Here is a 54,105-nt window from a genome sequence, read left to right on the forward strand (position 1 = left end):
TGCCGAAACAGCGGCATTGCGGGCCAGGGCCTGGTCGTCCTCCGGTGTGGCGGCCATGGCACCCATGGACGACAGCACCAGCGCGACAGAGGCGCTTAACATGCTTTTCTTGAACATTCGTTCCCCCAACAGGTTTTTGTAACCGCAGGTCTTTGCCTGCACACTTTTTGTTTGCTGCTAATGATAAAAAGTATTGTATGAAGATTAAATTTTCAACATTTATTTGTAATATTTTCAATTATTTATGAAGTTAAAATCACAAAAAAAGGCACTACCCACCATGAGATGGGTAAAGCCTTCTTCACTGACAAATACAGCCTTACCAAAGCCCTCTTAAGGCGGCGTAAAGTGCATTTTGCTGTTCCTCATCAGGGGCGGCGCACAAAAAAGTGCTGACAGCGCCCGTCGGTTGCCGGCGCCTGGTTAATGGCGGCGCCATCGGCCAGGGCGCAGCTGGCCAGATCCAGGCTCTGCTGGCTGTGGCGGTTGATAAACTGCACCGCGCCATCTCCTTTCAAATCCATCGACCATTGGCTTTGTGGCCCGCCGCAGGCCGCCATGACCACGGCTGCCCCAGCCGCCAGGGATTGGTCTTTTACTGCCAGGCACTGCTGGCTACCTTCGGGTGAAAGCTGCACATAGCCGCTGTCGGCTGCTTTCACTTGCCAGCGTTGGTCTTGGCCTTGGTCATAAGCGCGCTGCACCAACTGCCCCTTGGCAAGGCTCATTACCTTGCCGCTCTGGGCCGACACCAGGGCAACCGCTCCCAGTGGCAGAGCCTGCCACTGGCCAAGGGATTGGCCTTGCTGACTAAGGCTAATCAGGCCGTCTTTACCGGCGCCAAGCTGCCATTGTTGGCAAGCGAGGTTTTGCCAGGGTTGAAGCGCCGCGCCGCAACTCTGGCCGGTCAAAAACCGGCCTTGGCTGTCTGCAAGGCGATACTGGCCGGCAAGCGTGGGGTCCAGCACCCAGGCTTTTTGCCCTTCAAGGAGTTTGCCGTTTTGGCTGAGCTGCCAGGTTGCCCCTTGCGGCACTACCGTCAACGGGCCGTTCTCGCCACTGGGCGCGGCTATCAAAGTTTGCTCGGAGGCGGGTTGGCCAAAATCGGGGCTGCCGTCTTGATGCCAGCCAAAGGGCTGGGCACGCAGGGAGCGGGTCAGGCCGCAGCCTTCGCTTTCCTTGCTGTTGCCGTGGTAGACCAGCCAGTTTTCTTTGCCATCCGGGGATTTGAAAAAGCCGTTATGACCGGGACCAAACACGCCATTACCGCGCTCAAACACCGGCTGGGCGGCATGGGTCCAGGCTTTAGGGTCCAGCGGGTTGTCGCCGGTCAGCTCAATCTGGGCCAGCTTGTAATCGGGGGTGTCGCAAAAGCTGGCCGAGTAAATCACAAAGGTGCGGCCATCGTGCTTAAGCACTTCCGGGCCTTCATTGACCTTGCGCCCGGACTGGGCCCAGGGCTGGGTAGGCCGGGTCAGCACCACTTTGGGGCCGGTGATGGTCCAGGGGTTTTTCATCTCGGCGATGAAGTTGCGCTGCTCGTCACCCACCCATTCGGACCACAGCAGATAGAGCTTGCCGCCGTGTTCGAGGTAGGTGCCGTCGATATTCCAGGTACCCGGCATGGGCGAGCCTTTGTAGCTGTAGGGGCCCATGGGGTCGTCACCGGCGCTTTCCAGCACCGACAGATGCTGGCCGTCGTAGTTTTCCTGCTTGCCGGAGGTGAACATCAAAAACCAGCGGTAGCCCTCGGGGCGCTTGAGGCGATGAAATTCAAAAGCCCAGAAATTACAGCAACTTTTAGGGTCGGTTTCTGACCACAGATAAACCGGCGGCGCATCTTTGAGGCCAGCCAGGGTTGGGGATTTGCGCATCACCAACTGGGAGCTCCAGGTGGTGGTGGTCAGGTAGTAGTTACCGTCGAAGTACTCAAGCCAAGGATCGGCCCCGTTAGGGAAAATGGGGTTGGTAAAGCTGCCATCGACCTTGGCCACGTCGGACGAAGCAGTACTTTGCTGCTGGCTGGCACTGCAACCTCCCAGGGCTAGCGCCATGGCCAGGCTCAAAACGGCTACCTTCGGTGCTGACATGCTTTTGGTTACTCCCCACATTCCACTGCCGGGGCGAGGCGCTGCGCCTCAAGCCCGGTAAGCCAGGTTGCCTGCCGCGGCAACCAAATTCACATTTGTATTACTATATGAGTGGAGTGTAAGAAGAACTGTTATCAGGTTCAACCCCAAAGTTAACCTTTTGGGAATGCCGTGAACGTAAAGATGAGGATTGTGAAGCAGGATGCAGCTTGCCAGACTGGTCTGACCAAAAAAAGCCCCTTCCACGGACGAAGGGGCGCGGGGACTCAGGGCTCCAGTTGGCTCTTAAAGCTATCCAGCACTTTTGGGTCGACGGTGGGCCAGCCGTCCTGCCATTCAATGGGGGCGATTTTTAGCTTTTGCAGGCCGTTGTCGGCCGCTTCATAGGCGTGGAACACCAGATAGTCTTTGCCATCCCAGTGATAGGCGCTGTTATGGCCAAGGCCCGGCCAAGCCTTATTCCCCTTAAGGAATACGGTGCCGCCACCATCCGCCATGTCTTTGCCGCTTTTATCCAGATAAGGCCCGGTAATGACCTTGGAGCGGCCCACCGCCAGGTGGTAGGTGCTGTTGACGCCACGGCAGCAAAGCCCAAAGGAAACAAAGAGATAGTAGTAATCGTCATGCTTGAAGATAAAGGGCCCTTCAATCTCGCCGGGGCCGGCTTCGCTGTCAGGGGTAAAAGCGGGGCGCTTTTGCCGGGCCAGGGAATACCACTGCTGGGGCTCGGCGATTTTGGTGAGGCTTTTATCCAGTTTCACCAGCTTGATGCCGTCCCAGAACGAGCCGAAACTCATCCAGGGGGTGCCGTTATCGTCGAAGGCCACTTGCGGGTCGATGGCGTTCCATAGATCCCGGTGCGGCACCGATTGCAGCACGATGCCTTGGTCCTGCCAGCCATAGTCGGGGCTATGAATATCCAGGGTTTTAGTCACCGTCACACCGATGGCGGAGGTGTTTTTGCCAAAGGCCGACGCCGAGTAGTACAGGTAAAACTTGCCGTCATGGTGCACCACATCGGGCGCCCACAGGTGGCCGGCAAAGTTGGGAATGGCAGTGCGAGCCCAAGTGGGCTCGGGCTTGAATACCGGGCCGTCGAGGGTCCAGTGCACCATGTCTTTGGATTCATAGACGGTAATGCCGGGGCCGGTGGAGAACAGGTAATAGGTGTCACCGTCTTTGGCCATGGCCGGGTCGTGAATACTGACCTGCTGGGCACAGGCGCTGGCACCCAAGCCCAGCAGCAAAGCGGCGGCCAGGGAGCGGATAAGAGGGAGGCGGGGCTGCATAACATCTCCTGTTAATATTGTATTACTTTTAAATCACAGTGAGTCTACCTGTGTTACCGGCAATGGCAAGGCTGCCCGTTGCCTTAAGCGTCAACCCTCAAGGGGTTAAAAATGCCGCCATCGCCCCGAGAGCGCCAACAAAAAACACAGTAACTATCAGACTTAAAAGAAAAAGTAGAAATCCAGCAAGACTACTCAGCGGGACAATCAGGCAGGCTTGCGCCCCAAACCATTAAGTAATACGATACGACCTTACGTACACGTTAACAAAATCAACCCTACGCCATTACGACCCCGTAAAGCAGCATTTATACAAGGGATCGAATGGTTAAAACAACTTGGGGGAAGCGGTGTGAAAACCCAGAAACTGTCGGTACTGGAAAAGGTCGGCTTCGGGGCCGGTGACATGGCCGTGAACGTGGTGATGTCGTCGATGATGTTGATCATCACCTACTTTTATACCGACGTGTTCGGCATGAAGGCCTCGGATGTGGGCCTGTTGCTGCTGTTGGTGCGCTTTGTCGATGCCTTTACTGACCCGATGATGGGCATGATCACCGACCGCTACACCACCCGCTGGGGCCGCTACCGCCCTTACTTCCTGTTTGTGTCGGTGCCTTTTGGCATCGCGGTGTTTTTAACCTTCTCCACCCCCGATTGGGATTACAACGCCAAGCTGGTGTGGGCCTACGCCACCTATATTTTTGTGACCCTGATGTTTACCGCGGTCACCATTCCTTATATCTCCATCATCGGCGTACTGACCGACGACCCCAAAGAACGCCTCTCCGCCAACGGCTACCGGCTGTTTTTTGCCAAGATAGCGGCCTTTTTGGTGACCATCATCGTACCTATCCTGGCCGAGAGCTGGGGCGGTAAAGACCAGGTGGCCGCCGGTTACCAGGCCGCCATGGGCATCATGGCGCTGATGGCAACCTTGTTGTTTTTGTTCTGCTTTTTCACCACCACCGAGCGAGTTGAGCATAAGGTCGAGCACAAGCCATTCGGCCAGCAACTGCGGCTGCTGGTGAAGAACGACCAGTGGCTTATTCTCTGCGCGGTGTGCGTGGTGGGCACCATCGGTTATGTGGTGCGCGGCTCGGTGGCGGCCTATTACGCCAAGTATTACCTGGGCGGCGACGCCAAGATGATGTCGATGTTCCTGTCCACCGGGGTGGTGGCTGCCATCCTCGCCATGGTGGTGTCTACCTGGATCACCAAGCGCTTTTGCAAGGTAAAACTGTTTCGCATCAGCCAGATAGCGGTAGCCGCCATCTCCATCGTGATGTACTTCGCGGTGGGCCAAAACGACGTGGTGCTGGCCTTCGTGGTTTACTTTTTGCTGTCTTTGGTGGTGGATCTGCACGCCCCGGTGTTCTGGTCGGCCATTGCCGAAGCCGTGGACTACGGCCAGGCCAAAACCGGCAAGCGGGTGTCGGGCCTGGCATTTGGCGGCATCAGTTTTTGCCAGAAGGCCGGCATGGGCCTGGCGGGCTTTTTGGTGGGCTCGCTTTTGACCTACTTCAACTACCAGCCGGACCAAGCACAAAGCGGCTTTACCCTTAACGGTATCGCCCTGATGCTCTCCATTATCCCCGGCTTCTTCCACTTCCTGATGGGCGCCCTAATGTACCGCTACAAGATAACGGACAGCTTCTACCAGGAAATCAAAAAGGGCGTTTTGGAAGAGAGCGAGCCACAAGCGGTGGCCGCCCCTGTCGAGAACCGCCAGTTTATTAACGCCAAGTAAGTTTCGGAGCCGATGTGACCTTACTGACCCCTCTTATCGAGCAGCGTGCCGACCCTTTTATCTACAAGCACAGCGACGGCTACTACTACTTCACCGCCTCGGTGCCGGCCTATGACGGCATCGAGCTGCGCCGGGCCAAGACCATTGCTGGCCTCAAAGACGCCGAAACGGTGATGGTGTGGCATAAGCCGGATACCGGCCCCTATTCGGATTTGATTTGGGCGCCGGAAATCCACTTTAACCAAGGCGCCTGGTACGTCTATTTTGCCGCCGCCCCCAGCCGGGAAATCAAAGACGCTCTCTTCCAGCACCGCATGTATGTTATTCGCTGCGAAGATGCCAACCCGCTGACCGGCACCTGGGAATTTCTGGGCCAAATCGATACCGGCATCGACACCTTCTGCCTGGACGCCACCACTTTTAGCCACCAGGGCCAGCTCTATTACCTGTGGGCCCAGAAGGCCAACGACATCCCCGGCAACTCCAACCTGTATATCGCCAAGATGGACAAACCCTGGGCCATTGCCAGCGAGCCGGTACTGCTGACGGTGCCTGAATTCGAATGGGAATGCCGCGGCTTTATGGTTAACGAAGGGCCGGCGGTGCTGCACCGCAATGGCAAGTTCTTCATTACCTATTCGGCCAGCGCCACCGACGAGAACTACGCCATGGGCCTGCTGTGGGCCGATGAAAACAGTAACCTGTTAGACCCTAAGAGCTGGACCAAGTCCCAAACCCCGGTGCTGGGCAGCGCCATTGAGCACAACATTTTCGGCCCCGGCCACAACAGCTTTACCGTTAGTGAAGACGGCCAGACCGATCTGTTGGTCTACCACGCCCGCACCTACACCGAGATTGAAGGCGACCCCCTGTGGGACCCGAACCGCCACACCTTCGTCAAGCCGCTGCGCTGGGATGAAAACGGCATGCCCGTTTTCGGCAGCGCCGCCATCGCTGACTGACCCGAGCACGACTCATTTCCCCGCCCTTGTGGCGGGGCTTTTTTTGAGGTTCGCCATGAGAAAACTGCTACTGGCGCTGGCCCTTGCCCCTGTTTTTGCCAATGCCGCCCCCGTTACCACCCTGCCCTTGCAAGATGTGCGGCTGCTGCCGAGCCCCTTTAAAACCGCCGAAGACACCAACCGCCATTACCTGATGGAGCTGGACGCCGACCGCCTCTTGGCGCCTTACCGGCGTGAAGCTGGCCTGCCGGTGTCCAAACCCAGTTATGGCAACTGGGAGGCAGAAGGCCTGGGCGGCCACATGGGCGGCCATTATCTCAGTGCACTGTCGCTGATGTACGCCTCTACCGGCGACAAGGCTATTCTTGCGCGCCTCAATTACATGGTGGCCGAGCTGAAAAAATGCCAGGGGCAAATCGGCAGCGGTTATCTGGGCGGCGTGCCTGGCGGCATCGCCATGTGGCAGCAAATTCATGACGGCGACATTCGCGCCGACCTTTTTACCCTCAATGACAAATGGGTGCCCTGGTATAACCTGCACAAGCTCTTTGCCGGGCTGCGCGACGCTTACCAATACACCGGCAATAAAGACGCCCTGGCGATGCTGATAAAGCTCAGCGACTGGGCCGGCTGGCTGACCGAAAACCTCAGCGACGCCCAAGTCCAGCAGATGCTGGTGACCGAGCACGGCGGCATGAACGAGATTTTTGCCGACCTTTTTGCCATTACCGGCCAGCAAAAGTACCTGACATTAGCGCGCCGCTTCTCGCAAAAGACCATCCTCGAGCCTTTGGAGCGCCGCCAAGACAAACTCGACGGCCTGCACGCCAACACCCAGATCCCCAAGGTGATTGGTTATGAGCGGATAGGTGAGGTGTCAGGAGACAGCCGCTACAGCGACGCGGCCTATTACTTTTGGCATGAAGTGGTGGACAAGCGCAGCGTGTCCATCGGCGGCAACAGCGTGCGCGAGCACTTCAATCCCAAAGACGACTTTTCCAGCATGATTGAGGATGTGGAAGGCCCCGAGAGCTGCAACACCTATAACATGCTCAAACTCGCCAGATTTTTGTATCAGCGCAAAGGCTGCACCGAGTACGTGCGCTACTACGAGCGGGCCATCTACAACCAGATGCTCTCCACCCAGCACCCCCACGACGGCGGCTTGGTGTACTTCACCCCCATGCGCCCCGAGCATTACCGGGTGTATTCCAAGGTGGACGAAGCAATGTGGTGCTGCGTTGGCTCCGGCATCGAAACCCACAGTAAATACGGCGCCATGATCTACGCCGGCGACGCCGACAGTCTGTACGTGAACCTCTTTATTCCCTCCAAGCTCAACTGGCGCGAGGGCGGCGTGCAATTGCGCCTTAACACCCACTTCCCTGACGACGACAAAGTGGATATCCGCATTGAGGCCGACACCACCAAGGCGCTCAAGCTCCGTTACCCCACCTGGGTCAAAGCCGGCGCGCTGCGGCTAACCGTCAACGGTAAAGTGCAAACCGTGGCAGCGAAGCCTGGCTCCTACCTCACCTTAAAAGGCCCCTTTAAAAAGGGTGACAGCATCCAGCTGGTGCTGCCGATGCACCTTAAGCTAGAGCAGCTGCCGGACAAATCCAACTATTACTCGGTGCTTTACGGGCCCATCGTGCTGGCCGCCAAGGTCAACCCTTATCCCAAGGAAAAACGCCGTATCTTTGCCGACGACTCGCGCATGGGCCACATCGCCGACGGCCAGAAATTCCCGCTGGAAGAGGCGCCGATGTTTGTCGCCCCCAGCACCGACTTTTTAGGCCACTTCAAGAAGGTGCCGGGTAAATTGGCCTTCACCACCCAGGACCTTATTTACCCGAAAAAAGATGGCCCCGAGACCTTGGAGCCTTTCTTTCGCATCCACGACTCGCGCTATATCGTCTATTGGCCCTACAGCACCCCGGCGGGCCTTGCCGATATCAAGGCCAAGCAAAAAGCCAAGGAAGCGGCCAAGGAAGCACTGGCTAACATCACCGTCGATGCCATCGCCCCCGGCGAGCAGCAACCGGAAGCCGATCATTACTTTCAAGGGGAAGGCAGCCGCGCCGGGGTCAATATGGAGCGGCACTGGCGCGACGCCACTGGCTGGTTCAGCTACCGCCTCAATAACCCCGAGCACCAAGCCAAGACCTTGCGCCTGACCTTCTTTGGCCTGGACGCCAACCGCCAGTTCAAGGTGCTGCTGGACGGCAAGCCCCTTGCCGACATCAGCCTTGATGGCAGCCATGGCCCTGGCTTTTTTACAACAGATTTTGCCCTGCCGGACTGGGCCCAGCAGCAAGCGCATATGCGCCTGCGCTTTGAAGCCGCTCCTGGCTCCATTGCCGGTGGCCTTTACGGCATCCGGCTGCTGAGCCAATAACCGAAAAAGGCGCTATACGGCGCCTTTTTCTTTACTACCCAAGCACTTGGCGTAACAGCAATACCTTAAATTAAAAAGCCCTTTTATAGAGCGCCACCACGCCAGCTAACATAGGCCCTTACCTCAAGGATTGAGAAGGTTGAAAGCATGCCGAAATGGGAAGTGACAGCCACTACAACTTATGGAACTACATACGCCTTAGTTGATAGTACAAGCCCAGACGTGTCTGATCCTATTAATGTCGAAAAAGATCATTCTTTTCTCGAACACTTTTCTTCTCAAGATCAAGAAAAACTAGGGCAAGCTTGGTTGAAGAACAATAGTGGCAATATTCAACCCGGCAATGCTAACGAAGCATTTAATAAATTCAAAGATTCAGTAAAAAATGGAACCATCCTAGCCACCATTACAAATAGCGAACTAGATTCAGCAGCGATTAGTAGTAGTGGGAGTTCGGGTTTCTCTGAAAATATAGGGACTGATACAACTGTAGTTAAAGAGAAGCCTCGAGAGAATACTCAAAAGGAGTCAAAAAATACTCCGCAAAGTACGCCAAAAATCTTAAGACCCTCAGACTTCAGTGATCAATTTGATTCATCCAATCACCGAAATGCCGCAGCTGGCGAGTATAACGCACATCAGTTAATGCTAGATAACGGCTTTATTCCTATCGGGAATACTAATGGTGAATATCGAGCAGGCATCTCAGGAATTGATGGCGTTTATGAAAATTTACACCCAAAGCCAGACTATGCTATCGTTGAAGCAAAATATAATACAGCCAAGTTAGGTGAAACTAACGACGGAAAACAGATGTCTGACCGCTGGATTACTGCCGATTCCAGCAAGAGACTTAAAGACGCTGGGCTAGATGAATCTGAAGTAAGAAAGATTGAAAAAGGATTAAGACGAAATAAAGGAGACGTCGAAAAGTATCTTATTAGAAACAAAAAAGACGGCTCTTTACGATTATCAAAGCTAGATTCAAATGGTAATATTATAAAGTCAAGCAAAGTCAATGGAGATAAAAAATGACTCGCGATAAGTTTAAAGATAAGAGTTATTTCGATGATAGGGTCAAGTTTAGAGAAGAATGCATAGCAGAAGACATTGAAGAAATTGAAGTGGAAGATGATGCTGGCTTAAAAATGAGACTGGCGGATGGTATAGTTAACGATATTCGTTCTCTCCTCGAATCTAAATACTCACGAGGTGATGATGTTGCAAATCTAATTGATGACTGTAAGCTTCTTGTAGAATACAGAGAGAAACAAAAAGAATTTGCAGATCAATTACCACCTGAGCGCCAAGATGAAAGAATTCAGTGGGAGGAGTTTTCACTCTCATCACTGAATGAAACTTATAAATCCCTTTGTTTTATTCTTGCAAATGATGCAACACGTACTGATGCAATTAGATATTTAGAGCTCGTTAACTACTATGGAAAAGATAAACTTTTAGATAATATCATTCACTCCATAACTGGAAATGATACTCTGAAATCAAACGAGTTACTCTCAAAAACCTTTTTAGGTGCAATGCAAGTTTTAGAGGCTGATAAGTCTAACGCTGCAGAGCTAATGCTCTCCTACTTAAACTCTTGGTACGATGAGCTCAAAGTAAGAGGTGGCTATGAACTACATATCAAAGGAAAAAATACATATACCGGTTACTGGTGTTATGAAGCAGCATTAATTACTCGCTTATATCATATAGATGATTCTATTTATAGAAATCACGATTTTTATCCAAAAGATTTGGCTTGAACGGACTCTCCCAATGACTATATGTTGGGAGAGTCAAAAATGACTCATGCATTCCATGCATACCTAAATCCAGAAGACACCGAATTAAACGAAAGTTCGACATTTTCTGAAATGAAGAACATTTTCAAAAACAATACCCGTGTATTGTTTTCCGAAAAAACGAACCTTATTACGAAGAAGGACGAGCAAGGACGCCCAATATCTGTCGAGGCAACATTAAAAAGTACTCATTCAGGAAAACGCTCCAGTACAGAATCGAAACTCCAAGGTTCAGTTGGTGGTGATGATAGACTCGAAGATGATGACGGCGGTCACTTGATCGGACACCGCTTTATGTCCGACCAGGGAATAAAGAACTTGTTTCCTCAAAATTCTAACCTCAACCGTGGCGTTTATAAAACCATGGAGAATGAGTGGGCTGACTGGACTAAAGAAGGTTATGAAGTTAGATTAAAGGTAAAACTTGACCCAAAAGGTTCATCTAGACCGGAAACATTATTGCAAGCTATTCAATAATCGATCCAAAAACCGGCAAGAAAATATATAAAAGACGTCATAACTTCTCAAACAAAGCTGGTGAGTCTTTTGATCGAGTGAAGAAGAATGATATGAACAACTACGGGGCCTAGTAATGAAATTTGACAACAGATATATCATTGAAATTGGAAGCTTAATCATTCAGTCCGATGATTTAACAACCGAAGACTGGGACAGCGTAAGTATTATTTTCGATGTTGGTGAAGGCCATGTCGCGAACTCTGGATTCATTTACCTTGGTAATGACGTGGAACCATGCATTGCAGAAATCGATGACGAACCTGTGGCAATTGACAACAAAGTCATAGAGTTCAGGGAACACATTGAAAGCGTATCCGGCCATAAATTTAAGCAATTGCTTGTTCAGATTGAAAGAGGGTCAGGTAAGATAAAGATAGACTTTGAATTTGATAATCATGAGAGATGGAAGATCACTCCATCCAACATAAACGAAATAAAAGGTTATCTCAAACCAAATTTTGATTAAAGCCCCTTTGGGGGCTCTTTAAGGTAACCATGAGTCATTCTTTTGAGGCATTCTTCAACGCAGATAAAAATGAGCCCCCTTTTTACTTCGCCAGTATTAAAGAGTTGTTTAAAAATAATCACCGCATTAGGTATGAGGTGGAGTCAGACCCTTTTTCTGACGAGCCTTATTTGAATATTGTGGTAGATGGCAAGTATATAGTGGGGGCTTTTATCATCAATGACGAAAGTGTTGAGAGTGATTTCAAAGAGTTGATAGGAAAGCCACCTATTCCACATATGCTTAGAATGAGTTTTCTTTTTCCGAACGACCATAATAACGACTTCGACGATATTGTCGTCATTCTTCTTGACTATATGACCAAGTTGAAAGACGTCGTTGTTTACAGCCCGACCCAAGAAAAAATCGTTTTTGATGCCAGTAAAGAAACCCCTTAACTACGGCTACCAGAACAACGCTTACACCACCTCAATACAATTGCGCACGGCGTTTTTTCCTAAATCCGACAAGGAAACGCAGGCGAGAATTCAGATAATAAGTGCAACACTTACGGATGAACGGTGGGAGCAGAGATTCGATACATAACGGCGACACCCTCGTCTTTTTACAAAGCAGCGAATTGGATGCTGCAGCGGTAAACTCTCAAGTGGGTAGCTCTCAAAGTAACTCATCAATAGATAGCAGTCCGATAGAATCACAGGATCAAGTTAGGAAAAACCAACAAAAAGAAAGTAAACAAAGTAGTTTCAGTTCCTACTCTATGAAACTATCTGATAACGAAGACTCAATGTCACCTGGCTCAGATAACCATAAGGCAGAACGTTGGCAGCAATACCAGGAAAGAGGTGGGGAATGGAATTATGAGCGGTGGTCCAACGTCTACGAAAGCAACATGTCAAAGGCTAGAGAGGCCCATAAGGCAGTCGATGACTATCATAAAACTCTCGGATGGGGAAAGCGTGAGCAAACTGTTGACACTGTAGTTGATGGGGAAGTTCATGCACGACGTCTCGACATCGCAGATATAGGAGATCTAAGGGGCATAGAATTTAAGACTGGTTACCAGACAGCAAATCAGGCTAATCTATGGGAAATAAGGCGTGATGCATCGCTAGTAGATAGTGGCTGGGATATCGAATGGTTTTTTGCAGAGCAACCGTCAAAGCCATTAATTGAATCACTTGAGTCTGCCGGAATAAATTATAGAATTGGAGTGTAAATGACCATTAGCGAAAAGAAAGAAAATTTTGAGTTTTGGCTGATGGATATGGATGCAGCCATAGACTCATTTATAAGTAGAATCTCATTGGAAGATAAGAGTAAACTCGACTTCTCCATTGACTCCTTATGCACAATTGAAAACTGGATACTTCAGAACTATTCATCTTCAGATGAAGTTAAAAATATGTCAAACAGTCAGATGGTTGATGGTGCCGCTAGATACATTGGAGAAACTTTCAGAAAAATTCTTGGTGGAAAATGGTTTATTGACTACTCAGACAAAGATAATGTTTTCTTCGGACTACCTCAACTAAAAGACATGAAAAACCAAAAAGCCCAGATATGTCCACTAACACTTGTTTCTGCATCCGCTTCTAGAAGGAAAGGAAACTTCTTAATAAATATACTTAGAAGCCATTTGAAATAATCTGCTTTGAGAGCATAAAAATGCGTCTCCTTCCATTCAAAAATTAAAATCAATGGGGACGCTAAAAATTATTTAGCCATCACAAGTTAAAAATAAATTAAAAAGTGAAAACTACCAACACATTCCATGCATACCTAAACTCAGAAGACACCGAATTAAACGAAAGTTCGACATTTTCTGAAATGAAGAACATTTTCAAAAACAATACCCGTGTATTGTTTTCCGAAAAAACGAACCCTATGACGAAGAAGAGTGGTTTAAAGATCACCGTTGATGATGTTTATAATATAAGCGCTTACTTTGATTCTGGTAGTAATGTTGAACAAGATTTCAGTGATATTCAAGATGAGCCAAATAGATCGTCAAATAAAAGATTGAGAGTGATTTTCTCAGACGACCCCAATAACGACTTCGACGATATTGTCGTCATTCTTCTTGACTATATGACCAAGTTGAAAGACGTCGTTGTTTACAACCCGACCCAAGAAAAAATCGTCTTTGATGCCAGAGAAGAGTGAACATCAGGCACTATGAGAATTGATAACCAAAAATTGGTAGATATAGCCTTGACCCTTAATGACCCAGATCACAATGTCTTGGGCCCTAACCTATATATTGAAAGCTGCCAGTTATACTCTCATGCCAGTACGAGCTCTCTTGTGATAGCTGGCGTTACAATGACAGACTGCACGTTTGAACAGATAGAGCCATTACTTAATTTCCATTTTGAAAATGCCCACCTGATCAACACAAGTTTTATCGGCACATATGACGGATGTGATTTTGGCGACTGGGACTCTAATAAAAGGTCGTCAATAAAAGACTGTGACTTTACCGAAGCTAAAGTAAACAATTCAAGATTTATTAATTGTGACATGGCGTCAATAAAACTTCCGTCATGGCCAATTTTTTCTATAATTAATCCTTGTAACGCTCATGAGTATGTAATAGGCCAGGATTGGCCAGGAGATCTAGGTATTGACTTAGATGTTATAACAGATATGCCTGCAGAGTGCAGTGCTATCATTATGAATGCCGAAAAACTGGCAAGTGATAATGAACTATCGATAACAGATATCTACTACATACTTAGCAATATTCCTGGATTTAAAACAAGTCTGTAAATCAGGATGTTATTTATTTTCAGAGGACAACTTTTATGTCTCGAGAGTATCTAAAAGCTATAGTTAGAAACGACATAGATATGATAGATAGTCTTATCAATCAAGGATTTGATATTTTTGATAAAACGAAAAAGGAGAATTGGAACATTCTACACCGTTCACTAATGTCCATCCGACTCACTCCTAAAATAAGCACCTTTGAGCACTTAATCAGAAAAGGTATAAACACAAACGACATTGATGTTTATGGAAACACTCCACTTCATTATGCCGTTAGAGCCAAGAGAGCTGATATAATTAAATCTCTGATCGACAATGGCGCCAAAGTTAATATCATAAACAAGGAAGGTGTTTCACCATTGAGAGAAGCATTTTCCAGTTTGCCTTTTGATTATGATTCAATAAAAACACTTATTGAGAATGGTGCTGATATTGACCAAAAGAATGAAAATGGCTCATCCATTAAAGATCTTGCTCAAAAGGTCGCATATCAAAGTGACGAAATTTTAAAACTCTTTCCCTGAGCAAAATTGAGCCTTTCGGAGCATTTAAAATACTCCATATTTTCAATAGAAGAGCTCGGCGAACAGAGGTACTGGCTGGTTAGCAGCTCGTGTTACACCACCTCAATACAATTGCGCCCTTTGGCTTTGGCTTGGTAGAGGGCGTAGTCGGCGCGGGTTAGCAGTTGCGACAGCGACTCGCCGCTTTGGTACTGGGTGACGCCGAAACTGGCGGTTTTGTTGCCCACCTTTTCAAAATGGAACTGGTTGATACGCTGGCGCAGATCCTGGGCCACGGCGCTGGCTTGGGCTGCGTCGGTTTCGGGGAGCAGGATAAAGAATTCTTCACCGCCGTGGCGGCCAACGTGGTCTTGCTGGCGCACATGGCGACGCAGCAGTGTGGCAAAACTGCCCAGCACCTTGTCACCCACGCTGTGGCCGAAGGTGTCGTTGACGGTTTTAAAAAAATCGATGTCCAGCATGATAACCGCCAGCGGCTTTGCCTGGGCCTGCCCCTTTTGCTTCTCCAGCTCGAAAAGCCCGGCCATTTTTTCGCGGTTCCAAAGCCCGGTGAGATCGTCAGTGCTGGCCGAATGTGTAGCTGCATAAAGCGCCATCAAGACGCGTTGTAACGCCCGGCTTTGTGGTTGGTGGCAAGGATGAAGTTAAGGGCAATGGCCCCCACCACGGAGCACAGCAGCAACCAGGGGCTGAGGGTAAAGAACGAGGCGACCACGATGGTGCAATCCAGCGCCATCTGCACTTTGCCGGCGCGAATGTTAAAGCGCTCCTGCAAATAGAGCGCAAAGATATTAAAGCCGCCCAGGCTCGCCTTGTGGCGAAAGAAGATAAGCAGCCCCACTCCCATCATCAGGCCGCCCACCAGGCCGGCAAAAAAGGGATGCACATAACCAATCTGAATGACCTGCCCCAGGTTATCGCTCAGCAGCGACACCACCACGATGGAGAGGATGGTGCGCAGGGTAAAAGCCAGGCCCATTTTCTTCCAGGCAAGATAAAAGAACGGCAGATTCAGCGCCATAAACAACTGGCCAAAGCTGAATGGGGAAAAGTGCGTGAGCAGCAGGGCAAGGCCGGCGGTGCCGCCGGTGATAAGGCCACAATCACGCAGCATAAAAACCCCGAACGCCACAAAGCAAGAGGCGGTCAGTAGCGCCGTGGCATCTTCGATAACAGAGTGGCTGGAGGCAGGGGCTTTGGTAATGGCGGTCATCTGCGCGGCTCAAAGGTGGACGATGCCCTGACCATAGCCGAGAGCCGCCGCCCCCTTGAAGGGTTGTGCATTTAATTTATTTGCATGGTTATTCATTTAAAACTGTCAGGGGTTTTGCACGCTTCCCTATGCGAAAACAATGATTTACGCGAACGTAAAGCAATCAAGCGTTTGAATAGAAATAAAAAATTGATTCAACCGACCGAGCGCCGGCAACGGCGGGGCGTAAAACGGGCCTATTTGGCCGTAAAGGCGAGTTTACATTGAATAGCCTGGAGGGCGGCCCGGGGCAAAACCGGCCCCGGGCCTTTGGGTTATTTGATTTTTACTTCGGCGTCCGGGTCGCTTACTTCCACTCCCAGCAGAATGCCGAAGAAACGGTCGTCGTGCTGAACCACAGTTTTAAGGCCGCCTTTGACGGTTTTTTGCAGCTCTTCGGAGCTGGCGATGCCGTCCAGCGCCTTGCTGACGGTATCGCGGCTATCGCCGGAGAGCACCAGCCCACACACCTTGTCGGAGCAACCGATGTTGTCGGTGAAGATCCCCTGCTCGGTGGTATTGCTGGCCAGCAGGGAGTTGAGCAGCGCCTCGTTGCTGCGAGCCGCCTCAGTGGTTTGTGCAAAAGTCAGGGTGGCTACGGCGTTTTGCAGCTCGTTAAGGGGCATGTTTTTAAGGGGGGCGGCATCAAACACCACATCACCTTCGTCATCCTTACTGACCAGCTTGTCGAGCTGTGGCAGTTCGGCCTGGGCCTGGGTATCGTCTTGCTCTGTACTGGGCGCCGGGGTGGGCTTGGCTGGTTGCTGGTTACGAATGTCATCCAGGGGCCGGGCTTTGCGGTCGTCGGTGCGGCCGTGCCAGGTATCTTCTGGGCTTTGCAGGGCGGTATTGTCGGTTAATAGCGGCTGGTCGAGGTCGCTGCGCTCGGAAAAATGGCTGTGAAAAAACAAGGCAGCCAAGGCCACAACGGCAACGATAGCGCCAAAAAACAAGCTCTTCATTAACGACTCCAACGGGTATCCAGGCTCCAATTTCTCGAAAATGGGTCGCCAATGCAATGCCAACAGTCCGTCAAAGCTCAGTGCTTGAGGATGATGTCGCCGCGGAAGAACACCTCAAGACGCAGGTTCACCTCCCAGCTGGGGTCAAACCCCACTTCGCGGGGAAAATGCAGCGACGGCGCCACGTCCACAAAGATAAAGCCCTTGTGAATGTTGCGCCGGTAGAGGGTTTCGAGGAAGTAGTCGTTGATGCGAGGGTCGCTGGCGCCCTCCCCCACCACCACCGCCGAGTAGCGAATGGCGCTGCGGCGGTTGATGATGCGGTTGTATTCGGCGCGCTGGTAGAACTCCAGGTGGTCGTAATCTTCCTGCCACTGCACCTGGCTGACAAAGCGCAGGTAATGGCGCTCATCAAGGTGGCGGCCAATATCCACCAGGCCCCGAGCTGAAAAGCCGTCGCTGTTAAACCAAGACAGCCGCCCGTCAAACTCCAAAGTCCAGGGGGATTGGCCCAGCTGCCAAAGGCGCTCGCTGGTAAAGCGCAGGTAAGGGTCGGGGGGTAGGCGCAGCTTCACGCCGCCGGAAAAGCTGTTGTCCCAGGCCACGGTTTTGTCTTCACCCTCTTGTTTTTCAAGGCCGATAACGGCGCCCTGGCCACCGTCAAAGCGGCCGGTGCGGGTGTCACGGGCGGCTTGTTGTTGCAAGGTACCGAGGGTTTCTTCTGGGTCACTTTCTACGATGAGCTTGAGCCGCTCCTGGGTGGTGGGCAGTTGCAACCGGTAACGAATGCCGGTGTCGGTGTCATTGGCGCGGTTTTGGCGCAGCAAAAATTCCTGGCTGATACGCAGGTAGGAGTGGTTTTCTACCTTCAAGGATTCATCGGTACCGAAGAAACCGTCGATGTTGCGAGAGGTGCTGTTTACCCAGCCGGAGACCATGTTGTAAACCGGGTCGATACGCTCTACTGCCCAGCCCGGCAGGTCGGTGCTTTGGCGGTCTTCACTGATATCTTCTTCGTCCGCCCACACCACCTGGCTGGTGGCCAGTACCAGTAAGAATAAGGCGCAGGATACGCCTGAAAATCGACAAGCTGGGGAGTTAACAGCCAGCATAGCAAGCTCGGTAATATCATTATCGTTAACCAGATTATTACACCAGCAACAACCTTTGCTCAGCCCAAAATGAAAAAAGTCGCAGATCCTGGCTCTCTAATGGCCGAGATCCGAGGTAGTCTAAGGCCTTTAGAACATTGACTATTTTTGCGAAGCCGCCAGCACGCACTGGCCAGCGGTTTCGTCTGGAGCCCAGATGAGCAGTACCGACGGCCTCCCCATGCCAAGGCGCCTTGGCGCCATTCTTGCGATAGCCTTAGGGATAACCATGGCGGTGCTGGACGGCATGATTGCCAACGTTGCCCTGCCCACCATCGCCGACGATCTCGGCACCAGCCCGGCCAACTCCATCTGGGTGGTTAACGCCTACCAGCTCACCATTACCATGACCTTGCTGTCACTGTCCTCCCTTGGGGATCTGTGGAGTTACCGCAAGGTTTACCTTATCGGCCTTGGCCTTTTTTCGCTGACTTCCGGCCTTTGCGCCTTGAGCGACTCTCTGGCCACCCTGACCGGTGCCCGGGTGCTGCAAGGCCTGGGGGCGGCCGCGCTGATGAGCGTTAACGGCGCGCTGCTTAGGCTTATCTACCCCAAACGGATGTTGGGCCGAGGCATCGGCATCAACACCCTGGTGGTGGCGGTGTCTACCGCCGCCGGGCCCACGGTGGCGGCCGGGATCTTATCGGTGGCCAACTGGCCCTGGCTCTTTGCCGTTAACCTGCCCATCGGCCTTGCTGCCTTGGTGATGGGTTTTCGGTTTTTACCCCACAACGATGGCGCCAAAGAGCAGCGCTTCGATAAAGCCAGCGCCCTGTTAAACGCCCTGACCTTCGGCTTGTTCTTTGCCGCCTTTAGCGGCTTTGCCCAGGGCCAGCCGCTCTGGCTGACCGCGCTGGAGCTTGCCGCCACCCTGGTGGCCGGGCACTTTTTCGTGCGCCGCCAGCTGCACCAGGCTTACCCGTTGCTGCCGGTAGACTTGCTGCGCATTCCTATCTTTTCGCTGTCTATCTGCACCTCTATCTGCTCGTTTTGGGCGCAAATGCTGGCCATGGTGTCCATTCCCTTTTACTTCCAAAAGACCTTGGGCCTGAGCGAGATAGAAACGGGCCTGTTGATGACCCCATGGCCGCTGGCCACCATGGTGATGGCGCCCATTGCCGGGCGGCTGGTAGAGCGCTTTCATGGCGGCATGTTGGGGGCCATTGGCTTGGGCGTCTTTGCCCTTGGCTTGTTGCTGCTGGCGTTGTTGCCAGCGGCCCCTTCACACCTTGAGATAGTGCTGCGCATGCTGGTGTGCGGCGCCGGTTTTGGCCTCTTTCAATCGCCCAATAACCACACCATTTTGAGCTCGGCGCCAAGGCAGCGAAGCGGCGGCGCCAGCGGCATGTTAAGTACGGCAAGATTGATTGGCCAAACCTCGGGAGCGGCCATGGTAGCCTTGCTGTTTAACCTCTTTGGCGGCAACGGCACCCATGCCGCCTTGATTGGCGCCGCGCTTTTTGCCGCCGTGGCGGCCTTGGTGAGCGCCTTGCGCCTCACTCAACCTCGGGTGCAATAGCCCTAGTGGGCCACCTCGTTGCCGGCCAGCACCGTGTGCAGCAGTTGCTGGCTGGTGGTGGGCGCCACACCTTGGGTTTTAAGGGCGTGGAGTAGCTGCGTGCCCATCTGGCGCTCGGCACAGTTGAGCATCATCTGGGTGCGGTTGCACTGGCGGTGGTGGCTTCGGCAGCTATCGAGCTGGGCTTTTAATTCGAGGTAGCGGCCAAGGCCGCTTTCCATCCGCCCTTGCTGGAAATACAGCTCCGCCAGATTGGCAAAGCTCACCACCAGCGCCGCAATCACCTCTTCGGCTTGACTGTCATTGGCGGCAAGCCGCGCCTGCACGCAGTGGCAGGCATCAAGGTAACGGTGCTCGGCAAGGCCCCATTCGCCCTGGCTAAAGGCATGGTTGGCCGCGCAGATAGCCACTTTCCATTCGTCCATCACAGTTCCCCCTTCGCTGTTGTTGCTGTTATAGCAGCAACAATCAAGTGAGAACAATTATCATTAATTAGAAATGCGCTGTTCGTTAAGCTTGCCTGCCGGCTCTGGCAGGCAGAAGCAAAAAGCCCGGCCAATGCCGGGCTTTTTAACGCGCCACAAAGTCGGGGCCAAAGAAGCGGCGCCTGGGGTTGCCGCGCTCAAGGGCCTGGTGCTGCTGCCAGCAAGCCTGCTCCTCGGCGCTTTGCTGGGCCGCCGCCAAGGCCGCCAGCTTATGGGCGATAAGCGCCCGCGCCAGCCGCTTATTGGCATGCTGGCTGCGTTCACCGGCCACCCAAACACGGATACCGCTTTGGCGATGGGTGGCCTGGATGGCCGACTCGGTTTTATTGACATGCTGGCCGCCAGGGCCTCCCGCCTTGGTGGCCTTGAAGGTAATGGCATCGTCAAACACCGCCTCTTGCGCCACAAAAAGCTGCCCCGAAAAGTACCAGTTTTTGCGTCTATGGCCAGGGCGAAGCCCGCTTTGGCAATGCCACAGCATCGGCCCTTGCCACGTTTCACAAAAGGCTTGGGCACCTTCCCCCTGCACAGCCAGCAGCAATGATTTCAGGCTCTGCGGCACATTACCGGGCACCGATCTCAGCGCCGCCAGCGTCAAGCCACGCTCACGCGCTTCTGCCTCCAGGCGCCTGGCCGCCAGCCACACGGCGCGGTTGCATTCGTCAGGGCCCTGGCCTGCGGAAAGTTGCAATAAATGCATCAGCAGCCCCCCCCCTTGCGTTTTGAAGGTCAGCACCGGCTTGAGCCTTGCCACCAGCTCCACCAGCCCGGCATCGAGCAATGCCTCAATCACCGTATGGCAAGGCTTGTAGGCTTGGGGCGCTTCGTCAAACAGCAGGGTTTTGTCGTTGCAAATCACCTGGCTGCCAAAGGCGGTGCGCAGCAGATCTTCGCGCCGATACTTGTGGCTAAGCCGGCTTTTGCAGTCGCCCCGCTGCCATTTGCGCCCGGCGCCATGAGCCAGGGAATAGAGCCCAAGCTCGCTTTGGGTGGGGCGCACCAGATAGCTGTGATCGCCTCTTGAGCCTGGGATAACCACCAGCCCCTGGGTGCTTGGGGTGGCGCCTTTGCGGTGCAGCCAACCATCACCAGTCTCGCTGACCAGGTTGTGGTTTACATCCAGCAGGCAATGCCCGCTGCTGCCAATGGCGTCTATAAAGCGCCGGGCAATCAACTCCCGGTTAAGCTCGGCCCAGCGCAGCGCCTGGTTGTGGCGGGCAAGGTACAGGCCCGTCTCTTCGGTGTTTGCAATGAGGCCCTGGTGGCCAAAAGCCGCCAGATGCTGCTGCAACACCGCCTGGCCAAGGCCCCGTGAACCCGAGTGCACCAACAGCAACAGCTGCTTTGGGTCCAGCAGGTCTTTTTGATAAAGGCGCTCCACCGCCTGGAACTCGGCAAAGTGATTGCCGCCGCCAATGGTGCCAAGGGCGCTGTCGTAGCCGTGCTCGCTTATGCCAAGGGCCGCTTTGCGCTCGGCCACCAGGCTGTGCCAGCTTTCATCCAGCGGCCCTTCAACGGCGCCAAGGCGCCGGGCCAGTTTGTCGGGCTTGGCCTTGGCAAGGGGCAAATCGCATTGCCACAGCGCCATGCCGCAGCCGATGTCGTTGCCCACCAGCGCCGGGTAGAAGCGCTCGAGGCTTAAAAAAGCGGCGCCCACGGGGTAACCCCGCCCCGGGTGCAGATCAGGCATGCCTACCACCCGCACCATGCCGGGTAGTTCTGCGGTTTTTTGTAACTGTTCGATAGCCAATCCTTCCACCCAGGTACGGGGTGAGGCGATCAGCGAAACCTTGTCAGACAGTGTCTGGACTGAATTGCCCATATACCAATTCCATCTGTTAATTAAATTCAGAAGTTAATTGGCAGGCCGGGAAAACGCGGGGCTTTAGAAAAGAAGCGAAAGGTCAGCCACGGCCTGCAAAGAGTGCGTGTTGTTGGTTCATCGTCATATCTCCTTTGCAGTAAGTGGTTGATAAAGATGGCGCGCACTCTAAAAGGCCTTGCCTAAAAAAGCAACTGCCAGCGGCGCGTTTTTGCGCCATGATGGCGCTTCCTTACCCACGGAATGACACCAATGAAAAAAACCTTGCTGCTCTTTCCCCTGGCTTTGGCACTTTTTGGCTGCGGCGGCGTGGACACCCTGAAACAGGGCTTGGCCCAATCACAGGCCATTTCAACCGACCTGAAAAAAGCCCTGGCCACCGACAACCTGGTAAGCATGAATTGGCACAATGGCGCCTTGAGTAATGTCACCGTTACCTTTAACGCCATTCCCAAAGAGAAAAACCTCGACGATATCTACCACAGAGCCAGCGCCGTGGTGGCGGCGCACCTTAGCGAGCGCCCACAACAGCTGGTGATTGCCTTTGCCCTGCCGCCAGCACCGGGAGAAGCCAAGACCTTGGTCGCATTGCCAAAAGAGGCCAATGCCGATAAAGGTTAACCCTTCGAACGGCTGAAAAAACAACGGGAAACCCTGCCATGTCCCTGGTTCTTATTCTGCTGGCGATCATCGCCTTTATCGTGGTGGCTACCACCAAACTGAAGATGCACCCCTTCCTGGCGTTGCTGCTGGCTGCCTTTATCGCGGCCTTTGCCTACGGGCTGCCGGCGGCCAGCATTGCCAAGACGGTGTCCAGCGGTTTTGGCGGCATCCTTGGCTACATTGGCCTGGTGATCGTGCTGGGCACCATCATCGGCGTGATCCTGGAAAAAAGCGGCGCCGCCATCACCATGGCCGACACCATCATCAAGCTTTTAGGAGAGCGCTTTCCGGGGCTGACTATGAGCCTTATCGGCTATCTGGTGTCTATCCCGGTGTTTTGCGACTCGGGCTTTGTCATTCTCAATTCCTTGAAAGAATCCCTGGCCAAGCGCCTTGAGGTGTCGAGCGTGGCCATGAGTGTGGCGCTGGCCACCGGCCTTTATGCCACCCACACATTTGTGCCGCCCACCCCTGGCCCCATCGCCGCCGCCGGTAACCTGGGGCTGGAGAGTAACCTGGGCTTGGTGATTGGTATCGGCCTGGTGGTGGCCGCCGTAGCGGCACTGGCCGGGCTCTTTTGGGCCAGCCGCTTTAAAAACGTAGAGCCAGACGGCAGCGAGCACGAGCTTAGCCACCAGGATTGGCAGGCCCTTCGCGCCTCTTACGGCAAGCTGCCCAGCGCCTGGCAGGCGTTCTCGCCCATTTTTGTGCCTATTTTGCTTATCTGCCTTGGCTCGGTGGCCAAGTTCCCCAGCCATCCTTTTGGTGAGGGCGGCCTGTTAACCCTCTTTAGTTTCCTCGGCGATCCGCTGCCAGCGCTGCTGATTGGCCTGCTGCTGGCCGTGCCGCTACTAAAAGGCGACAGCAAAGCCGAGGCCTTTGGCCACGCCATTACCGAGGGCATCAAGGCCGCCGCGCCCATTTTGCTGATAACCGGTGCCGGCGGCGCCTTTGGCGCGGTATTAAAAGCCTCGCCCCTTGGCGATTACCTTGGCGCCACTCTCTCGGCTTGGGGCGTGGGTATATTGATGCCGTTCTTGGTGTCGGCAGCGCTCAAAACCGCTCAGGGCTCCTCTACCGTGGCGCTGGTCACCACCTCGGCTTTGGTGGCGCCCATGCTGGCGCAGCTGGGGCTGGACAGTGAAATGGGCCGGGCGCTCACGGTGATGGCCATTGGCGCCGGCGCCATGACGGTGTCTCACGCCAACGACAGCTTCTTCTGGGTGGTGTCGCAATTTAGCGGCATGAAGGTGGGCCTAGCCTATCGCGCCCAAACCATGGCCACCTTGGTGCAAGGGGTTACCGCCATGGTGCTGGTGTACTTACTGAGCCTGGTGCTGCTTTAACTGGCTTGGGGCCAAGGCGCCGTCCTTGGCCCCTGCGACAATTTGTCGCAGTGACCCTACCCGCCCTGCCCTCTACAATCCGGCGCTGATTGCTTTAACAGCCCGGCCACAATGACCAAACCCTACACTCAGCCTGCTCTTCTTGTTCTGTTATTAAGCTCTGTATTGCCTATTAAGAACGCCGTAGCTGCCGACAACGGCGACACCAGCTTTGCCATAGGTGAGCACCTGACCGTGACCGGCAAACCCTTGGCTGACGCCGCTACCCTATTAGGTTCGGTAGACCGGCTAGGCCGCGACGTAGCCCAAAGCAGCGACAGCGACTACCCCTGGCAACTGGTAGGTCAGATGCCAGGGGTGATGCTTACCGACTTCAACCAGGGCACCACCAGCGGCAAGCTGTCTTTTCGCGGCTTTAACGGCGAAGGCGACATCAACGCCGTTAAGCTGCTGATAGACGGTATCCCCTCCAATTCCAACGATGGCAACATGCCCTACCTGGACATGATATTTCCCCTGGATCTGGAGGGCATAGAAGTGGTGCGCAGCACCAGCGACCCACGCTATGGCCTTTATAACATCGCCGGTAACGTCACCCTGCTGACCCGCTCCGGTGGCAACTATCTGGACGGTAGGCTTTCAGCAGGCAGCTTCGGGCGCCGCCAAGGCCAAGTGGCGCTGGGTCATGAAGCGGGACGCCTTAGCCAAAACTACAGTGCAGGCTACCTAAGCTCGGACGGCTATCGCGACCATTCGAGCCTCAGCCGAAAAGGCGTATCGGGCAAGTGGGCCCTGGCGGCCACCCACACCCTGACTCTGGGTGCCAGCGCCCGCCATTATGAGGCCAGGGCCGACGAAGCTGGCTATCTCACCGGCCCGGTAGCCGCCCGCACCCCGCGCGCCAGTAACAGCTACAACCAATACGACGGCGACAGCCGCACCATGAACCAGTTCAGCCTGAACCTGGACTGGGCATTGCCCAAAGGCCAGCTAAACGCCTTGAGCTGGCTGAATCAGCTCAGTGACGACCGCTATGTCACTTTTTCAGAAGGCAGTTCCCAGCAGCGGCGCTACACCCATGAAACGCACTACGGCGTGCGCGCCACCTACAATGTGGACCCACAGCTGGCGGCCTTTCATCGGCTGCACCTGGCGCTGGGAATAAGCACCGAGCAGCAAGACAATACCTCCGAGCGTTACCTGACGGTGGCCAGGGTGCCGACCAGCCAAACCCGCGATTGGCGCTATCACCTCAATGTCTCCGGGCTCTACGGCCAACTGATGATGGAGCCGGTGCGCTGGCTGCGCATTACCCCGGCTTGGCGATTAGACAGAGTGAGCGGCAGCTTGAGTAACCGCCTCACAGACAGCCGCGCCGATGCCAATGATTACGGCACCATCAGCCAGCCCAAGCTGTCGCTGGCGCTGCTGCCGCTGGATAACCTCACCTTCTTTGGCAACTGGGGCCGCACCTTTCAGATAGGGGTGGGCGCCGGCAGCTATCGCACCTCTCCCAGCCAGCCGGACTTGGCGCCCTCTATTAACCAAGGGTGGGAACTGGGCATCAAATACCAGCCGACGCCAGATAGCTCGGTGCGCCTTAGTCGCTGGAACCAAACCGCCAGCGGCGAGTTGGAAGTCAAACTCAACGACCCCAATGGCGACTACGCCAACCTCGGTAAAACCAAGCGCGACGGCATTGATTTACAAGGCACCTGGACCCCCAGTGAAGCACTGACACTGTGGGCCTCAGTGGCTTGGCAAGAGGCGGTGATCGTCACCCCAGACCCGGCCACGCCAGAACTGGCCGGTAACGACATCGACCACGTGCCGCATCGGCTGATAAGCGGCGGTGGCGATTACCAGCTAACGCCCAAGCTAAGCCTTTCAGCGAGTCTTCGTGCCCAGACCCGTTACTATCTCACCACCCGCAACAGCGAAGGCCATTACGGCGCCTTTACCCTGCTTGACCTAAAGGCCCGCTATACCCTCAACAGCCACTGGGAGCTAGGCGCAGCCATCACTAACCTAACCAATGCCCACCATGAGTACCTGTGGTGGGACAACAGCCAAAGCTTGCATAGCCCCGGCGACGAAAGGGCATTCACCCTGTCTGTGCGGGCCAGCTACTGATGTCCTGGCGGGGGCTTTGTAAAAAACTGCATCTGTGGCTGGGGTTAACGGTGGGCACGGCACTCTTGGTGCTGGGGCTTTCCGGAGCGGCGCTGGTGTACTACGTGCCCTTAGACCGCTGGCTGCACCCGGCTATTGATACGCAACATGCCCAGCCGCCCAACTGGGATCGCGCCCTGGCTACCCTGCGCGCCCGCTTCCCAGACAAAACCGGCCCCTGGCGCCTAGAGGCCACCGGTGACGGCGGCGCCATTCCGGCCCGTTATTACCATCCCCCCGAAACCACCGGCCAAGGCTTTGCGCCGATGATGGTGTGGCTATCGCCCGACGGCAGCCAACTGCTGCGCCGCGATTACTGGGGCGATTACCTGGTGACCTGGCTTTATAACCTCCATTACCAGTTGCTATTGGGGGCCACCGGCAGTTGGGTGGTGGGCTGGTTGGGGCTGGCCAGTGCTCTACTGCTATTCAGCGGGCTTTACAGCTGGTGGCCCAAAGTTGGCCGCTGGCGCCGCCAGTTTCAGGTTAGCGCTGGCGCCCCGGCGCTACGCGCCCTGCTGGAGTGGCACCGGCTGATTGGCGTGTTAAGTGCGCTGCCGCTGTTATTGCTGTGCCTAACCGGCGCCGCCCTGGCCCTGCCCGGCCCCACCGCCACCTTGCTGGGCTGGACCTTGGGTACTCCGGCGGCCGCGCCAGTGCTGGCCAGCCAAAGCGGGCCGCCAGTTTTACCCAGCACGGCGCTGGCCGCCGCTCGCCAAGCCCTGCCCGGTGCGCGCCTGGCCTGGATAGAAACGCCGCCGCTCAGCGGCGGCAACTACCGGTTTCGGCTGCAACTGCCAGGTGACCCTTCCATGCGCTTTCCCCACAGCTATGTGACGGTACAAGGGCAAAGCGCTAAGGTGCTGGCGATCTTTGATGCCAGAGCCCAAGGCCCGGCCACCACCTTTAACAACTGGCTGCACCCGCTACATGACGGCAGCGCCGGGGGTTTTTGGCTGCGAAGCTTGTGGCTGCTGGCAGGCGCCGCGCCGCTGATGCTGTTTACCCTCGGCATAAGGCGCTGGCGGCTGCGTCGGCGCCGCTATGGCGAGGCTGTTTAGCCTCCGGCGCACATCGGCAAACGCCGGAAGCGGCCAGTCTCCTCATCTTGATTAAGCCTGGTACGGCTATATGCTCAAACGCACAGTGGCATTGGTTACTAATAGGCCCCCGTCACCTGCGAGGCTAATAGGTTGAGCCAATAAAACAGCCAATGCTAAATAAAGACACTTAGCCATGGGCAGCAACGCCAATGGCCGCTAGTATGTTCATAAACCAATACACAATTCAGACAAAATGCCGTTTGGTTGCAGGTTAAAGTCCAATGCCGATCCCCGTTAAAACTGATTTAGCCAAGCTGGTTAACCAGCTGCTGGATACGGTTTTTGTCGTTGATGAAGCCGGTCATATCGTTTTTGCCAGCCAGTCTTGCAAGGCTCTGCTTGGCTACGGCCAGGAGGAGCTGGTTGGCACCGCTATCCAGGCATTGATGCACCCCGAGGATATCGAGCGCACTTTAGCCGCGGCGCAACGGGTGATGGATGGCAAATCCCACACCGATTTTGAAAACCGCTACCTGCACAAAAATGGCCAGGCTGTCGATTTGCAATGGTCCGCCCGGTGGGCCAGCGAAGAAAAATTGCGGATTGCCGTCGCACGCGACATTACCGGCCTAAAAAATGCCCAGCGGTTTCGCGCCGCTCTTTACATGGTCACCCAGGCCGCGCACAGCGCCGACAACTTAAGCGCGCTATGCCAGGTCATAACAGAGGTGGTTACGCCATTACCCTGGATTGAACAGCTGCACATTCTGTTTTTTGATAAAAAATCGCAACGACTTTACCACCCTCTGGGCCCGGCCAGCACCGATGGTCCATTGCGACCGGGCACGGCCTTAGAGAAAGTGTTGGGCCAAGGCATTGCCATCAAGGCCAGGCGCCACCCCAACCTTCCGGCTCAGGGCCAGCTGCGCGCTGGCCCCAGCAACTGGTTGGCAGTGCCGCTGCTGCGCTCCCAAGAGGTGCTGGGGGCAGTGGTGTTGGAGTTTTCAGAAAAGGTTTCGGCAAACGCCCGTGAGCAACTGCAATTTCTGGCTAGCCAACTGGCAGCGACTCTGGAGCGCAAGCAAGCAGACGACCACCTGCGTTACCTTGCCCACCATGACGCGCTGACCGGCCTGGCCAACCGCGCTCGCTTCTACGAGCAACTGCAAAAGCACCTGACACAGCAACAGCCTCTGGCCTTGCTGTATCTGGATCTCGATGATTTCAAAGCTATTAACGACAACTTTGGTCACCACTGGGGTGACCAACTGCTGTGCGAAGTTGCCTGCCGGCTGCGCCAAAACGCCCCGGCCGATGCCGTGGTAGCTAGGATGGGCGGCGACGAATTCACCCTGTTAGTTCCGGGCCAATACAGCAACGAGAGCCTTGCAGTACAGCTTCGCTGCCTTAAAGCCGCTATGGCCCTGCCTTTTGATATAGGCGGTCAGCCGCTACGGGTAAGTTTCAGCTTGGGCTTTGCACTTTCCCCTCAACAAGGGGTGGAGCCGGAGCAACTGATGCGCCAAGCCGACGGCGCCATGTACCGACAAAAACGCCAACGCCAGGCCTGATTGAAAAAAATGCGGGCACAAGCCCGCAGTTCATTTACGGGCGATCACCCAAACGGCGTGAATAATGCCAGGAATATAGCCAAGGCAAGTCAGCAGAATATTGAGCCAAAATGCCAGCCCGATACCCACCTGAAGAAACACCCCCAAGGGCGGCAGGATGATGGCAAAGATAATTCGTATCAAATCCATGAATAGCCTCCTTTTTCGAGTTGCTTTCGTTTTACCAGCTTACCGCCCCCCTGACCCCCAAAGCCTTGGTTTTGTTCAGCAATAGCCCAGTTAGCATCGACCGTTAATGCGATTTATCCGCTAGAGATTGGCTTTAATGCCCTGATGAACACATTCAGAAATCCCTAGCAAGCTGCATTATTGTACAGCCCTGAATCATTTTACGAGTCGGCCCACCTTTGATAGAACAACCTATGCCCCGATGATTACATAGGGCTACGTAAAAGCATTTTTATTTCTCAAGAAAATAAGGATATTGGAATGAAAAAAGCATTGCTCAAATTAACTGTCTTCATGGTAGCCATTATGGCCTCCAGCGCTTCTTTTGCCGCTGATACCCAAGCCGCCAAGGATAAACCGGCAAGCACTTACAGCGACAACTATGTTGAGTGCCTTCTGGAATTCAGCCCACCGCTGTGCCTCCGACTGACCAGCAAGTAAGCTTAGGGCTGACGAAAACACCGGCAGAGCTGGTGTTTTTTTATACCTAATAGCAAGACTCTGGCGTCTTCATCACTTGGCGATTAAAAGGCAGATTGCCACCTGTAGTTGCACCGCGCTGGCCAGCACAAAGACAGCGGTGGCCACCAGCCCAAGCCTCGGCAGCTGGCCTCGCACCCACAGGCATCCTGTAAAAACAAACAGCTATAGATGCTTTATCGGACCGCAGCTATTGGTTAAGGTGAAATTCAGCTGCGTAACGTCGATGGAATAGGCAGGCACAGCGGCGAGCCTTGGAAGGGTTTGTGTTTACTGGGCTAGCTGAACAAAGGGACTTTATCAGCACAGTGGGAGCTGTAACCCAAGGGCGGTAGCGTGGGTGTTGGATGTGCCTGGCGGCACGGCTGATTGTTCGCGGGGGGCGCCCCGCCGACGCGGTACTTTTACTCGGCCCATCCCTGGGCCTCGCCCTAACGGGCCATCGTCGCAGTACGCCGATGTTCAAAATCGCTCCAGGCGATTTTGTGAGGGCAAAAGTCAGCAGGGCTGCCCACCCAAAACCCGGCCCCACGGTGACGAGGACCATCCTGGTTCCCGCCCTTCGGGCCATCGTCGCCAAGGCTTCGATGTTCAAAATCGCTCCAGGCGATTTTGTCGCTGCTCCTTCGCCTCTGGTCGTTCTCAGGACATCGGTTCATACGCGCTCCCAGCACGTATTCGCCTGCATCTGGGCGGCCCCCTGCCATCCTGTCTCAGCTGCCCTTTCACTTCCGGCAACTCAGCGCTGCGCTTAACGGGGCGAAAGAGCCTCACCCCAGTAGGCATGGCAGACTATCAGATAGGAGTTGCGTCGTTCAGGTTTTTGGATGGGCATACAGTATATCCAGTCGAGGTTTGGCAATCTGGCACCTTTATCACGGACCCTTGGCTCATATATTCCGATAGGGTGTCTACAAGGTATTGATTAATATAAGTTAGTAATGAGGTCCGACTTCAAGATAAGAAGCCGGTCCAATCAGCAAAAGAAGCTGGCTCGTTTTTGCGCAGCCGCTTGAGTGGGATTGACGCATTAGTCTTATAAAAGAACGAGTTGTAGTTGTTCGGAACAGTGGTCTAATGAGTGAAAACGAGCCGGCTTCATAACTATTGTTATGTTTCACTATCGGAGTCTGCATGGAACGGCTGACGGATCTTGATGAGCTTGTGCTGCGCTGTAAGACGGAGACGGCACGGGGATATGTTTCTGATGCAGTAAATTGCTATAGGGGCGGTGCGTATCGCGCATGTATTGTGAGCACTTGGATTGCGGTTGTCTTTGACTTAATTGACAAGCTTCGTGAGCTTTCCATTTCTGGAAATGCGGTGGCAACAACAATTCTCAATCAGTTTGAGCAGTATCAAGCGCAAATATCCGCTGGAAACATGCAGGGAATTAAAAGCGCGTTAGAGTTTGAGAGGGAAATAATAACGACCGTCAAAGACCAGTTGCAGTTCTTTGATCAGCAGGAGCTAACTGATCTAATACGACTAAGAGAAGACAGGCATAGGTGCGCGCATCCCTCATTTCAGAAGGCGGGCCAGCCGTATAGACCCTCTGCAGAGCAAGCACGGATGCACCTGAGAAATGCGGTAACGCATGTACTTTCACAGTCGCCCGTGCAGGGTAGATCGGCAATTGATGAAGTCATGGTTTTGGTCTCATCCAACTATTTTCCCAGCGATAGAACGCAAGCAAGAACTCACATCGAGCACAGCGCCGTGGCGCGTGCAACTGAGGGGCTTGTCAAAGGGGTGACAGATGCACTTTTCTTTAAGTATTTTGAGCCGAACCAGCCGCTGCTGTTTTCCCAAAATATTGTTGCAGCCCTGGGTGCTCTGCTAGATATCCATCGTCCTGTTGTTGAGGCTCGGCTCGTTCAACATATGGCCAGGATATCAACAACCATAGATGATCATGGCTTCTTGGGTGTTGTTCTAATGGCGTTTGATCTCCCAGAGTTGTGGGAACTGTCCGGGCCGCCAGTAAGAAACAAAATACTGAACTTCATTACAGCCGGAGAAATCTCGCAAGTAATAGCCTTCCTAAAAGACGCAAGTGAGAAACCGGAATTACATAATGCGGCAGTGGCTAGAATCAATGAGCTCGGCGTAGATCAGCTAAGTTCGGGAATCATAAATCACCATCTTGGTAGGTTGGCTATTCCGAAGGCCCTTGGTTATTACAGGTCTGTTGGCTCATGGAACAGCGCGAACGAAATATCAGAAAAACTTATTATCCCGCTATTTGAGCAGTTCACGCCGGAAGAAATTGACGAGGTACTAAGAATCCCTAGAGATCATCGGGCTGATCTCGTTGGCAGCACTGGATATATGAAGTTTATTCAGCGCCTACATGGTGATCCGCGAATTTCCGAGGCGCAGCTGCGACAAAAGCTGAATGACTATGGTCTTGAGTTCTATGTCCGGCAGTTGGAGCGAGCGGGTGAAACATAACCATTCGCTGCAGGCGCGACGGCCCTGACGGGCCGCGGCCTGAGCTCAAACGTTATGTTGCTTGCCGAATATTGTCCGTAAGTAAATCTAGCCGATTCAACAGGGAGTATCGTTAAATGGATGTTGCGTTCTACTCAGCGATATTATTGGCTGTAGTATTAATTTTGGTGAGCATTACCGATCCAAGATTTAAGAAAAGGGAGACTATGTTTGTCTCGATAGTCTGCATAAGTGCGCCAATCATAGGATTAATTGAACGTTTTACTAACTTATGGGTTGCTATAGCTGCAATGACTTTGATGCTTTTCTGGATGGTTTTATCTAGATCAAGACAAGGTGACGCAACATAACAATGCACTGCAGGCGGATTTCAACAAGAAGAATAAAGGACATCCATAGAAGAATAAAGTGAAAAAAAAAGGAGAAAAAAAAAGGAGAAAAAAAAAGGACATCCATCTTTTGAGTAACTAAAGTCCAGTTTTCGAATTGCATCGACAGTGCAGGATTAATCAGCCTTGAGGATGTTTTCTTCGCGCTGATACCGCGTTTTGTCGTTAAAAACGCAAATTAGAGGCGAGCGGGATTATCAGCGGGTGCTGAGGGTGTGTGAGCGTGGTGCTGTATGGGGATTAAGCGGCTTTTATCGGTGGGCCGACCACGTGTCGTCGATGATGGGCTTTGGCATAGGCACTTTGAGCCTGTTTTTGGCCAATCACAGAGCCACGGGAAAGCTGGTGCTGGCCCAGGGCGATAAGGAAGCTGTCTGCATCAAGGCCTAAGCGTTCCAAAATGGCAGGTGTTTCTGGGGTGATGAAGCCGCGCTTATCTTCACGTTGTGCGCGGCCTGTCCAATCCACCAAGGCCAGGTAATCGGCCAACGCAAAGGGAATGCCCTTGGGGCTGTCTTTAAACTGGGTGACAAAAGGCAGTAGTGCAGGTTTGCTGTGGTCTTCAGTATCCAGCCTTGCCGATAAGGACACATCGGCTGAGGCTTCCGGGGTATCCACTATCTTGGCTCGAAGGGGATTAAGGTCCACATACGCCATGCAAGCCAGTAAACCGGCTTCATCCAAAATGGCTTGCGACTTAAACCGCGCCTCCCAAAACCGGCCCTTACACTTGTCTTCTTCATTGGCCCGACGGGCAATATGCTCGTTCAAGCAGCGCATAAACCAGGACAGGTCACACAGGCGCTGACGCAACTTGTCGATATGTAACTGCGCCACAATCCGCTCAGCCTCACAGGCTAACTTACCGGCCCGATAGCGGCTAACCAGCAAAGGCAAAGCAAACAGCAGCTCCCAACGGGCCATTACCGCGTCATCGTCTAACACCGCTGCCGCTTTGGCATCCACATGCACCACTAAGTGGTAATGGTTGGACATCACCGCATAGGCACAAAGCTCGATGGTAAAGACTGATTGCAATACCTTTAGCCGCTCCATCACCCACGCCTTGCGGTGACTGAAATCCTGGCCGGTGACAGTGTCTTTGCCACAGAGAAAGGCGCGGCGAACACAACGACCAATGCAGTGGTAGTAGGGCGTGTCGTTCACCGACACCAGTTCAGCACGAGGACGGGTCATGGCCGTAGCCTTTATCAAGAGAGGGGTCTTTCAAGGCTAGTTTTCGATAGGCAATTTCGCCATGATGGGGTGGGTGTCCTTTTTTCTTTTTTGTAACGGCTAAATACCGGGTTGCACTGGATGGCCGACATCATCGCCATAAATATCACGGTACGTACTTGGTGGCGGCCACCTCGGATACGATGCTTGTTCTGGTATGAGCCGCTTACACCCAAGGAAACATTAAATGCTTTTGCTGCTTATACTCTTTGGTGCATTAGTTGCCTTAATGCTCATCCGAGCTTATTTCCATCGAGACATTCGATGTCTACACTGCGGAGAGCGAGCAAGGCTTGATCGCTCTAAAAGATTATGGCAATGCGAATCTTGCGGCTCAAAAAAATTAAAAAAGCTCTAATAACTTAATGGATAACAGACATCATGAATAAAGTCTTTTCTCTCTCTTTGGTCATTTTGGCGTTAAGCGGATGTACGGCACCGGTGCACCCGGCGAAGTTGGACGTACCAGACGTAAATACCCAGTTGCAGGTGAAGGATCTGCGACCAAAAGAGCAGAGTCAAACAGAAATGCTCTCCTATATCAGCAGTAGTTGCCTTTATGGCATAAAACGTTTTGGTGATGAATGGTCTACGCCAGACAAGGTGACATATTTAAAAGCGACCATATCGAAGGCATTCCCCGAAGCAAAGTCTCTTGAACTTAAGAATCTCGTATTCTACGACAACATGCAGTACGCACTACGTAACGGCAATATTTTCAGGGGACCAATATGGGAACTCATCGAATGCGATCAAGCCACTGACAAGTTCACTCAGTACACCCCAGCAGAAAACCCCTCGCGACTCCCCATTATGATTGGCACACTGGATGGCTCATTAGATGGAAAGCCCTTCTCAGAGCGGATGACTAAAGTATTGACTTGTGATGATGGTAAAAACGAATGCAATATTCTTGATACTCAAGGGAATGCCATTAAGACCTTGCTTGAAGGCATGACTAAAAGAGCTATCGATGATATTCGAACTCCTCGAAACTAGTTCCTTTTAGGTCTCCTCTCCACCAAAAACGGCGCCCTTAGGCGCCGTTTTTTTATTCCTTCGATAACACCAAGCTCAGAACGAATAATCCCCTACATCCTGCCCAAAGTCCGGCATGCCGTTTTTATCCCAAGTAATCAGTTTCAAACGCGCGTCGCGGTTGGGGTCGTCCAGCGGCGAGCCTTTAAGGTCGCGGTAGTAGCGGGCGTGGTAGACCAGGATGTCTCGGCCCTGGCTGTCTTGGGTGAAGCTGTTATGGCCGGGGCCAAAGCGTTTGAGCGTGGCGTTGGTGGTGAGCACCGGCTTGGGGAGCTTGTGCCAGCTGCTGGCGTCTAACAGATCGGCGCCGTCTTTGGCCCAGAGCATGCCCATGGCGTAGTTGGCGTCGGTGGCGGACGCGGAGAAGGTGACAAACACCTTGCCGTGGCTTTGCAGCACCGCCGGGCCTTCGTTGACGGCGTAGCCGATGGTCTCCCAAGGCAGGGTTGGCTCGCTGATGCGGGTTTGTGGCCCAAGGCTGGTGGGGCCGGTCAGCTCGGCGATATAAAGCGCCGAGTTGTACTTTTTGTCCGGCGGGTGCTGGGCCCAAATCAGGTAGTTTTTGCCTTGGTAGTGAAACTGGGTGGCGTCGAGGTTGAAGGTGTCCCACTGGGTTTGCATCCGCCCCAGCACTTGCCAGTGGCCGGTGGTGGGGTCTGGGCTTTTATTCTCCAGCACCTGGGTGCGCACCTGAAAGGGCTGCTTTTGCGAACCCACCGCCACATAGAGATACCAGGCGCCGTCGATAAGGTGCAGCTCCGGCGCCCACACAAAGCCCGCCAGCGGCCCCTGAGCGGGGCGCTGCCAGGCGGTAACCTCCGGGGCGCGGATTAAGCCTTCAAGGCTTGCGGCCTTTCGCAGCACCACTTTGTCAAAGCTCGGTACCGAGGCGGTGAAGTAGTACTGGCCGCCGGCTTTGAGCACCCAGGGGTCGGCCCGTTGGGGGATAAAATCGGCCAGCGCCTGGGCTGAGACCAGGGCAGCCAATAGCACCAGCGCCCTAACCATGGCCAACGGCCTCGGCATCGACCAGGCCTAGGTAGGGAGACTCATACACCAGCAGGCTGCCAGCCAGGGGCTCGGTAGCAAGTTGCTCCTCGCTTAGGCCATCGGTGGCGGAGGTCACGAACAGCAGGTTCATGTCCGGGCCGCCCAGGGCCACGCAAGTGGGCTGGGAAACCGGCAGCGGGTGGATGCTTTCGAGCTCGCCATCGGGGGCAAAACGGGCCAGGGCCTTGCCGCCCCACAGCGCGCAGATGAGGTGGTCGTCGGCGTCGATAATGGCGCCGTCAGGCTCGCCCTGGGGCACGGTGGCAAAGTGCCTGCCCTGCCCTACCTCGCCGCTTTGCGGGTCAAAGTCATAACGCCAGATGGTTTTTGAGGGGGAGTCGGTGTGGTACATGCGCTTGGAATCGCTGCTCCAGCAAAGGGCATTGGGAATACGCAGGTTGTCGATTTGCGCCACGCAGTCTTTACCGTCGAGGCGGTAGAGCACACCGCGCGGCTGGCCTTGGTCGTCCTCCACCATGGTGGCGGCCCAAAACCGGCCCTGGCGGTCGAGGCGGCCGTCGTTAAAGCGGTTCCCCTCAATATGAGCCTCGGGGCGGGCCAACCATTCGATATGGCCCGATTGCGGCCAGTAATAGGCAAAGCCGGATTTAAAGCTGCCGAGGATCTTCACCGGTTTGGTGCTCAGCACCGTAAAGGCGGTCAGGCCTTCGGGCAGGGTCCAGTGGGAGACGATTTGCTTTTGCCAGTCCAGGCGGTACAGGAGCTGGCCGTGGATATCGGTCCACCACAGGCTTTGGCTGGCAGCGTGCCACAGCACCCCTTCGCCCAATACGTTTTTTACATCAAGGGTTTGAATAAGCTTAAGCATGAGCAGCGCGCCTTAGGGTCATGGCCTTTTGCAAGGCAATAAACACGAATAGCAGGATGCCAATAACGATTTTGGTCCACCAGCTGTTGAGGGTGCCGTCAAAGACGATGTAGGTCTGAATGGTGCCCATCAGCAGCACCCCCAGCACCGTGCCCAGCACATAGCCGGAGCCGCCGCTTAGCAAGGTGCCGCCAATCACCACGGCGGCAATGGCGTCCAGCTCGGTGCCGATGCCGGTCAAGGCGTAGCCCGAGAAGGTGTAGAAGGTAAACACAATGCCAGCCAACGCCGCCAGGAAACTGGAGATGGCATAGATGCCGATGGTGGTGCGGGCCATGGGCACCCCCATCAGCGCCGCCGACTGGCTGTTGCCGCCAAGGGCGTAAATGTAACCGCCAAAGCGGCTGTAGTGGGCCAGCAAAAATACCGCCGCCAACACCACAAACAGAATGAGCGCCGAGCAGCTTAGCCAGGCCCCGCCGGGCAGGTTGATACCAAACTCAGACACCGCATCGTAGAAGGGATCTTCAATGGCAATAGACTGCTCGCTGATGGTGGTAGCCAGGCCCCGAGCCAGGAACATGCCAGCCAGGGTGACAATAAAAGGCTGCAACTTGTAGTAGTGGATAAGGCAGCCCATCAGGGCGCCAAAGCCGGTGCCAGCCACCAACACCACCGCAAAGGCCGCCAGCGGGTGCCAGCCAAGCTTGGTAATGAGCACGCCGCACAGCACGCCACTGAGAGCGATGACCGCCCCCACCGACAAATCAATACCGCCAGAGAGGATAACCAGGGTCATGCCCAGGGCGGTTATCAGCAAAAAGGCGTTGTCGGTAAAGAGGTTGGCAACCACGCGCAGGCTGCCAAAGCCATCGAATTGGACTGCCCCTACCGCAAACATCACCACCAGCAGCAAAGCGGTAATGCCAAGGGGCAGATAACGACTGGATATCATTTGGACCTCCCGGCCAGGCGCTTGAGCTGGGCGCGAAACTGCGTTGATTGCAGCAGCAGCACCAGCAGCACCACCAGGGCTTTGATAAGCAGGTTAAAGCGGGGATCGATACCGCTAACGATGATGGTGGTAGCAAGGCTTTGAATGATGAGCACCCCCACCAAAGACAAAGGAATGGAAAAGCGCCCGCCGGTTAGCGCTGCGCCGCCAATCACCACCGCCAGGATGGCGTCCAGCTCCAGCCACAGGCCGGTGTTGTTGCCGTCGGCGCCCTGGATATCGGCGGTGGCTATCATCCCTGCCAGCGCCGCGCAGGCCCCGGCTACCAGATAGGCAAAGAGCTTAACGCCCCTGTCGTTCACCCCCAGGTAGCGGCTGGCGCTGGCGTTGCAGCCCACCGCCTCGATAAAGAGCCCAAGGGCGGTGCGGCGCAGCAGCGCCTGGCAAATTACCGCCACCAGCAGCACCAGCCACACCGGCATGGGAAAGCCTAAAAAGCTGCCGGAGCCTAAAAAGGCAAAGCCGGCATCTTGGAAGGTGACAATCTGCCCGGCGTTAATAAGCTGGGCAATGCCGCGCCCGGCTACCATCAGCAGCAAGGTGGCCACTATGGGCTGGATGCCCATGTAACTGACCAGGGCGCCGTTCACCAGGCCGCAAATCAGGCCCGTTGCCAGGCCCGCCGCAATCACCAGCGGCAGGCTGGCACCGGCTACCAGCAGGTTGGCGCACACCGCCCCTGCCACCGCCATTACCGCCCCTACCGACAAATCAATGCCGCCGGTGGCGATCACCAGGGTCATGCCGATGGCCAGCAGTGCCACCGGCGCGGCGCGGTTCAAGATATCAATGGGGGTGCCAAAGAGGCGGCCGTCTTGCAGGTGAATGCTAAAAAAGCCGGGGTCCAGCACCAGGTTTACCGCCAGCAACAGCGCCAGGGCCAACAGCGGCCAGCCATAGCGGGGGTTAAAGCGCAGCCCGGTTTTAGGCGCCTTGGCCGGCGCTTGTTGTTCTAGGGTCATGGGTTTGTTCATTTCAGGCCTCGGCAATGGCATGCATGATGCGTTGCTCGGAGATCTCCTCGCCCTTGAGCTCGGCCACTTTCTTGCGGTCGCGCATCACCACCACCCGGTTGGCAAAGGCCACCAGTTCTTCCAGCTCGGAAGAGGCCACCAGCAGTGACATGCCGTCTTTGCACAGGGTTTTGATGAGCTTGAGGATCTCGGCGTGAGCGCCGATATCGATGCCGCGGGTGGGCTCGTCGAGGATCAACAGTTGCGGGTCTGTGGCCAGCCAGCGGGCCAAAATCACCTTCTGCTGGTTTCCGCCAGACAGCTCGCCAATGGCCTTGGCGGCATTGGGGGTGGCCACTTTGAATTTCTTGATGAAATCCTCGGCCAGAGCCTGCTGTTTGGCGGGGCTGATATAGCGCCACCAGCCCAGGCGCGCTTGCAGCGCCAGGATGATGTTCTCGCGTATCGACAGCGGCCCGATAATGCCGTCGGCCTTGCGGTCCTCCGGGCACAGGGCAATGCCGGCGCGAATGGCGTCGCGGGCACCGGTGAGTTTGAGGCGCTCACCGGCCAGCACCATCTCGCCCCGGCTAAGGGCATCGATGCCAAAAGCGGCGCGGCACACCTCGGTGCGCCCCGAGCCCAGCAAACCTGCCAGGCCCACCGCTTCACCCCGGCCAACGCTTAAGGTTACGCCGTCAATGGAGCGCGCCGCACTCACCTCGCGCATCTCAAACAGCAGCTCTGGCATATCAGCCGCCGCCGCGCCCTGGTGGCCGGTCATGCTTTGCAGCTCGGCGCCGAGCATGGCTTCAATCAGCTTGGTGCGGGGCAGGTCGCGGGTGAGATATTCCCCCACCAAGGCGCCGGAGCGCAGCACCGTGATGCGGTCGGACACCGCATACACCTGGTCAAGAAAATGGGTGATAAAGACGATGGCAATGCCGTCTTTTTTGAGTTTTTCCAAAATGCTGAACAGCATCGCCACTTCGCCAGCGTCAAGGCTGGCGGTGGGTTCGTCCAGCACCAGCACCTTGGCGTCCATGCCCACGCCGCGGGCTATGGCGATCAGTTGCTGCACCGCCACCGAGTAGTGGTTAAGAGGGGCGGTAACGTCGATATCCAGCTTGAACTGGGCCAGCAGCGCCCGGGCATCGGCCGCCATTTTGCGCCAGTGAACAAGCCCAAATCGCTTGGGCTCGCGGCCCAAAAAGAGGTTATGGGCCACCGACAGATTAGGCAGCAGGTTTACTTCCTGGTAGACGGTGGCGATACCCAGATCCTGGGCATCCTTGGTGCTGGCCGGGGTTATCTCGGTGCCGCCAAGGCGGATATGGCCGGCGTCCTTTTGATAGGCGCCGGTCATGACTTTTACCAGGGTCGATTTACCGGCGCCGTTCTCGCCCAGCAGGGCGTGCACTTCGCCGGCAAAGAGCCGCAGGTTAACCCCCTGCAGCGCTTTAACACCGGGAAAAGCCTTCTCAATACCGGTCAGGGCCAGTAAAGGGGTTGGCTCGCTCATCACCCATTCCCTTATTGCTGACGGCGCTTGGCGTACTCGGCGGCGGCGGTGTCTTGGCCGAACACGTCACCGGTAGTGCTGATGAGCTTGGGAATGTCTTTGCCCTCGCCTTTAAGCACTTTTTCTACCACGTCGTAAGCCGGAGCGCCCAGGTGCGGGTTGAGCTCAACGGTGATGTTGGCATCGCCATCGGCCATGGCCTTGAAGTAATCCGGCACCCCGTCAACAGACACCACCAGGAGGTCTTTGCCGGGCTTGAGGCCCGCTTCCTTGATGGCCTGAATGGCGCCAAGGGCCATTTCGTCGTTGTGGGAGAACAGGGCGCAGATTTGCTTGGGATCTTCGGCCTTGAGGAAGCTTTCCATCACCTCTTTACCCTTGGCGCGGGTGAAATCGGCGGTTTGGCTGCGAATGATTTTGGCGCCGGGGTATTTGGCAATGGCTTCACGGAAGCCCTTGGCGCGGTCGATGGCGGCAGTGGCGCCCACTGTGCCTTGCAGCTCGACGATATTGCACTTGCCACCGGTTTTGTTCATCAGCCAGTTGCCCACTTTCTCCCCTTCTTCTTCGAAGTTGGAGGCAATGCGGGTGACATAGAGGTTGTTGCTGGCCTTGATGTTGCGGTCAAGGATGATCACCGGGATATGGGCCCGCTTGGCTTCGCGCAGCACTGGGGTCCAGCCGGTTTCTACCACCGGGGCGATGATAATGGCATCTACCCCCTGGGCGATGAAACCGCGCACGGCGCGAATTTGGTTTTCCTGCTTTTGCTGGCCGTCGGAGAATTTCAAATCGATGCCGCGTTTTTGGGCTTCGGCTTTCATGTCTTCGCTAAAGGCGGTGCGCCAGCCACTCTCGGAGCCAACTTGCGAAAAACCGACGGTGATGGCAAGCGCGCTGTGGCTCAAGGCCAGAAGGCCTGCCGCGAACAGAGCTTTGAATTTCATTGTTTCCCCCTACTGCTGCTGACTGTTGGTTATGGGTTTTAGGTCACGCTGAACCGATAAATGCTGCGCTGCGTGTATTGCTGATGGGCTTTGACCAGCACGCTGGGAAAGCCGGGGTGGTTGATGGCGTCGGGGTGGATATGAGGCTCAAGGCAAATGCCGCCGTGGCGGATAAGCGCCCGGCCCTCGCCGCCCTTGATGGCACCATCGAGAAAATTGCCGCTGTAGAACTGCACACCGGGCTCGGTGCTCAGCAGTTCCAGAGTCCGCCCGGATTTGGGGTCACGCAGGGTAGCGATAAGTTCGGGATCGGCTGCTTTGTGGTCCCGCGCTACCCAAAAGTGGTCGTAGCCACCTTTGACGGCCTCAATCTCCAGGCCAATGGCCTTGGGCTTTAGAAAATCCATGGCCGTGCCGGCCACAGCAGGCAGCTCGCCGGTGGGGATCAGTTCGCCGTCGACGGCGATATAACGCCCGGCCTGTAAGGTCAGCTCCTGGCCCAATACATCGCCGGAGCCGGCCAGGTTGAAATAGGTATGGTTGGTGAGGTTGATGGGGCCGTCGGCATCGGACTCGGCGGCGTAATCAATGGTGATATCCCCTGCCTCATCAAGGCTATAGGACACCTGGGCCTTGAAGTTACCCGGGTAGCCTTCGTCGCCGTCTTCACTGTGAATAACAAAGGTCACCCCTACCTTGCCCGCCACTTGCCAGGACCAGCTGTCCCAAAAACGCTTGGACAGCCCCTTGGCGCCGCCGTGCAGGTGGTTGTTGCCGTCGTTACGGGTGAGCTGGTAGCGCCGGCCTGTCAGTTCAAACTGGCCTTTGCCGATACGGTTGGCGCAGCGCCCCACCGTTACCCCGAAAAAGTACGGGTTGGCGATGTAGAGGCTGGGGTTTTGGTAAGTGAGGGTTACGTCTTTGATGCCATCGTTGCCCGGCGCCTTGAGCGACCAAACGGCGGCGCCGAAGTCGCTCAGGGTAACCGAAAGCCCTTGGCCATTTTCCAGGGTGTAGAGGGTAACCGGCTTGTCAAAAGCCGGCTCCTGCAATTCCCTTTGCGTGACGGTCAGCGCCATCTTAGCCTCCGATGGCGCCGCTGGTGCGCTCACCGTTCACCCAGCGGCTGATGCCCCAGGCATTGCCGTTTTTGAGCGGCTCGGGCAGCAGATCGTGCGGGTAGTTCTGGAAGCAAATGGGGCGCACGAAACGGTCGATGGCCTTGGTGCCCACCGAGGTAAAACGCGCATCGGTAGCCGCCGGGAAGGGGCCGCCGTGCATCATGGCGTGGCACACTTCCACCCCGGTGGGGTAGTTGTTAAATACCACCCGGCCCACTTTTTCTTGCAGCATGGCCAGCAGCTCTGGGTAGTGAGCCAGTTCTTCACTGGTGGCCTGCAAGGTGCCGGTGAGCTGGCCTTTAAGGCAGCCCACCGCCTGGGCCAGTTCGCTGGCGTCGGCGCATTGAATCACCACCGAGCTTGGGCCAAACACCTCTTCTTGCAGGTGCTCGTTGGCAATGAAATCGGCGCCGTTGACGGTCAGAATTTGGGCCTGGCCGCAAAAACCGGTGCCCTCGGCGGCCTTGCCTTTGGCGGCAACAGTGACGCCTTTTTGGCCTGCCAGGTGCTCGGCGCCTTTGCCGTAGGTGTTGGCAATGCCTTCATTGAGCATGACACCGGCCGGCACCTCACCAAGCTTGGCGCTGGCGGTTTCGATAAAGGCGTCAAGCTCGCTGCCCTTGATGCCCAGCACCAGACCGGGGTTTACGCAAAACTGGCCCACGCCCATGGTGAGAGAGCCAACAAAGCCTTCGGCAATGCCGGCGGCGTTGGCTTTAAGGGCCTCTGGCAATACCACCACTGGGTTAACAGAGCCCATTTCGGCAAACACCGGGATCGGCTCGGGGCGCTGGTTGGCCAGATTAAAGAGCGCCATACCGCCGCCCAGGGAGCCGGTGAAGCCCACGGCTTTAACCTCGGGCGCTGTTACCAGCGCCGCGCCCACATCCTTGCCCGGGCCGGTGACAAAGGAGAACACCCCGGCAGGCAGGTTGCAGGCTTTCACGGCTTTAGCCAGGGCCTGTGCGACCAGTTCACCGGAACCCGGATGGGAGTTGTGACCTTTGACGATCACAGGGCACCCGGCGGCAAGCGCAGAAGCGGTATCCCCACCGGCCACGGAAAAGGCCATAGGGAAGTTGGAAGCGCCAAAGACCACTACCGGGCCAATGGGCTGCTTGTAAAAACGGATATCGGCGCGGGGCAGCGGCTGGCGATCGGGCATGGCCAAATCGATGCGGGCGTCCAGGTATTCGCCGTTTTGGATGGTGCTGGCAAAGAGTTTGAGCTGGCCACAGGTGCGGCCACGCTCGCCTTCCACCCGGGCGCGGGGGTAGCCGGTTTCGGCCATCAGCCGCTCTAAAAGCTCGTCGCCCAGAGCCATTATCTCATCGCTACAGCGCTCCAAAAAGGCGCCACGTTCCTTCAGGCTGGTGGCGCCAAAGGCGTGTACCGCGGCTTTGGCGGCAGCGGCGGCGGCTTTCACCTGCTCGCCGTCGGCAAAGGTCAGGGTGGGTTCGATTTTCTGGCCGGTGGCGGGGTTTACACCCTGGTATTCGCCGCCTTTGCCTTGTACCCATTCGCCGTTGATCAGTTGCTTACCGGTAATGCTCATAACGCTAAATCCTTTGTCTGTGAATTCGGCCGCCTTGGGGCGGCACGCTCAGCTCGGCCAAGGGCCTTAGATCCAGCCGCCGTCGACCACAAAGTCTTGGGCGGTGCACATCTTGGCGTCGTCCGAGGCCAGAAACAGCGCCATGGCGGCGATGTTTTCCGGCATCAGGGGATCTTTAACACATTGATTTTTTTCGATGTCTTTTTTGGTTTCCGGGGTCACCCACAGCTTTAGCTGACGCTCGGTCATCACCCAGCCTGGGGTCAGGGTATTAACCCGGATCTGGTCGCCGCCCATGTCGCGAGCCAGGCCACGGGTCAGGCCCAACACCGCCGACTTGGAGCTGGTGTAACCGGGCATGCCGCCCTGGCCTTCGTGCCAGCTCATGGAACCGAAGTTGATGATGGAGCCGCCGCCCAGAGCCTTCATCTGCGGGTACACCGCCTGGCAGCAGAAGAACTGCGGGCGCAGGTTGATGTTGATGCGCTCGTCCCAGTACTCGGGGGTGACTTCACGAAAATCGTGGCGAGTGTCGCTGGCGGCGTTGTTAACCAGCACCCCGATATTGCCAAGGGTTTCGCCAACGCGGGCGATCACCGCCTTAAGCGCAGCGATGTCGACAATATTGCAGGGGTAGAAGTGGGCCAGGGGCTGGCCCAGCTCGTCGTTCAATTTGGCGGCCAGGGCCTCGCCTTCATCGGCCAGGATGTCCACAAAGGCCACCTTGGCGCCCTGGCGGCAAAAGGCCTCCACCAGGGTGGCGCCGATGCCGGAGCCGCCGCCGGTGATAAACACCACTTTGCCACTCAGGCTGGGGTATTGGTTGGTCAAATCCATCTTGGCCTCCCGTTAGTGCGAATGTTTGGGTACGTCGGCGCCGCGGCAACCAACCAGGAAGTCAAAGTCGCAGCCTTCATCGGCTTGCAGCACCCGCTCGCGGTACATCTCGAGGTAACCGCCGGTGCGGACGATCACTCGGCTGGCCTTGAGTTTTTCAAGGCGGTTGGCCAGCTCTTCATCAGACACTTCCAGGTGCAGCAAGCCCTGGTAGGCGTCCAGTTGGATGAAGTCGCCGTTGTGCACTGCGGCCAGGGGGCCAAATTCCATGGCCTCGGGGGCCACGTGCAGCACCACGGTGCCAAAGGCGGTACCGCTCATGCGCGCATCGGAGATACGCACCATGTCTTTGATGCCTTTTTTGAGCACCTTGGGCGGCAGGCCCATGTTGCCCACCTCAGCCATGCCCGGATAGCCCTTGGGCCCGCAGTTCTTCAGGACCATGACGCAGGTTTCGTCGATATCCAAGTCCGGATCGTTGATCCGTGCCTTGTAGTCGTCGAAATCTTCAAACACCACGGCGCGGCCACGGTGCTTCATCAGCTCAGGGCTGGCAGCAGAGGGCTTGAGCACGGCGCCACGGGGCGAGAGATTACCGCGCAGGATGCAGATACCGCCGCTCTCCACCAGAGGGTTGTCCATGGTACGGATAACGTCGTCGTTGTAGCAGGGGGCGTCTTTGGTGTTTTCCCAGATGGATTTGCCGTTCACGGTCAACGCGTCTTTGTTGAGCTTGCCGGTTTCGCCCATGCGCCGGTGCACCACCGGCAGGCCGCCGGCGTAATAGAACTCTTCCATCAGGTATTTACCGGACGGCTGCAGGTTGACGATGGTGGGTACGTCGCGGCCGTGGTTCCAGTCTTCCAGGCTCAAGTCCACACCGATACGGCCGGCGATGGCTTTCAAATGGATCACGGCGTTGGTAGAGCCACCAATGGCGGCATTGGTGCGAATGGCGTTGATGAAGGCGTCGCGGGTCAGCACCTTGGACAGGGTCAAGTCTTCATGGACCATCTCGACAATGCGCATCCCAGAGAGGTGCGCCAGCACGTAGCGGCGCGAGTCCACCGCCGGAATGGCGGCGTTGCCCGGCAGGCTGGTGCCCAGGGATTCGGCCATACAGGCCATGGTGGACGCGGTGCCCATGGTGTTGCAGGTACCGGCGGAGCGGGACATGGAGGCTTCGGCGTCCATGAATTCCTGCAAGGTGATGTTGCCGGCTTTGTATTCCTCGTTCAGGCGCCATACCAAGGTGCCGGAGCCCACGTCCTGGCCGTGGTGTTTGCCGTTTAGCATCGGGCCGCCGGTGACCACGATAGTGGGCACGTCGCAGCTGGCGGCGCCCATCAGCAGTGCCGGGGTGGTTTTGTCGCAGCCCACCAGCAGCACCACGCCGTCGATGGGGTTGCCGCGAATGGCCTCTTCGGTGTCCATGGAGGCCAGGTTACGGGTCAGCATGGCGGTGGGGCGCAGGTTCGACTCACCGTTGGAGAACACCGGGAATTCCACCGGAATGCCGCCCGCTTCACGAATGCCGTTTTTCACCCTTTCAGCGATTTGACGGAAATGGGCGTTGCAGGGAGTGAGTTCGGACCAGGTGTTACAAACCCCGATAACGGGGCGGCCGTCGAAGTGGTGATCAGGAATGCCCTGGTTCTTCATCCAACTGCGGTACATGAAGCCATTTTTGTCGTTGGTACCGAACCAACTGGCGGAACGGAGTTTCTTTTTGTTGTCGCTGCTCATTGAGTCGCCCACTGACAATTAGTAATACAATAAGATCTATGTGTGCATGTTTACGTCTTCGTCGTATTTTGTCAACTGCACTAAAGTCGAACGGTTGGCGCCAAACGCCGCCACATCGGGCAAGAGAAAAAGGCTCCACACCTTTAACCACAAGGCCTGCAAGGCCAAGGGCAAAGCAAATCCATCGCTGGGCTTGCCTCACATTAACAAGTCATACAATATCACTTTAACGTCAACGGAAATCAATGGACAGCAAGATGACAACAAAAATCAGCACCCTCGCAGCCGGTGCATTGCTGCTGAGCAGCCAGGCCTTTGCCGCCAATCCCCTTTTTACCGACCAGTACCGCACCGCCGATCCGGCCGCCCTGGTGCATAACGGCACCGTTTACCTCTATACCGGCCACGACGAAGCCAAAGACAACAAGACCTTCTTTCACATGAATGACTGGTTGGTGTTCTCGTCCACCGACATGGTGCATTGGCAAAGCCACGGGCCAAAGCTGTCGGTAAAAGACTTCAAGTGGGCAAGATCGGATGCCTGGGCGTCCCAGGCCATTGAAAGGAATGGCAAGTTTTATTGGTATGTGGCGGTGCGCCACGACGACAGCCACCCCGGCTTTGCCATCGGTGTGGCGGTGGGCGACAGCCCCATCGGCCCTTTTAAAGACGCCATCGGCCATGCCCTTATCACCAACGACATGACCACCGACACCCCCAACGACTGGGACGACATCGACCCTTCGGTGTTTATCGACGACGACGGCCAGGCCTATCTCTTTTGGGGCAACACCAAGCCGCGCTACGTCAAACTCAAGGCCAACATGGTGGAGATGGACGGCCCCATCCACGCCCTGGATCTGCCCCACTTCACCGAAGCGCTGTGGATCAACAAGCACAAAGACACCTACTACCTGTCTTATGCCACCGGCTTCCCGGAGAAAATTGCCTACGCCACCAGCAAATCGGTGACCGGGCCCTGGCACTATCAGGGCATCCTCAACGAAGTGGCCGGCAACAGCCCCACCAACCACCAGGCCATCATCGACTTCAAAGGCAAGTCCTACTTCATCTACCACAACGGCGCGGCCCAGCCCGATGGCGGCGAGTTCCGCCGCTCGGTGGCCATAGACCGGCTCTACTACAACCCCGACGGCACCATGAAGCGGGTAGTGATGACCAGCGAAGGCATCACCACCCCGGCCAAGTAAGGAATAGACGCCAGGGCCTTGACCCTGGCGTCAACCTGCTTTTATATTTCGGGTATTATTGTAATACAAATATAGCAGCACGAGGGCAGCATGCGTTTAATCCAATTTATGACTTCCGGCCACCAACGGGCCGTGGGCCTGGTGGCTTCCGCTACCGAAATCAAACCCTTGAATGACGTCTCCAGCGTCTACCAGTTGGCCAAGGCCGCCATTGCCAAGCAGGCGTCACTGACCGATCTCGTCAACCAATTGGTGGCAGACGAAACCCTGAGCTACGACGCCATCGTCAATGAAGGCCGCCTGCTGGCGCCCTTTGATCATCCCGATCCGGCCCACCTTTATGTCACCGGCACCGGCCTGACTCACCTGGGCAGCGCCGATACCCGCGCCAACATGCACGCCGCCACCAGCAAGAAAGACGCCGAGCTGACCGACAGCATGAAGATGTTCAAGATGGGCGTGGAAGGCGGCAAACCGGCCGACGGCGAGCTGGGCGTACAGCCCGAATGGTTCTACAAGGGTGATGGCAGCATTGTCGTGGCCCCAGGCCAGGCGCTTACCTCCCCGGCCTTTGCCCTGGACGGCGGCGAAGAGCCGGAAATTGCAGGCTTTTATGTCAACGACGACAAAGGCCAGCCCTGGCGCATCGGTTTTGCCATCGGCAACGAGTTCTCCGACCACGTCACCGAGCGCCAAAACTACCTGTACCTGGCCCACTCCAAGCTGCGCCCCTGCGCCGTGGGCCCGGAGCTGCTGATTGGCGAGCTGCCCAAGGACATTCGCGGTTACTCGCGCATTGTGCGGAACGGCCAAGTGCTGTGGGAAAAACCCTTTTTGTCCGGCGAGGACAATATGTCCCACACCATCGCCAACCTCGAAGGCCACCATTTCAAATACGGGGTGTTCTGCCGCCCGGGAGATGCCCACCTGCATTTTTTTGGCACCGCCACCTTGAGCTTTGGCGACGGCATTGAAACCCAGGAAGGGGATATTTTTGAAATTGCCGCCCCGGAATTTGGCCGGCCGCTACAAAACCCGCTGAGAAAAGCCAGCGACCCATTGGTGAAAGTAAAAAGCCTTTAAAAAGAAAAACCGGCCTAATGGCCGGTTTTTTTATGAGGCGTTGGCAGCGCGCTGCGCGCTCATGTCTTTTAAGGTTTGTTCCAGCGCCTTTTTCGAATTAGTGAGAATCGCTTGCATTTCGAATTTGGCACGGGAAGGGTCACCTTCCTTTATGGCCTGGAATACCGCTTTGTGGCCAGGCAGGGAGGTCACAAATTCATTGGCGGTGGCACTGGAAAGGCGAAATGAACTTTCCAAGGCACGCTCGATGGTCATCCCCAGTGAGGCCATAAATTCATTATTGGTGGCATCCAACAAGGCGATATGGAAATTCAAATCGCTGGTATAAACCGCATCGGTGCCGTGCTCGGCCTTTTCCATCTCCAGGTAGGCCTCTTCGAGGGTGTTAACCTGCTGCTCGGTGCGGTGCATGGCCGCCAGGGCCGCCGCGCTGGGCTCAAAGATCTCGCGCATTTCATACAAGGAGATATAAAACTTGGGCTCGGGGTTATTATCAAAACACCACCGCAGCACATCTGGGTCAAACATGTTCCAGTTTTTGCGTGGGCGAACACGAGTGCCTAATTTAGGGCGAGATTCAATCAAGCCTTTGGCGCTTAACATTTTAAAAGCTTCGCGCAGCGCGGTGCGGGAAACGCCCATTTCTTCGCCAATGGTGGTTTCGTTGGGAATATAATCGCCAGGCGCATAGACTCCGCTGACAATTCTTGAGCCCAATTCCTGGGCTACCCAAGAGTGAATACTTTGCGGTCTATTCTTAGCAGGACTTGCCATGCATATTCCTTTGTATGGGCCTCAGTCGACCCAATAAGCCAGAATTCAGAGGCCACCCGGGCAGGCAATAATGCGGTGGCTAACGTTCATATGATAAGAGTTATCCTAGCGTATTATCTCGCCCAAGCCTATCGGCTGTTCGGCCATAGATAGCGCGCAGTGTACCTCGCTACCGTCAAGAAATAACCACTGCTGTCACAATTCCTAGGCATATACAAACCAATACACATTCGATTTGCTTGCCAACGATTGGTTGTGCATTCAAGATGATAAGACCAACGCCCAACCACAGGACGCCCTGGTTACCATGCTAAGACCCATCTGGCTATGGTTGACTGCAAGCCTGGTGTTCTTGGCCGTTCTGGTTCTTGCCGAGTATGTGGTCCGGTTGCAAGAACTTCATGCCAGGGAGGCAATGCGCGCCAAGCAAATGGCTTCCCTGACCGAACTGCGCACAGCAATCGAGTCAGATCTTAATGCCACCCTGTATTTGGGCGGCGGCCTTGTGTCTTTTATTCGTGCCCGCCCCGATGCCAGCCAAGGCGATATCGATGCGCTGATGGCCGACATCTACCACAACAGCCACCACCTGACGCACCTGGTTACCTCGCCAAACCTGGTGATCCGCGACATCTACCCGCTAACCCCCAGCAATGCCAATGTGCTCGGCCTCGATTACCGCAAAGTACCGGCCCAGTGGCCAGCGGTGGAAGCAGCCATCGCAGCCAGGCGCACCGTCATCGACGGCCCGGTACGGTTGGTACAGGGTGGCACGGCCATCATCAGCCGCACACCGGTTTTTTTACCGGGGGGCAAACTCTGGGGCATGGTGGGCATGGTGCTGGATTTAGACGCCGTGTTAGCCGACAGCGGCTTTCATCGCTTGAGCAGCCAGTTTGCGCTGCGCTTGGTCAACCCAGACAAAAAAGACAGCCTTATCGCCGGGGTCGACAAACTGCCAAGCGCTCAGTTCAACCTGCCGGTGCGGGTGCTGGGCGATACCTGGCAGTTGCAGGCCAGCCCCCTTGAGGCGCCATCGTCTTCGCTCTTGTCCCATGCTGTTGCACTGCTGGTGGCGCTGCTGGCAGCGATAATGGTGTATCTCATCCTCGCCGAGCACCGTAAGGTACAGTTTTTGGCCCACCACGACACGCTCACCGGCTTGCCCAACCGCCGCCACTTTATTGGGCAACTGGAGCAGGTGCTCAGCCAATGGCGCCAGCGCCGCCGGCCCTTCGCGCTTTTTTATCTCGATCTCAACGGCTTTAAAGGCATTAACGACCAGTACGGCCATCAAATGGGAGATGCAGTCTTGGTGGAGGTGGCAAAACGGCTGCGCCAGGCGGCCAGGGGCCATGACCTGGTGGCACGCATTGGCGGCGACGAATTTGTGCTGTTGCTGTCGGACTTGGCCTCAACCAAGGACGCCGACGACGCCGCCAGGCGCTTTTGCCTGGCGGTACAAAAGCCGATGTCACTTCAGGGCCACACCCTGGTTGTGAAAGTGGCCATAGGCAGGGCCCGCCCCGGCCAGGGCCGGGACGATGCCGATGGCCTCATTCGTCAGGCAGACATGGCCATGTACCGGCAAAAAACCGAACTTACTTCTTAACCCACTGCCCTTCAGGGGTCTTGATGTACTCGCCTTTGGCGGTGCGCTCAATGGCCTTTTGCCCGGCCAGCGCCGCCACTTGCTCAAGGCTGATACCGTTTTTGCGGGCAATGCTCAGGTAGGCATCACGGCGCTTTTGGTTTATCTCCTGGGCCAGGGCCACGGCGTCAGGGGTTGCTTTTACCACCCCGAGAAAGCCGTCAGGCTGCTCGCCGAGTAGGCCCTGGCTCTTGGCCTGGTCCAGGGTCATGGCGAAGGCCGCCAGCGGAAGCATCAGCGCGGCAGCCAGGGTCCAAAGTCGTTTTTTCATGGGATACCTCAAAACAGTCCGCTTTCTTTGTCAAAAAGGGCGTCCAGATCCTTGTCTACTTTTACCCGGATCTCGTGCTCGATTTTGACGTTGAGATTGATGGTGATGGGTTCCTTGGGCGCCTCAAGGGCCACCCTGGGTGAACAGGCCGCCAGCATCATGGTGGTCAGTGCCATGGGCACCACCCATATTTTCATGGTTTGTCTCCCTGCTCTTTGAGTTGTGCTTTGACTTTGTCTGCCACTTCGTCCCCTATCCGCAGGCTGCGTAGCAACTGCCGCAGGTTCTCCTGGTGAGAGTAATGAAGATTTACCGGCAAGTCTTGCTGAGGATTATGACCCTTTATCAAGACCTTGAGGGTGGCTTGTCCGTCTTTGTTCATATCGAACCCGGCATTGAGGGTATCTACCGCCAGGTTGCCAAGGGCGTCTAAGGCGACCTTCACGCCTGTGTTGCTGGCCTTAAGACTTTGCACCGAGTCCACATTCAACACCTCGATGGCCACAGGCCCAGTGTTGGCGAGCTCGCCCCCTTCGATACTGATGCCATCTGGGCCCAGCACCATGGGAATGCGCCCCGATACCCGGCCGCTCAGGGCCACCACCGGCTTGGCCTGCAAGGCGGCGATGCTGGCAAGGTTAAGGTCATCAAGTGCCACCGGTTGTGGTGTGCTGCCGGGCCAGTCGAGGGCCTTGGCGCTGAGGCTGCCGCCCAATAGCGCGGCCTGGATATCGCGAAAATGCCACTGGCCCTGTTGGTAGCTCGCCTTACCTTCAAGGCCGGTTACCGGGGTGCCGATGTCGATGCCGGCAAGGCTGGCACTGCCGTTGGCACTGAGCGCTTTATCAAAATCCACGTTGAAATCCGCCGCGCCGCCTTGAAAAGCGCTGGCGCCCCAAAGCCCCGAAGCATGGCGCACCGTGAGTTTCCCCGCCGCCTTTAACGCCGGCCATTGCCAGTTGCCGTCAAGGGCCAGCTCGCCCCCTTCAAAAGTGACCGGCAGCGCCTGGCTCACCCCAGCCCCCAAAGCCAGATGTCCCTGAACCTTGCCGCGCCAGCGCTGCAGTTGACGCTGAAAATCGCCGCCAAGCTGGCCTTGCCAGCGGGGAATGCTGAGTTGCCAGCGCCCTTGCTGGCCAGCCAGCGTCAACTGCCCCTGCCAGGCCGGCACCCTCGCGTCAGAACGCACCAGCCCCTGGCCCTTGATGGCCAGTTGCCCATTAAGGCCGCCTTTAAACAAAAGGTTAGTGGCCAGGTTCAGCTCGGCGGGCAGCAGCAGATTTTGCTGGATAAGCCCTTCGTCAAAGCGGATATAAGAGCCCGCCAGCAGCATCGGCTCCGGGCTTAACCGGTAGGCGCCCACCAGGTGCGCCGCGCCGCCTTTATCCAAGAGCGCCGAGCTGTCAGCCTTGATGCCGCCCAGTAAGCCGGTTTGGTCCTTGGCGAGGGTGACAGTGCCATTGAGTGTCTTTCCCTGATATTGCCAATCGAGCCCCAGGCTCAGGGCCGGCTGGTTAAAATGCAGCACTTGGGTAGCGCTGTTTACAAGGGCGCCTTTGCCGTAATCGCCACTGACCGCCAGGGTAAAAGGCGCGAGACTCAGCTGCGCTTGGCTGAGCTCAAAGGGCACCTTGGCTTTGATGTCCTGACCTTCAAAACGCCCGGCAAGCCCAGCGCTGCCAGCAAGATTAACCTGTCCAGGCTGCCAGCTAAGCTGCCCTTGGCTATCAAGCTTTAGCTGCTGGTATTGGCCAGCAAGGCTGATGGGCGCCTCGCCTTCGCCCGCAAGGGCCAATTGCAGCGGCGCGGTGAGACTGAGCTCGCCACCAGCTTGCGCCAGCTTGGCGCTGCTGACCGTCAGCCATTGGCGGCTAAGAGTGCCTTGAGCAGTGATACCTTGGCCACCGAGTTGCCAGCTTGCTTGTTGTAAATCGCGGCTACTGGCAGCCAGGTGCAGCGGGCCAAGAGGCGAGCTGATATCGGCGCTGCCGATCAGGGCCAGGGTGCCATCAAGGCGCCCCGCGCCATGGAGTTGCCAGTCAGCAGTAAAGGAAGCAACAGCCAGAGGCGCGCGGCTTTGGGCATCCAACTGCCAGGCATCGCCCTCCAGTTTGGCAGCGGCCACCAAGGCAAGCCGTTGGCCGGCAACGCTCAGCCCGTCGCTTTGGGCTTTGGCGCTCAGCTGTTGCAGCTTGCCATCAAAAAGGCCACTGCCGCTTAGGCTAACCACGCCTTGGGTTGGCGGAACATCCTCAAGGGTGCCGGTAAAGGTGAACTGGCCATCAGGCAGCTGCCAGTGAAGGGCAAGCAGCGATTGTTGGTAGTGAACCTTGGCCTCCAGGCTATCGCCCAGGCTGGTGAGCTCCACACCAATGGCGGGGAAATCTTGGTAGGAAAGCTTGGTGATGCTGAGCCGGCCTTTGGGGAAAGCCGGAATGCCCGCACTACCGCCGCCCGGGCAAGGGGTGACGGCAAGCGCATCGGCGCTAAATTGCAGCGGCCAAATCCCGCTGATGTTAAGACCACGGGCTTTCACCAGCTCGCAGCCTTGTTGGCGGTAAACCAGCTGCTCGGCATGCCCCCAGCCAAGGCCGGTGAGGCTAAGGCCGCGCGGCCACAGCCAGGCTAGCGCGAGGGCAACAACCACCGCCAGCCCAACCAGCACCGCCGCCCCCCACTTCAACACCGCCATGGCCGTCCTTTTCTTTGTGTTCCATTTACTTAAGGCTAAATAACTGTTCCGAATAGTAGATCACTCAAGGAAGGGAACCCGGGTCCGTTTGCGCGATCAGATCTGTCGCCAAACAAACACCTACCGCCGGACACCGGGTTCTCGCCATGCTACCACTACTCAACGCCACCGAACGACGTGAACTGACTACGCGTCTCCATCGCACCTTGGACAAGACCCTCTGCCGCAGGCTCAACGCCATTCTCTTGTTGGATAAGGGGCATTCCGTGTCTTCTGTCGCCAATCTCCTGGCGGCTGGACGTTCATCGGTGCGTCGCTGGTTGGATTGGTATCAAGAAGCAGGTCTGGATGGGTTGGAAAGCTTGCCGGCGGGGCGCCGTCGGCGTTTGCCCTACGCGCATATCACCGCCTTGCTCAAGGCCTTGACCGCGCTCACGCCAACGGACTTCGGCTACCAACGTT

51 protein-coding genes and 2 pseudogenes (1 of these 53 cut by a window edge) are annotated in these 54,105 nt (G+C 55.7%); 26 read left to right on the top strand and 27 right to left on the bottom strand.

What is annotated here, in order from left to right:
* From EDC28_RS07710 to EDC28_RS07720, 3 genes are all read right to left on the bottom strand, one after another.
* Positions 1-117 carry the start of a TonB-dependent receptor gene (locus tag EDC28_RS07710; RefSeq protein ID WP_123421193.1) on the bottom strand. The gene continues 2,748 nt to the left of window position 1, outside the view, so only the first 117 of its 2,865 coding nucleotides appear in the window; it begins with the start codon at positions 115-117; the stop codon falls past the left edge of the window.
* A 251-nt stretch (positions 118-368) separates the two neighbouring features.
* On the bottom strand, positions 369-2,090 hold the full coding sequence (locus EDC28_RS07715; protein WP_170164059.1) for a family 43 glycosylhydrolase: 1,722 nt from the start codon (positions 2,088-2,090) through the stop codon (positions 369-371).
* A gap of 266 nt (positions 2,091-2,356) precedes the next feature.
* On the bottom strand, positions 2,357-3,379 hold the full coding sequence (locus EDC28_RS07720; protein ID WP_123421195.1) for an arabinan endo-1,5-alpha-L-arabinosidase: 1,023 nt from the start codon (positions 3,377-3,379) through the stop codon (positions 2,357-2,359).
* Positions 3,380-3,731: 352 nt separating this feature from the next.
* On the opposite strand from EDC28_RS07720, the gene EDC28_RS07725 reads away from it, so the two are divergent.
* The 13 genes from EDC28_RS07725 (at position 3,732) to EDC28_RS07775 (ending at position 14,575) form a co-directional block, all read left to right on the top strand.
* A complete protein-coding gene (locus EDC28_RS07725; protein WP_123421196.1) occupies positions 3,732-5,129 on the top strand; it encodes an MFS transporter in 1,398 nt (465 codons plus the stop codon).
* 14 nt (positions 5,130-5,143) lie between these two features.
* A complete protein-coding gene (locus EDC28_RS07730) occupies positions 5,144-6,091 on the top strand; it encodes a glycoside hydrolase family 43 protein (RefSeq protein WP_123421197.1) in 948 nt (315 codons plus the stop codon).
* 55 nt (positions 6,092-6,146) lie between these two features.
* Positions 6,147-8,489 carry a glycoside hydrolase family 127 protein gene (locus EDC28_RS07735; RefSeq protein WP_123421198.1) on the top strand — a complete coding sequence of 781 codons (2,343 nt, stop codon included), beginning with the start codon at positions 6,147-6,149 and terminating at the stop codon, positions 8,487-8,489.
* Between the two features lie 147 nt (positions 8,490-8,636).
* Positions 8,637-9,524: a hypothetical protein gene (locus tag EDC28_RS19965; protein WP_148049815.1), complete on the top strand. Its 888-nt coding sequence runs from the start codon at positions 8,637-8,639 to the stop codon at positions 9,522-9,524.
* Positions 9,521-10,255 carry a PoNe immunity protein domain-containing protein gene (locus EDC28_RS07740; protein ID WP_050660906.1) on the top strand — a complete coding sequence of 245 codons (735 nt, stop codon included), beginning with the start codon at positions 9,521-9,523 and terminating at the stop codon, positions 10,253-10,255. Before EDC28_RS19965 ends, EDC28_RS07740 begins: the two co-directional genes overlap by 4 nt.
* A 39-nt stretch (positions 10,256-10,294) precedes the next feature.
* Positions 10,295-10,771: a DNA/RNA non-specific endonuclease gene (locus EDC28_RS07745; protein ID WP_170164060.1), complete on the top strand. Its 477-nt coding sequence runs from the start codon at positions 10,295-10,297 to the stop codon at positions 10,769-10,771.
* Between the two features lie 115 nt (positions 10,772-10,886).
* Entirely contained in the window at positions 10,887-11,279 is a 393-nt protein-coding gene (locus EDC28_RS07750) for a hypothetical protein (protein WP_123421200.1), read from the top strand.
* A 29-nt stretch (positions 11,280-11,308) separates the two neighbouring features.
* A complete protein-coding gene (locus EDC28_RS07755) occupies positions 11,309-11,716 on the top strand; it encodes a hypothetical protein (RefSeq protein ID WP_123421201.1) in 408 nt (135 codons plus the stop codon).
* 182 nt (positions 11,717-11,898) lie between these two features.
* Positions 11,899-12,498: a hypothetical protein gene (locus tag EDC28_RS07760; RefSeq protein ID WP_211355723.1), complete on the top strand. Its 600-nt coding sequence runs from the start codon at positions 11,899-11,901 to the stop codon at positions 12,496-12,498.
* Positions 12,499-12,927, top strand: coding sequence for a hypothetical protein (locus tag EDC28_RS07765; RefSeq protein WP_050660901.1), 429 nt, complete (start codon positions 12,499-12,501; stop codon positions 12,925-12,927).
* A 104-nt stretch (positions 12,928-13,031) separates the two neighbouring features.
* Positions 13,032-13,445, top strand: coding sequence for a hypothetical protein (locus EDC28_RS07770; RefSeq protein WP_148049817.1), 414 nt, complete (start codon positions 13,032-13,034; stop codon positions 13,443-13,445).
* Positions 13,446-13,457: 12 nt separating this feature from the next.
* Positions 13,458-14,051: a pentapeptide repeat-containing protein gene (locus tag EDC28_RS19970; RefSeq protein ID WP_148049818.1), complete on the top strand. Its 594-nt coding sequence runs from the start codon at positions 13,458-13,460 to the stop codon at positions 14,049-14,051.
* 35 nt (positions 14,052-14,086) lie between these two features.
* Positions 14,087-14,575 carry an ankyrin repeat domain-containing protein gene (locus EDC28_RS07775; RefSeq protein ID WP_123421204.1) on the top strand — a complete coding sequence of 163 codons (489 nt, stop codon included), beginning with the start codon at positions 14,087-14,089 and terminating at the stop codon, positions 14,573-14,575.
* A gap of 92 nt (positions 14,576-14,667) precedes the next feature.
* On the opposite strand, the gene EDC28_RS07780 is transcribed toward EDC28_RS07775, so the two are convergent.
* The 4 genes from EDC28_RS07780 to EDC28_RS07795 all read right to left on the bottom strand — a co-directional run bounded on the left by EDC28_RS07780 (position 14,668) and on the right by EDC28_RS07795 (position 17,901).
* Complete coding sequence (locus EDC28_RS07780) at positions 14,668-15,171, bottom strand: GGDEF domain-containing protein (RefSeq protein ID WP_123421205.1); 504 nt, start codon at positions 15,169-15,171, stop codon at positions 14,668-14,670.
* The gene (locus tag EDC28_RS07785) at positions 15,171-15,788 is read right to left on the bottom strand and encodes a YitT family protein (RefSeq protein ID WP_123421206.1); all 618 of its coding nucleotides are present in this window, start codon (positions 15,786-15,788) and stop codon (positions 15,171-15,173) included. The genes EDC28_RS07780 and EDC28_RS07785 overlap by 1 nt, the downstream gene beginning before the upstream one ends.
* Before the next feature lie 314 nt (positions 15,789-16,102).
* Positions 16,103-16,789, bottom strand: a complete 687-nt coding sequence (locus EDC28_RS07790) for a hypothetical protein (protein WP_123421207.1) — start codon at positions 16,787-16,789, stop codon at positions 16,103-16,105.
* 77 nt (positions 16,790-16,866) lie between these two features.
* Positions 16,867-17,901, bottom strand: coding sequence for a hypothetical protein (locus EDC28_RS07795; protein ID WP_244946559.1), 1,035 nt, complete (start codon positions 17,899-17,901; stop codon positions 16,867-16,869).
* A gap of 196 nt (positions 17,902-18,097) precedes the next feature.
* On the opposite strand from EDC28_RS07795, the gene EDC28_RS07800 reads away from it, so the two are divergent.
* Positions 18,098-19,459 (top strand): MFS transporter, encoded by a 1,362-nt coding sequence (locus EDC28_RS07800; RefSeq protein ID WP_123421208.1) that lies wholly within the window; start codon positions 18,098-18,100, stop codon positions 19,457-19,459.
* 2 nt (positions 19,460-19,461) lie between these two features.
* Here the strand turns inward: EDC28_RS07800 and EDC28_RS07805 are convergent, their stop codons facing one another.
* From EDC28_RS07805 to EDC28_RS20315, 3 genes and pseudogenes are all read right to left on the bottom strand, one after another.
* Positions 19,462-19,884: a hypothetical protein gene (locus EDC28_RS07805; RefSeq protein WP_050660895.1), complete on the bottom strand. Its 423-nt coding sequence runs from the start codon at positions 19,882-19,884 to the stop codon at positions 19,462-19,464.
* 145 nt (positions 19,885-20,029) lie between these two features.
* A complete protein-coding gene (gene prfH / locus EDC28_RS20310; RefSeq protein WP_170164064.1) occupies positions 20,030-20,644 on the bottom strand; it encodes a peptide chain release factor H in 615 nt (204 codons plus the stop codon).
* Positions 20,645-20,653: 9 nt separating this feature from the next.
* Positions 20,654-21,766 (bottom strand): annotated as a pseudogene (locus EDC28_RS20315) (RNA ligase RtcB family protein); the annotation flags it as partial.
* 252 nt (positions 21,767-22,018) lie between these two features.
* Between EDC28_RS20315 and EDC28_RS07815 the strand changes: the two are divergent.
* The 5 genes from EDC28_RS07815 (at position 22,019) to EDC28_RS07835 (ending at position 28,561) form a co-directional block, all read left to right on the top strand.
* Complete coding sequence (locus EDC28_RS07815) at positions 22,019-22,387, top strand: hypothetical protein (RefSeq protein ID WP_123421210.1); 369 nt, start codon at positions 22,019-22,021, stop codon at positions 22,385-22,387.
* 38 nt (positions 22,388-22,425) lie between these two features.
* Positions 22,426-23,775, top strand: a complete 1,350-nt coding sequence (locus EDC28_RS07820; protein WP_123421211.1) for a GntP family permease — start codon at positions 22,426-22,428, stop codon at positions 23,773-23,775.
* Positions 23,776-23,940: 165 nt separating this feature from the next.
* Complete coding sequence (locus tag EDC28_RS07825) at positions 23,941-25,908, top strand: TonB-dependent receptor (RefSeq protein WP_170164061.1); 1,968 nt, start codon at positions 23,941-23,943, stop codon at positions 25,906-25,908.
* A complete protein-coding gene (locus EDC28_RS07830; RefSeq protein ID WP_123421213.1) occupies positions 25,908-27,008 on the top strand; it encodes a PepSY-associated TM helix domain-containing protein in 1,101 nt (366 codons plus the stop codon). Before EDC28_RS07825 ends, EDC28_RS07830 begins: the two co-directional genes overlap by 1 nt.
* A gap of 263 nt (positions 27,009-27,271) precedes the next feature.
* The gene (locus EDC28_RS07835; protein WP_123421214.1) at positions 27,272-28,561 is read left to right on the top strand and encodes a sensor domain-containing protein; all 1,290 of its coding nucleotides are present in this window, start codon (positions 27,272-27,274) and stop codon (positions 28,559-28,561) included.
* A 30-nt stretch (positions 28,562-28,591) separates the two neighbouring features.
* On the opposite strand, the gene EDC28_RS07840 is transcribed toward EDC28_RS07835, so the two are convergent.
* Positions 28,592-28,750 carry a YqaE/Pmp3 family membrane protein gene (locus tag EDC28_RS07840; RefSeq protein WP_083446035.1) on the bottom strand — a complete coding sequence of 53 codons (159 nt, stop codon included), beginning with the start codon at positions 28,748-28,750 and terminating at the stop codon, positions 28,592-28,594.
* Positions 28,751-29,050: 300 nt separating this feature from the next.
* Between EDC28_RS07840 and EDC28_RS07845 the strand changes: the two genes are divergently transcribed.
* On the top strand, positions 29,051-29,230 hold the full coding sequence (locus EDC28_RS07845) for a hypothetical protein (RefSeq protein ID WP_123421215.1): 180 nt from the start codon (positions 29,051-29,053) through the stop codon (positions 29,228-29,230).
* Positions 29,231-30,403: 1,173 nt separating this feature from the next.
* Positions 30,404-31,723 carry a hypothetical protein gene (locus EDC28_RS07850; RefSeq protein WP_123421216.1) on the top strand — a complete coding sequence of 440 codons (1,320 nt, stop codon included), beginning with the start codon at positions 30,404-30,406 and terminating at the stop codon, positions 31,721-31,723.
* Between the two features lie 629 nt (positions 31,724-32,352).
* On the opposite strand, the gene EDC28_RS07855 is transcribed toward EDC28_RS07850, so the two are convergent.
* Together EDC28_RS07855 and EDC28_RS07860 are read right to left on the bottom strand one after the other, a co-directional pair.
* Positions 32,353-33,309 (bottom strand): transposase, encoded by a 957-nt coding sequence (locus EDC28_RS07855; RefSeq protein WP_123421217.1) that lies wholly within the window; start codon positions 33,307-33,309, stop codon positions 32,353-32,355.
* Positions 33,310-33,410: 101 nt separating this feature from the next.
* Positions 33,411-33,515, bottom strand: a pseudogene (locus tag EDC28_RS07860) (transposase); the annotation flags it as partial.
* A gap of 214 nt (positions 33,516-33,729) precedes the next feature.
* On the opposite strand from EDC28_RS07860, the gene EDC28_RS07865 reads away from it, so the two are divergent.
* On the top strand, positions 33,730-34,347 hold the full coding sequence (locus tag EDC28_RS07865) for a hypothetical protein (protein ID WP_123421218.1): 618 nt from the start codon (positions 33,730-33,732) through the stop codon (positions 34,345-34,347).
* 75 nt (positions 34,348-34,422) lie between these two features.
* On the opposite strand, the gene EDC28_RS07870 is transcribed toward EDC28_RS07865, so the two are convergent.
* The 10 genes from EDC28_RS07870 to EDC28_RS07915 all read right to left on the bottom strand — a co-directional run bounded on the left by EDC28_RS07870 (position 34,423) and on the right by EDC28_RS07915 (position 45,961).
* Entirely contained in the window at positions 34,423-35,394 is a 972-nt protein-coding gene (locus tag EDC28_RS07870) for a glycoside hydrolase family 43 protein (protein ID WP_123421219.1), read from the bottom strand.
* On the bottom strand, positions 35,387-36,265 hold the full coding sequence (locus EDC28_RS07875; RefSeq protein ID WP_123421220.1) for an SMP-30/gluconolactonase/LRE family protein: 879 nt from the start codon (positions 36,263-36,265) through the stop codon (positions 35,387-35,389). Before EDC28_RS07875 ends, EDC28_RS07870 begins: the two co-directional genes overlap by 8 nt.
* Positions 36,258-37,217: a galactofuranose ABC transporter, permease protein YjfF gene (yjfF, locus tag EDC28_RS07880; protein WP_336391514.1), complete on the bottom strand. Its 960-nt coding sequence runs from the start codon at positions 37,215-37,217 to the stop codon at positions 36,258-36,260. Before yjfF ends, EDC28_RS07875 begins: the two co-directional genes overlap by 8 nt.
* Entirely contained in the window at positions 37,217-38,242 is a 1,026-nt protein-coding gene (locus tag EDC28_RS07885; protein WP_232338745.1) for an ABC transporter permease, read from the bottom strand. Before EDC28_RS07885 ends, yjfF begins: the two co-directional genes overlap by 1 nt.
* 13 nt (positions 38,243-38,255) lie before the next feature.
* Positions 38,256-39,755, bottom strand: coding sequence for a sugar ABC transporter ATP-binding protein (locus EDC28_RS07890; protein ID WP_123421221.1), 1,500 nt, complete (start codon positions 39,753-39,755; stop codon positions 38,256-38,258).
* 11 nt (positions 39,756-39,766) lie between these two features.
* Positions 39,767-40,702: an ABC transporter substrate-binding protein gene (locus EDC28_RS07895; RefSeq protein ID WP_123421222.1), complete on the bottom strand. Its 936-nt coding sequence runs from the start codon at positions 40,700-40,702 to the stop codon at positions 39,767-39,769.
* Between the two features lie 38 nt (positions 40,703-40,740).
* Positions 40,741-41,781 carry an aldose epimerase family protein gene (locus tag EDC28_RS07900; RefSeq protein ID WP_123421223.1) on the bottom strand — a complete coding sequence of 347 codons (1,041 nt, stop codon included), beginning with the start codon at positions 41,779-41,781 and terminating at the stop codon, positions 40,741-40,743.
* A gap of 1 nt (position 41,782) precedes the next feature.
* On the bottom strand, positions 41,783-43,378 hold the full coding sequence (locus EDC28_RS07905; RefSeq protein WP_123421224.1) for an aldehyde dehydrogenase (NADP(+)): 1,596 nt from the start codon (positions 43,376-43,378) through the stop codon (positions 41,783-41,785).
* 66 nt (positions 43,379-43,444) lie between these two features.
* The gene (locus tag EDC28_RS07910) at positions 43,445-44,215 is read right to left on the bottom strand and encodes an SDR family NAD(P)-dependent oxidoreductase (RefSeq protein ID WP_123421225.1); all 771 of its coding nucleotides are present in this window, start codon (positions 44,213-44,215) and stop codon (positions 43,445-43,447) included.
* A gap of 12 nt (positions 44,216-44,227) precedes the next feature.
* A complete protein-coding gene (locus EDC28_RS07915; protein ID WP_123421226.1) occupies positions 44,228-45,961 on the bottom strand; it encodes an IlvD/Edd family dehydratase in 1,734 nt (577 codons plus the stop codon).
* A 257-nt stretch (positions 45,962-46,218) separates the two neighbouring features.
* Between EDC28_RS07915 and EDC28_RS07920 the strand changes: the two genes are divergently transcribed.
* On the top strand, positions 46,219-47,172 hold the full coding sequence (locus tag EDC28_RS07920) for a glycoside hydrolase family 43 protein (protein WP_123421248.1): 954 nt from the start codon (positions 46,219-46,221) through the stop codon (positions 47,170-47,172).
* A gap of 90 nt (positions 47,173-47,262) precedes the next feature.
* A complete protein-coding gene (araD1, locus tag EDC28_RS07925; RefSeq protein WP_123421227.1) occupies positions 47,263-48,255 on the top strand; it encodes an AraD1 family protein in 993 nt (330 codons plus the stop codon).
* A 30-nt stretch (positions 48,256-48,285) separates the two neighbouring features.
* On the opposite strand, the gene EDC28_RS07930 is transcribed toward araD1, so the two are convergent.
* Entirely contained in the window at positions 48,286-49,029 is a 744-nt protein-coding gene (locus EDC28_RS07930) for a FadR/GntR family transcriptional regulator (protein WP_050660271.1), read from the bottom strand.
* A 307-nt stretch (positions 49,030-49,336) separates the two neighbouring features.
* Here EDC28_RS07930 and EDC28_RS07935 point away from each other — a divergent pair, with 307 nt between their 5' ends.
* The gene (locus tag EDC28_RS07935) at positions 49,337-50,641 is read left to right on the top strand and encodes a diguanylate cyclase domain-containing protein (protein ID WP_148049819.1); all 1,305 of its coding nucleotides are present in this window, start codon (positions 49,337-49,339) and stop codon (positions 50,639-50,641) included.
* Here EDC28_RS07935 and EDC28_RS07940 read toward each other — a convergent pair.
* The 3 genes from EDC28_RS07940 to EDC28_RS07950 are packed head-to-tail and all read right to left on the bottom strand — an operon-like array spanning position 50,631 to position 53,643.
* On the bottom strand, positions 50,631-50,951 hold the full coding sequence (locus tag EDC28_RS07940; RefSeq protein WP_050660269.1) for a YdbL family probable chaperone protein: 321 nt from the start codon (positions 50,949-50,951) through the stop codon (positions 50,631-50,633). The genes EDC28_RS07935 and EDC28_RS07940 overlap by 11 nt on opposite strands.
* Before the next feature lie 8 nt (positions 50,952-50,959).
* The gene (locus tag EDC28_RS07945) at positions 50,960-51,148 is read right to left on the bottom strand and encodes a YnbE family lipoprotein (RefSeq protein WP_050660268.1); all 189 of its coding nucleotides are present in this window, start codon (positions 51,146-51,148) and stop codon (positions 50,960-50,962) included.
* Positions 51,145-53,643: an intermembrane phospholipid transport YdbH family protein gene (locus EDC28_RS07950; RefSeq protein WP_123421229.1), complete on the bottom strand. Its 2,499-nt coding sequence runs from the start codon at positions 53,641-53,643 to the stop codon at positions 51,145-51,147. Before EDC28_RS07950 ends, EDC28_RS07945 begins: the two co-directional genes overlap by 4 nt.
* A 146-nt stretch (positions 53,644-53,789) precedes the next feature.
* Between EDC28_RS07950 and EDC28_RS07955 the strand changes: the two genes are divergently transcribed.
* On the top strand, positions 53,790-54,105 hold a 316-nt coding region (locus EDC28_RS07955; protein ID WP_148049820.1), incomplete at its 3' end, for a helix-turn-helix domain-containing protein.

The organism is Gallaecimonas pentaromativorans (assembly GCF_003751625.1).
GTDB lineage: Bacteria > Pseudomonadota > Gammaproteobacteria > Enterobacterales > Gallaecimonadaceae > Gallaecimonas > Gallaecimonas pentaromativorans.

What these genes read in the sequence shown, in the direction of transcription:
- EDC28_RS07850 (WP_123421216.1), top strand. Translation starts at nt 30,404, where the DNA reads ATGGAACGGCTGACGGATCTTGATGAGCTTGTGCTGCGCTGTAAGACG.
- EDC28_RS07905 (WP_123421224.1), bottom strand. Translation starts at nt 43,378, where the DNA reads ATGAGCATTACCGGTAAGCAACTGATCAACGGCGAATGGGTACAAGGC.
- EDC28_RS07715 (WP_170164059.1), bottom strand. Translation starts at nt 2,090, where the DNA reads ATGTCAGCACCGAAGGTAGCCGTTTTGAGCCTGGCCATGGCGCTAGCC.
- EDC28_RS07805 (WP_050660895.1), bottom strand. Translation starts at nt 19,884, where the DNA reads ATGGACGAATGGAAAGTGGCTATCTGCGCGGCCAACCATGCCTTTAGC.
- EDC28_RS07935 (WP_148049819.1), top strand. Translation starts at nt 49,337, where the DNA reads ATGCTAAGACCCATCTGGCTATGGTTGACTGCAAGCCTGGTGTTCTTG.
- EDC28_RS19970 (WP_148049818.1), top strand. Translation starts at nt 13,458, where the DNA reads ATGAGAATTGATAACCAAAAATTGGTAGATATAGCCTTGACCCTTAAT.
- EDC28_RS07775 (WP_123421204.1), top strand. Translation starts at nt 14,087, where the DNA reads ATGTCTCGAGAGTATCTAAAAGCTATAGTTAGAAACGACATAGATATG.
- EDC28_RS07780 (WP_123421205.1), bottom strand. Translation starts at nt 15,171, where the DNA reads ATGGCGCTTTATGCAGCTACACATTCGGCCAGCACTGACGATCTCACC.
- EDC28_RS07950 (WP_123421229.1), bottom strand. Translation starts at nt 53,643, where the DNA reads ATGGCGGTGTTGAAGTGGGGGGCGGCGGTGCTGGTTGGGCTGGCGGTG.
- EDC28_RS07745 (WP_170164060.1), top strand. Translation starts at nt 10,295, where the DNA reads ATGACTCATGCATTCCATGCATACCTAAATCCAGAAGACACCGAATTA.
- EDC28_RS07915 (WP_123421226.1), bottom strand. Translation starts at nt 45,961, where the DNA reads ATGAGCAGCGACAACAAAAAGAAACTCCGTTCCGCCAGTTGGTTCGGT.
- EDC28_RS07755 (WP_123421201.1), top strand. Translation starts at nt 11,309, where the DNA reads ATGAGTCATTCTTTTGAGGCATTCTTCAACGCAGATAAAAATGAGCCC.
- EDC28_RS07735 (WP_123421198.1), top strand. Translation starts at nt 6,147, where the DNA reads ATGAGAAAACTGCTACTGGCGCTGGCCCTTGCCCCTGTTTTTGCCAAT.
- EDC28_RS07920 (WP_123421248.1), top strand. Translation starts at nt 46,219, where the DNA reads ATGACAACAAAAATCAGCACCCTCGCAGCCGGTGCATTGCTGCTGAGC.
- EDC28_RS07750 (WP_123421200.1), top strand. Translation starts at nt 10,887, where the DNA reads ATGAAATTTGACAACAGATATATCATTGAAATTGGAAGCTTAATCATT.
- EDC28_RS07815 (WP_123421210.1), top strand. Translation starts at nt 22,019, where the DNA reads ATGAAAAAAACCTTGCTGCTCTTTCCCCTGGCTTTGGCACTTTTTGGC.
- EDC28_RS07800 (WP_123421208.1), top strand. Translation starts at nt 18,098, where the DNA reads ATGAGCAGTACCGACGGCCTCCCCATGCCAAGGCGCCTTGGCGCCATT.
- EDC28_RS07895 (WP_123421222.1), bottom strand. Translation starts at nt 40,702, where the DNA reads ATGAAATTCAAAGCTCTGTTCGCGGCAGGCCTTCTGGCCTTGAGCCAC.
- EDC28_RS07830 (WP_123421213.1), top strand. Translation starts at nt 25,908, where the DNA reads ATGTCCTGGCGGGGGCTTTGTAAAAAACTGCATCTGTGGCTGGGGTTA.
- EDC28_RS07910 (WP_123421225.1), bottom strand. Translation starts at nt 44,215, where the DNA reads ATGGATTTGACCAACCAATACCCCAGCCTGAGTGGCAAAGTGGTGTTT.
- EDC28_RS07900 (WP_123421223.1), bottom strand. Translation starts at nt 41,781, where the DNA reads ATGGCGCTGACCGTCACGCAAAGGGAATTGCAGGAGCCGGCTTTTGAC.
- EDC28_RS07890 (WP_123421221.1), bottom strand. Translation starts at nt 39,755, where the DNA reads ATGAGCGAGCCAACCCCTTTACTGGCCCTGACCGGTATTGAGAAGGCT.
- EDC28_RS07885 (WP_232338745.1), bottom strand. Translation starts at nt 38,242, where the DNA reads ATGACCCTAGAACAACAAGCGCCGGCCAAGGCGCCTAAAACCGGGCTG.
- EDC28_RS07820 (WP_123421211.1), top strand. Translation starts at nt 22,426, where the DNA reads ATGTCCCTGGTTCTTATTCTGCTGGCGATCATCGCCTTTATCGTGGTG.
- EDC28_RS07740 (WP_050660906.1), top strand. Translation starts at nt 9,521, where the DNA reads ATGACTCGCGATAAGTTTAAAGATAAGAGTTATTTCGATGATAGGGTC.
- EDC28_RS07720 (WP_123421195.1), bottom strand. Translation starts at nt 3,379, where the DNA reads ATGCAGCCCCGCCTCCCTCTTATCCGCTCCCTGGCCGCCGCTTTGCTG.
- EDC28_RS07840 (WP_083446035.1), bottom strand. Translation starts at nt 28,750, where the DNA reads ATGGATTTGATACGAATTATCTTTGCCATCATCCTGCCGCCCTTGGGG.
- EDC28_RS07785 (WP_123421206.1), bottom strand. Translation starts at nt 15,788, where the DNA reads ATGACCGCCATTACCAAAGCCCCTGCCTCCAGCCACTCTGTTATCGAA.
- EDC28_RS07855 (WP_123421217.1), bottom strand. Translation starts at nt 33,309, where the DNA reads ATGACCCGTCCTCGTGCTGAACTGGTGTCGGTGAACGACACGCCCTAC.
- EDC28_RS07945 (WP_050660268.1), bottom strand. Translation starts at nt 51,148, where the DNA reads ATGAAAATATGGGTGGTGCCCATGGCACTGACCACCATGATGCTGGCG.
- EDC28_RS07790 (WP_123421207.1), bottom strand. Translation starts at nt 16,789, where the DNA reads ATGAAGAGCTTGTTTTTTGGCGCTATCGTTGCCGTTGTGGCCTTGGCT.
- araD1 (WP_123421227.1), top strand. Translation starts at nt 47,263, where the DNA reads ATGCGTTTAATCCAATTTATGACTTCCGGCCACCAACGGGCCGTGGGC.
- EDC28_RS07765 (WP_050660901.1), top strand. Translation starts at nt 12,499, where the DNA reads ATGACCATTAGCGAAAAGAAAGAAAATTTTGAGTTTTGGCTGATGGAT.
- EDC28_RS07930 (WP_050660271.1), bottom strand. Translation starts at nt 49,029, where the DNA reads ATGGCAAGTCCTGCTAAGAATAGACCGCAAAGTATTCACTCTTGGGTA.
- EDC28_RS07845 (WP_123421215.1), top strand. Translation starts at nt 29,051, where the DNA reads ATGAAAAAAGCATTGCTCAAATTAACTGTCTTCATGGTAGCCATTATG.
- EDC28_RS07795 (WP_244946559.1), bottom strand. Translation starts at nt 17,901, where the DNA reads ATGCTGGCTGTTAACTCCCCAGCTTGTCGATTTTCAGGCGTATCCTGC.
- EDC28_RS07870 (WP_123421219.1), bottom strand. Translation starts at nt 35,394, where the DNA reads ATGGTTAGGGCGCTGGTGCTATTGGCTGCCCTGGTCTCAGCCCAGGCG.
- EDC28_RS07865 (WP_123421218.1), top strand. Translation starts at nt 33,730, where the DNA reads ATGAATAAAGTCTTTTCTCTCTCTTTGGTCATTTTGGCGTTAAGCGGA.
- prfH (WP_170164064.1), bottom strand. Translation starts at nt 20,644, where the DNA reads ATGCATTTATTGCAACTTTCCGCAGGCCAGGGCCCTGACGAATGCAAC.
- EDC28_RS07835 (WP_123421214.1), top strand. Translation starts at nt 27,272, where the DNA reads ATGCCGATCCCCGTTAAAACTGATTTAGCCAAGCTGGTTAACCAGCTG.
- EDC28_RS07875 (WP_123421220.1), bottom strand. Translation starts at nt 36,265, where the DNA reads ATGCTTAAGCTTATTCAAACCCTTGATGTAAAAAACGTATTGGGCGAA.
- EDC28_RS19965 (WP_148049815.1), top strand. Translation starts at nt 8,637, where the DNA reads ATGCCGAAATGGGAAGTGACAGCCACTACAACTTATGGAACTACATAC.
- EDC28_RS07940 (WP_050660269.1), bottom strand. Translation starts at nt 50,951, where the DNA reads ATGAAAAAACGACTTTGGACCCTGGCTGCCGCGCTGATGCTTCCGCTG.